Raw genomic sequence first — 42,324 nt, 5'->3', positions numbered from 1 at the left:
ATTTAAAGTTACGGGCCCGCGCACGCTAAACCTTGCAACCTAAAGGAGGGGTACTTTTTGGACGCCGATAAGGGGTCCCGTTTAAACGCCGATTGACACCTAAAGCAATTGCTGATGCTTTAATCGATGCTGTGGATAAGAAAATCTATGAATCCATCGCTCCAAATAAAGCGAGTGTAGATGCGGCAGAGGGAGAAGATGAACTAAGTATAAGCTATAACTTTTTTAATTCTCTCTATAGTGCGGAGGTGATAAATCAAAATAGGATTGAAGGGATTGGCTTTTTCCCAAATGCATCCACTAAAAATAGTTGGCTGAAATCATTGAGAAAGCGAGCCGCTCGTGCATATATAGCCTACAAATATGGGTAGAAACGTAATCGATGTTCTTGCTCCACATTCTTCTTTGGGCAACATCACGTCCAATGAGTTCGCCCTGAAAATGGCTCTGGAAAAACGGTCCGCATAAGGTCAGACTGAAAATCCACGACTCTCCCGACAAATGAAGGGGGAATGGGGCAAGGCCAAGAGGAAAAAGCCGCTGCTCCGTCATCAGACATGATGTTTCAGGTCGTTAGCGCGGAAAATGTTTTTATAATTGGCATGAGCGCTTTTTGACCTGATTGAAATCATGGCGGCAGATATCCCGTTCAATGTCGGTTTTAATGGCTTTCTTGCGGAGGATACCAATATATCTTCATGCATCCAAGCAAGCGTTCAGTGCGCTTATAGTCTTATCCACTGTCCTTGGTGGCTGGACGTATAAATGGCTTCGACAGTTCGCTGTACCTCATAGCCTTCGCGGAAATCTGCATGGCCGGTATTCTGGCCTGCAATGCTTAAAAGAAAATCACGAACTTCAATGGTTTTCAGATCGTTGAAGCCGATTTGGTGGCCACCCGCTACGCAGAACGCCGAATAGGGCTCGTGATCGGGGCCAGCGAAAATCTTGCGGAAGCCCTGCTGACCCTTCTTGTCCGAGAAAAGGAACAGATCGAGTTCATTTAAGCGTTCCTGTGAGAAAAAGATTGAACCTTTTGAGCCCGAGATTTCGAAGTCGTGCTGCATTTTGCGGCCACCGGCAACCCAGTTTGCTTCCAGCGTTCCAGTCGCCCCACTTTCGAACGATACAAAGGCATGGCAGATATCGTCCACCTCCACTGACTTCATCTGGGATGGATTAACAGGATCAGGGCGCTTCGCAATGGTTGTGACGCTTTTTCCCATCACCTCGGCAATAGGGCCTGCCAGATAGCGCGCAGCGGCAATGATATGGCTGCCAATATCGGCGAGGGCGCCGCCACCGCCTGCGGGATCAAGCCGCCATGACCATGGAATGAGAGGGTCTGCCATGAAATCTTCTGCATGAATACCGCGGAAATTTCTGATCTCCCCAATTTCACCGCTTTCAATTATGTCCTTTGCAAGCTTGATCATCGGGTTCTTGAGATAATTAAAACCGACAGCAGTTTTAACGCCTTTGCGTTCGGCAGCGAGTGTCATTTCAAGACATTGCGCAGACGTGGGGGCCAACGGCTTTTCACAATAGACGTGCTTTCCAGCGCCAATTGCGGCGAGCGCCATTTCCTTGTGAAAGCGATTGGGTGTGGTGATGTCGATAAGGTTGATGGCCGGGTCTGTAATCAGGTCGTGCCAATTGCCGGTGGAGTGCGCAAAACCCAATTGACGTGCGGCATGCTGCGCGGTGGTTTCATCCACATCCGCCAGTGCATGCAGTTCGACCGTCATAGGCAGGTCGAAAATCCGATTTACATTCATAAGCGCGAGAGCATGGGTCTTGCCCATAAAACCCGAGCCGATCAGGCCAGCTACAACTGCCATTTTCTCCTCCCAGAGTAAAATTCCCGCTACGTTTCGACTGTAGCTTATGTGATTGACATGAGGCAACAGAAATGGAATTATAATTCCACGAAAATTTTATAATGAATGTTTCATTCTATTAAAGTGTAGATGTCAGAGTGAAATTGCCGGGACACATGCGTGGAGGCAGCCCCGGAATCAGCTCTGACGAGCATGCGGGTCAATTAACAAACCGGCGGGGAGTGCCGGGCAGGGAGGAATGCAGATGAAAGCTCTTTTAAAGTCGGCGGTTGCTGGTGTTGCATTGATGGCTGCGTCGTATACAGCGCAGGCGCAGGACATAAGCATTGTCGTGGTCAGCCATGGCCAGGCATCCGATCCGTTCTGGTCAGTTGTAAAAAATGGCGTTACGGAAGCCGCGAAAGATACGGGTGCAAAGGTGGATTACCGTGCGCCCGAAACCTTCGATATGGTGCAGATGGCGCAGCTGATTGATGCTGCAATCAACCAGAATCCGCAGGGCATCGTCGTGTCTATCCCGGATGCCGATGCACTTGGGCCGTCGATTGAGAGAGCGGTTGCTGCTGGCATTCCGGTTATCTCTATGAATGCCGGTTCGGAACCATCCAAAAAACTTGGTGCGCTGCTGCATGTCGGTCAGGATGAGTTCGATGCGGGTAAAGTTGCCGGTGAAGCGCTCAAAAAGTCGGGTGGTAAGAAAGGTCTTTGTGTCAATCATGAAGTCGGCAACGTCTCACTTGATCAACGCTGCGCAGGCTTCAAGGAAGGCTTTGGTGATGTGACTGTTCTGCCAACCTCGGTTGATCCGACGGAAAACGAATCCAAAGTTCGTGCGGCATTGGCATCCGACACCGCTGTTGATACAATCCTGACGCTCAATGCGACCCTTGCCGGTGAACCGGCGGTCAAGGCCGCTTCAGAAAGTGGTCGCGATGGCATTCATGTTGCTACCTTTGACATGTCGGCGGGCTTTCTTGAAGCCGTGGAAAATGGAAAAGCTGATTTTGCGATTGACCAGCAGCAGTTTTTGCAGGGCTATCTTCCCGTTGCATTCCTGGCGCTCAACGCGAAATACGGTCTGATGCCGGGTGGCAATGTGCCGTCAGGACCAAACCTGATTACTAAGGATAAGGCCAAGCAGGTGGTCGAACTGTCTGCCAAGGGCATTCGCTAGGGCATTTCCTGTTTTGATTGAACCATTTGAAATGCCGCACCCGCCCATGGAAATGGGCGGGAATGGGTATCTTTACCCATAAGCTTGGGGCCTTCGTGGCGCACTGTCTGGAGTGCGGTTTTCTCAAGTTGAATCAAAACGGTGCTCCAACAAATTGTAGTAATGCGTATTTGTATCGATGCGCTTGAAGGAGGAAAGCATGAATGAGCCAACTTCATCTGAGCTGCCTGCTCAGGCCGGCACGCATGATCCCGTGATTGCGGCTGCGCAACAGGATGAGCGGCTGAAAAATGCCAGCCCAGTGCAACGTATGCTCAGTCGCCCCGAACTGGGTGCTGTTTCGGGTCTTATCCTGATAACGATCTTCTTCCTTTCGACGGCCAATCCGGCGATGTTTACCACAGCGGGTATCATGAATTTCATGGCACCTGCCTCTCAGCTCGGTATTCTGGCGATTGCCGCCGCGCTGCTTATGATCGGCGGTGAGTTCGATCTTTCGATCGGTTCCATGATAGCCTTTGCGGGGCTGATATTTGCTGCAGCCCTTGTTGTCTTTCAGGTGCCGCTGATTGTTGCGATCATTCTGACGCTGGTTTTCGCGGCCTTCGTGGGGGGCATTAATGCGCAGATTGTGCTTAAAACTGGCCTGCCGTCCTTCATTGTCACGCTCGCATTTTTGTTTATCCTGCGCGGTCTTTCTCTGGTTGGCCTTAAATGGGCAACGGGTGGCGCAACACAATTGCGCGGCGTGAAGGAAGCCGTCGGCACGAGTACGCTTGCGGGATTGTTTTCGGGCGATGCTTTTCAGGGATTGTTCGCCTGGCTTGCAGAAAATGGCATGATAGCGAAGTTTCCGAATGGACAACCGACCGTAACGGGTGTTCCTGTTGAAGTGTTGTGGTTTGTGGGCATTGCTTTTCTTGCAACGTATATTCTTGTGCGCACCCGATTTGGAAACTGGATTTTCGCCTCTGGGGGGGATGCGCTCGCAGCGCGTAATTCCGGAGTGCCGGTTCGTCGTGTGAAAACAATCCTGTTCATGTGCACGGCGATGGCCGCAGCCCTTGTTGCAATTCTGACCGTGCTGGATGCGGGCTCGACCGATGCAAGACGCGGTTTCCAGAAAGAGTTCGAGGCGATCATTGCAGCGGTCATCGGTGGATGTCTGCTGACCGGCGGCTATGGTTCCGCTATCGGCGCTTTCTTCGGCTCCATCATATTTGGCATGGTGTTGATTGGTCTGACTTACACGACGATTGATCAGGATTGGTATCTCGTATTCCTTGGCGGAATGCTGCTGATTGCCGTTCTCTTCAATAATTTCATTCGCAAGCGCGCCACTGGCGAGCGATAGGTTTCAGTACTCACGCAGTTTTGAACGGGAAACCGGTTCCCACTTTTCCTGAAACTGCGCTGATAGGGAGTATCAAATATGACAGCCCCGATCATTGAAGTTCGCAATCTTGTCAAACATTTCGGGCCGGTTATTGCTCTTAACGGTGTTTCACTGAGTGTGGAGCCGGGGCAGGTGCATTGCCTGCTTGGCGATAATGGTGCCGGTAAATCGACATTGATTAAAACGCTTTCCGGCGTGCATAAGCCGACGAGCGGAGAGTTTTTTGTCGAAGGCAAACAGGTTGTTTTTGGCAGTCCGCGCGATGCACTGGATCACGGTATTGCTACGGTCTATCAGGACCTTGCCATGATTCCGCTCATGTCGGTGATGCGAAACTTTTTTCTTGGGCGCGAGCCTACCAAGGGCATTGGGCCGCTTAAATGGTTCGATACACAATTGGCCGAAGATGTGACGCGTGAGGAAATGAAGAGGATCGGCATCGATGTGCGCGATCCTCAGCAGGCGGTCGGTACGCTTTCGGGTGGCGAGCGTCAATGTGTGGCAATTGCACGTGCGGTCTATTTTGGCGCGAAAGTACTGATCCTTGATGAACCGACCTCGGCGCTCGGTGTTCGGCAGACGGCCATGGTGCTTAAATATATCAATCTCGTGCGTGAGCGTGGACTTGGTGTGATCTTCATCACCCATAATGTGCGTCATGCCCATGCCGTTGGCGATAAATTCACGGTGCTTAATCGTGGCGCCACGCTTGGCACACGCACAAGAAGCGACGTCGATATGGATGAGCTGCAAAGCCTTATGGCCGGTGGTCAGGAACTGACTGATTTGTCTTCGGCATTGGGTGGACGCGTTTAATTTATACTTGGCGCGTTGTAGCACAGTTTTTTCAGAGCGTGGCGTGATCTGCGAGCGTCCAGCCAGGCCATAGCGGGTAGAGTGATGGCGCTGGACCATTTCGCAATGACAGCATCAGACTTGAAGCCAGTCTTGCGCGGCTCTATCGCGAGCCGATTATATTTATTCTCACGAATATCGGTGAGGGCAGAAGCGGCGGCCTAACCAAGTGCGGACCATATTATTTCGCTTTATGCTCCGCTCATCCTTCCGCAATTTTTTAGCACGCCTTGTCGAAGGACAACGTCAGTAAGCATCTGGATTGGGTGTTCGGTGTGACGATTGCACTCGGTCAACAAGTTTTTAGGAGTCTGTTAAGGAAATAGTAACGCAATGAAACAATTTTTCATGGTGCGTGATTTCTTGGATATGGAGGTTTTAGGCAATGAATAAAATGACAACCACTGTTGCGTTGGCGCTTGCAGGGTTGGTGGCGAATTCTCTCGCGGCTTCGGCTAAAACAAGCCATATTGGCGAATTCAGGGACTGGGGCGTTTATCAAAACACGCAGTTGCCCGGAAATAAATGCTACGCTTTAACCGTGCCGTCGAGTTTCCTTCCCGCAGGTGTCCGGCATGGCGATAATTTCATCATCATTTCCAAGACTGGCGCGAGTTATAGCCCGCAACTTGTGATGGGATATGACCTGAAGCCTAATAGCAAAGTGAAAGTGATGGTCGATGGTGCACAGTTTCCATTCTTTAGCGAAGGAAACCGCGCCTGGGCACAGAATGAAGGCGATGAGGCACGTATTGTCAGCGCCATGCGGTCAGGGCGCACGGTAAATGTGCAAGCCACATCCGCGCGCGGCACTCAGACCCGCTATAGTTTTTCGTTGATGGGGCTGTCTGCATCCCTTCAACGCGTTGATCGCTGCTAGAGTGTTTCCTGTTTGGATTGAATTATTGGAAATGCTCTAATTAACAAGGGTTTTAAAGAATAAAGCCCTGCCAAAGGGCAGGGCTTTATTCTATGTTCAATACGCTGTTATCACGAGAGCCAGCTCTGGTGTTTATACCAGTCATCGATATCCGATTTTACCCGGTCTTTCTCGATGCCATAGCGCTCCTGAATCTTGCCTTCCAACTGTTCGCGGCGACCGTTGATCTGGTCGAGATCATCATCAGTGAGCTTGCCCCACTGCTCCTTGATCTTACCCTTTGCTTGCTTCCAATTGCCTTCTACGCGGTTCCAGTCCATTGGATTTCCTCCGTTCTGATTGTTGTGATGAGTTAACGCGTGAAAAGGCAATTGGTTCAGATTTTTTGGATAGGTTTTAGAATGCGTTTCGATTTGATTGAATCATAGCGCGCTTTAAATTCCCAGGAACTTGAAAGGTTCTGCGTCCTTGAATTCCTTGTTTGCAACACCTGAAAAAATGTTGCGCTGATCAGGACCAAGATCAAGTTTCTGCACTTTTCCCTTGTCGGCAGAAAAAACAATTGTGTTCAGATCAACCCAGAAAATATTCGGCGTGAGGGCTGATTCAAAGAAATACAGTTTGCGTTTCTGGTCAGACACCGTGCGCCAGCGCGTCGAAGAGATATTGGGCTGGTCCGGTGTCGTTAAGCCGTAAGGGACGGAAGCGTTGCGGATGACGCTGAACACACTTGCGATGGATTCAACCGCATCGCTGGTTTTTGGGACGGCATTGATATAAAATGACGCGCGCGTGAAGCGGTCCGAAGCCCGGTTTGTGCCCGGCAGCATCACGGTGCCGCCAATCTGCGTCCAGTAAGAATGAAGGGCGAGTTGCTCGTCAAAGGTCGGCGAATTGGTCAGAACCTGATATTTTGGGCTGTGGTGAATGACCTGCTTGCCGTCGATATATTCCACAATTGCACTGTCGCCGGATGCATCCGATATTGCAAGATGCAGTGTTGCAAGCCTGTTTTCGCCTGGAACATAATCGGTGACGATTGTGAAGGGATTGGCGCTCAGCGCTGTGACAGCTTCATCGACAGTGGCGAAATTATCGAGAACATATTGCGCCCAGGCTGCGATTGAAAGCCCTGGACCTGTGCCGTCATATTTAGGATATTGGGATTCAACCAGCCATAGCACGTTGGCGACGAGACCGGCCTCGTTCATTCCGTCGGTGGTGGAAATATCGTAGCCTGATGAGATGACGCTGCCATATTTTGAGGTCCACTGGATGGAGTTCGGACCAGCTTCGCCGCTGCGTTTCATGCCGCGCGGGAAAATCCAGAGGTTGGTGCCAACATCGACACTCCAGTCCATCGAGCGTGCTGTGATGATTTGATCATCGGCGCCAAGATAGACCACGCGTGTGCACGCTTCCACGACCGGTGCCGCCAGCATGCTGGCAGCGACGAGCACGCTGGTGCATGCGGCTGTAAATGATTTTTTCAGAATAGACATTGATAACCCCCTGCTTTTCAAATGGTACTTCGTTCACATGTTCATGAGTTTTCATCGTTCGCCGCCATAGCCACGGCGTTTCCATTCGCTCAAAGGCATGATGTCTGGCAGGCAGCCGCCTGCTTCAAACCAAGAGTCTACCACCCACTTCACACCGCTGTTGTCCTCAATGACGGCTGTCCAATGTGGATAGCGGCCATCAAAGAAACTGCCACGCGTCGTTTTGCGTGCGGGCTGATGATATTTCAGCCAACCGCGAGAATGAAGATAGCGGATAAAGTTGTCTGTATTCGTTGATTCGTCAACACAATCCATTTGCCCCTTGATGCGTGCCCGACCAAACTGCATGCGTGGCTTGTCACGCACTCCGATTGTGAGTGTGCTGCGCTCCTCAAAAAGTGCCACGGCTTGCCGCAGCGCCTTGCGCTCGTCGGCAGGGGATTGAGCGCCTTGCCGCAACAGGCGCTCAATGCGGCTCAAGTCCTTCGCAGTGAGGATGACTTTGGTTTTATAGGAGCAGTCATAGCCGTGGCAAACCCGAAAAGTTGCAGCATTGGCCTGCGGAATGGCTGCGAACAAAACTGTTGCGCCGATCGCTAGCATCAATGGCCTTAAATGGCGGCTATTTGGGAAGCATGTAATGATGGCGGATTATCCCAGCTTATGGTTTGTGAACAACAGTGAGGGTTGTATGCGCTCAATTCCCTGATAGGGGTTGGCATGGATTGCCAAGATCCACAGACAAAATGCAGCGGTGGTTGAATAGATAATCAAGGATTTGATGCCAGCTACCACTCTATCTGCATGGGTGGCTGCGATGGTGATGGCCGTGAGGATCGTCAGAAACAGCAGCATATACCATTTATACATATCGACAGAGGTCGACCCTACGGACAAGCGCGTATTGCGCGCGTCCTGCAATTCATCGAAATCATGGACGAGCTGCGAAATGATGGGTGTCGGAATATCCGTTCGTGCGAGGTCGACAATCTCGCGGCGGATGTTCTGCAATGCGATTTCGACCGCTACTGCCGGCTCGATATTGCTGTGTTTCAGCCATTCGTCTTTCACGACTGCATCGCGATAATCGACAAGCGCGCTGCGCAAGGCAGGTACATTGAGAATATCGGGGCTTGCGGCGCCAACAAGTCGTGAAATCGATGATCTTTCTTCACTGGTGGCTTGGTCCGCTTTGGAGTTTGCGGTCCAGATATCGGCGGCAACAAACCCCAGCGATAATGCCCATGCCGTTGCGATTGTGCTTATGAATGCACCGATTGGTACGGACAACACATCATGGTTTGCATGCTGGGAAAGCAGGTGGAGCGCAATATGGCCCATAGCGTAGAAACACACCCCCAGCAGTAAAAAGATGATGAAAGAAGCATAGACTGAAAGTTCAAAAATCAGAGACATCCGTTTCTCATTGCTTGAGATATGTCAGGACGGGCAGCCTTTGTGAACAATCAGAAAGCCAAGTCCCAGCCCTATAAGGCCTTAGTTGAAGCCAGAAAGGAATATGTTGCAAGGACGAAATAGGGATGTGCTTATTTCTTTCTAAACAAAAAGCCGCCTGTTATCACAGGCGGCTTCCTATTGGTCCGGGTTTTTTCAGCTTAGAACACAACTGAAAAACCAACCACTGGCCCATGCTGCGTCACATCATATTTGAACTTTTCACGCGTATCGTTGTCGCGGTAATTTTGATGAAGCGCACGATAGCCGACGCGCCATATTGTAGGTAAGTCAAACAGCTTGGTGCGGTAGCCAAGGTAAATCTGACCATTGGCGCTCAGTTTCGTTCCTGCACCAAAGCCGCCGATATCTGCTTCTGCGGCGATATTCCAGCGATCATTAATGTCGTAAAGTACGCGTGTTCCGATAAATGGATCTGTCCAGTCTTTCTTGCGGGACTCGGTGTAAGGCCCCACGCTCAATGTTGCTTTCAGCTGCGTCCAGCGAACGCCCGCCGTTGGCTCAATCGCAAAAACGCGCTGTTTGCCAAAATAGGTCAGACCATCCAGATCATGCTGATAAATACGATAAAAAACACCGCCGGTCAGCGTTGTAGAGACAATGTCCAGTCCAAGCTGTCTGCCGAGAACATCTTCGTCCTGGCTGGTCTTGGTGTATTGCCCATCAAAATAAGCGCCAAACGTGCCGTTGCTAATCTCGACATTGCCCATGAAACTCATATCGAGATTGTTGAAAATATCCTTAAAAGGAACGTCCACAGTGGTAGAACGACCGAGCAAGCCAGCATTACCATTCAGTGATGCACCCCATACATAAGGGCTGAAGATCACGCGCCAGCGTTGTTGATCCTGTATTTCTGTTTGAACAGGTGCCGGCGCTATAATGTCGGCCGCCAATGCAGACGCCGTTGGCATTACGGCAAATGTGCTTGCTAAAAGGATGTTACGCATAGTCATACCCGCAAAACTCTTGCCACCATTGCCTGAATTCAGCTTCATTTTGGTCTAATCCCCCGGGAGCGTAATTTAGAATAAATTAAAGTATTTCCAGAAAAGGCTCATTAACATCAATATGTTAATCGTGCCGGTAAATAAACTGAAAAGTTCGATTGTTACACAGTTTTACTCAATTGACGATCAGCGGCAGGGGTTATTTTGCTTGTTTTTACGTGGGCGTTGCCAGCATTATTCAATCAACCGAGGCGGCACGGAAAATGAAAGTAGAAACTCTGCTTGAGAAAAGTGATTAATTTTCAGGGGGTAGGGCGACAAGACGGTCGCCCCTTTCATGATCAGGGAACATCGTCATAACCAGAGACGCCGCCTTCGTTTTCAAGGCTTGCAATGCGTTTTGATTCTGAGCGGTTGAATTTCAGTCTCACGCCAAGTCCGCCGCCATTCTCCCAGATGAACTGTGCTCCGACCTTTTCGAGCGTATCTTGAAGGGCCTTGTTCTGTTCGTCAGTGGGCGCATTGATTTTTCTTTCGAAATATTCGATGACCTGCGCGTCGATACCGGATAGCTGGGCAAGACGATCCCGCGAAAATTCCACCAGCGCCCGTGCTGCGCGACATTGTGGTCCTGTGATCATGGCAGTATTCCTTGTCATCTCAGATATACGCGATTTATTTAAGTCTATGACAAAACCCGGAAATTGCTATGTGACTTTTTGATGGATTCGTGGTGGATGATCAATCGATCACGTAATTTTGAATATTGCGTTTTTTCGTGAACAAAATTTGACCACAGTCTTGCTTGTTCGCGGAGCGCACGTTTCTTACATAAGCGTTGCGCCGCAGGAGGGGCACCGTTGGCTTGGCTTCTTTTCAGGTTGATATGTCGACCTGTCTTATCAACACATAATCAAATGGTTTGCGATGACCACTTATAAATATTTTATCTGGCCTGCCGTTTTTACGGTCATAGGCTTTCTCGGCGCGCTCTGGCTCGGATATTCGATGACGGGCACGGTCGGTGGCATGATTTCCGTTTTTATCATCTGCGCGGTGCTCAGTGTTCTGGAAATCTCGCTATCCTTTGACAATGCTATTGTAAACGCGCGTATCCTGCGCGACATGACGCCGAAGTGGCAGCATCGATTTCTGACATGGGGCATTGTGATTGCTGTCTTTGGCATGCGTATCATCTTCCCGCTTGCCATTGTCGCAGTTGCTATGTGGACAGACCCTCTTTCCGCACTCAAACTTGCTATCTGGCAACCGGATGAATATGCGCGGGTGATTGCCGAATCTCACACGGGCATTGCCGCCTTTGGTGGCACATTCCTCATGATGGTTGGCATGAAATACTTTTTCGATGTCGAGAAGGACGTGCATTGGGTCAAGGCCATTGAGAGCCGCATGTCGAAGTTTGCTTCGGTTCAGGGGATCGAGATTGGTGTTGCCGTCGCACTTATCCTGTTTTTCTCCTACCAGCTTGATGCCGAACACTCGCACACTTTCCTTGTGGCTGCGCTGTTTGGTTTGCTGACCTTCCTTGCGGTTGAGGGGCTGGGTGCTGTTCTTGATGCTTCACAGGAGCAGGTGGACATGGTTCACCGGGGTGGGCTTGGCGCGTTCATCTATCTGGAAGTGCTTGATGCCAGCTTCTCGTTCGACGGTGTCATCGGTGCCTTTGCGCTGACGACGAACCTGTTTGTGATTGCGATTGGTCTTGGTATTGGTGCGTTTTATGTGCGCTCGCTCACCATTATGTTGGTGGAGCGTAAGACGCTCGGCCAGTATCGCTATCTGGAGCACGGCGCATTTTACGCCATTCTGGTGCTGGCAGTGATCATGTATGTACAGACACTCTACCATATTCCGGAAGTTATTACTGGTCTTATCGGTGCAGTTTTGATTGGTCTCTCCTTCATATCCTCAATCCGTTATAACAAGAAAAACCCTGAATGGCAGAAAGAGGCTGACGAGACAGCCCTTCAATGAGTTGCGAATGATAAATAGCGATAAAAGGCGGCAATTGCCGCCTTTTTTGTTGACCGAATCAAAAGAGTTGGCAAGCGTTGCTCCACTCACGGTATGGCCCGTCTGAGCGTATCTTCATAAGCTGTCAGCTTCAAAAAGGCTGTGGCTACGACTTTTTTGGAGAGGGGTTTTCCATGGTCGTCACCCGTTTAAGCAAAACCGTCTTTGTCGCGGCGATTGCTTTTTTTGCAACACTCGTTTCTTTCGGCAATATCACTGATTACGGCAGCAATTTTGCCTTCGTTCAGCACGTGCTTCTGATGGATACGATCTTCCCGGATGCAACAATCAAGTATCGGGCGATTGAAAGCAATTTCCTGCACAATGCCGCCTATATCATGATTATTGCAGCAGAAACGTTGACTGCAATTCTCTGCTGGATCGGTGCTTTTGCCATGTGTGGCCGTTTGAGCGGTGATGCACAAAGCTTCAACCGTTCCAAGAAGTGGGCCATTGGTGGGCTCTCGCTTGGTTTCCTCGTCTGGCAGGTTGGCTTTATGTCGATTGGTGGCGAATGGTTCGGCATGTGGATGTCGTCAACCTGGAACGGCATCGAATCTGCATTCCGCTTCTTTATCACCATCATTGCCGTGCTGATTTATGTCGTTTTGCCGGATGGCGAGATCGAAAAATAATCAGATGAAATGCGATGCAAGGGTGGGTTCGTTGATGAGTTCAACACCTGCCTTTTGCATTTTTTCAAGCATCGCATTCATTGAGCCGCCAATATCAATGCCGCGGCAGGCATCAAGCCGGACACGCACCTGAAATCCATGTGATACGGCATCCAGGGCCGAAAAGGCGACGCAGAAGTCGGTTGCAAGTCCCGCAAGTGTCAATGATGCGATATTGCGGTCACGCAGATATCCCGCAAGTCCGGTTGGTGTTTGACGGTCGTTTTCATAAAAAGCTGAATAGCTGTCCACTCCCACACGAAAGCCCTTGCGGATGACAAGCTGCGCGCGGTCCCGTTGCAGATCGGGATGAAAATCAGCGCCATGGGTGCCTTGAATGCAGTGGTCAGGCCATAATGTTTGTGGCCCATAAGCCATCTCAACATTATCATAAGCCTTTTTTCCGGGGTGGCTGGAGGCGAAGCTGGAATGGCCGGCCGGATGCCAGTCCTGTGTTAGAATGACATGTTCGCTCTCATCAATCAGCCGGTTGATTGCAGGTAGAATTTCATCACCTTTATCAACAGCCAGCGCACCACCGGGACAGAAATCGTTCTGAACATCGATAACCAGAAGGGCATGACCAATCATAAGGCACTCCATTGAATTTAACGGCATAGTGGTGCGCTATGTGGTTTGGTCCGTCAAGTCGTTCAGGCATCAATCTCGACACGACCACGCGGACGGCTGCAACAGGCAAGAATGTAACCTTCCGCCACTTCGTCATCACGAATGCCGCCATTGTGGTTCATTTCGGTTTCGCCAGCGATGCATTTGACTTTGCAGGTGCCGCAGATGCCGAACTCGCAGGCACTCGGAATTTTAAGCCCGCCATTGCGCGCTGCGAGCAGGATCGTGTCGTTTTCGGTGCATTCGACTTCAACGCCCGACAGGCTGAAGACAATGCTTGCCGGGGCAACAGCGGGCGCGGTAGGGGCGGTTGGGGTATCGACAGCAAGAGCGGATGGTACTGGCACCGACGAGATTTCGGTCGCAGGCTGAAAGCTCTCCTGATGATAATTGGCCATATTGAAGCCTGATTGCTCCAAAAGGCCCCGCACACCATTCATGAATGGCTCAGGCCCGCAGCAAAATACTTCGCGCTGCATGAAATCAGGTGCCAGCAGTTCCAGTCGGGCGCGGTCAATGCGCCCGTGTAGGCCGGGCCAGACATGGCGGGCTGAGGATTGTTCAACGATAAAGGCAAGGCGCATGGCCTCCATGCGCCCTGAAAGCAGTTCGAGCTCCTTGCGGAAAATAATGTCGTCGGGCGTGCGTGCGCAATTGATGAAAGCAACATCGCTTGTCGGTGCACAATCAAATAGCCAGCGCGTCATGGACACCATTGGTGTGATGCCGGAGCCAGCCGAGATGAAAAGATATTTGTCGCTCGGATGATTGGCGAGCGAGAAGTCACCATTTGGGCCATAGGCTTTGATGGTCATTGGCGGGCGAAGATGATCAAGCATCCAGCGGGTGCCGATACTATCCTTCTGGGCCTTGACCGTGACCGAGATATGGTAGGGCCGCGAAGGGGTCGATGACAGCGTATAGGTCCGCAGCACCGGCCCCAATCCATCAGCGCGTTCAATCGGCAGTTCGAGGGTGACAAACTGGCCCGGTGTATAGCGGAACCAGTTGTCCTCCAGCGTTTTGAAGGAGAAGGTCATGACGTCTGGCGCTTCTTCGATGGCCGAGATGCATTGCAGCATTTGCAGCCTGTCGTTCCACGGCAGCATTTCGTCCAGATATTTCAGAGGCTGCATGGCCTTCTCACTTCTCAATGGCTTTATTTTACGCAACGCGGCTGAGTTTCGCAGTTTCACCCTTCAGGCGAGGTGTGACTGTGTTGGTGTACCATTCGAGGAACTGCATCACGCCCCCTTCATGCTCAACCGAGTAAGGACCGGGCAGATAAGCGGGTGAGCGAATGCCGACCGCATTTTCTTCCACAATCTGACGATCCTGATCATTGGTCTGAAGCCAGACATGGGTCAGTTCATTGAGATCATAATCAACGCCTTCAACCGCATCCTTGTGAACCAGCCATTTGGTTGTCACCATGGTCTCTTCGGCGCTGATCGGCAGCACGCGGAAAGAGATAGCGTGGTCGGCCATCAGATGGTTCCACGTGGATGGATAATTGAAGAGCAGCATTGCGCCGATATTGGTGTTACCAGCAACCTTATCGCTCAGTGGCTTTTTGACTGCCGGCTTGCCCGACATGGTGTAGCTTACAGCATCGCGCAAGAGTGGAATGCGGGTGATGCGATAGCGGCCATCGTCCGACATGGTGAATTGGGCTGGCAAACCGATCGTTGCGCAGTTCTTCCAGAGCTGGTTGATTTCCGGGTCTTCCATAACGCCCTGCACGCCGGTAGCACTCGGTGCTTCTGGATAGGTGCGGCAAAGCTCCGGGTGGTTGGCCGCACAGTGATAGCACTCACGGTTGTTTTCCCACACGAGCTTCCAGTTGCCCTTCTCGATAATTGAGCTTTCAAAGGCGACCTTGGCTTCCTTGATGTTATGCGGGGCGAGATAAGGCTCAACGAGACTGCGGAAGCTGTTGAAATCCGGTGCTTCATCAGCAACGCAGATATAGATATAACCAGCGACGCTCTCGCAATGAACCTGTTTCAAACCATAGTCGGCGGGCTTGAAATCCGGACCGACCTGACGCGCAAAGAGAAGGCGACCATCAAGTTCATAGGTCCACTGATGATAAGGGCAGACGAGTTTTGCTGCAGTGCCTTTTTCGGCAGAACAGATGCGTGAACCGCGATGACGGCAGGAATTGTGAAACGCGCGGATGCCACCCTGTGCATCGCGCACGATCACGACCGGATAGGCACCCACCTGAACGGTCATATAAGAACCGGTTTTGGGTAGCTCGCAATCGTGGCCGACAAACAGCCAGTCGCGATAGAAGACGTTTTCCAAGTCCAGCTTGTAAAAATCGGGATCCGTGTAAAACTTCTGCTCAAGGCTGAAATTTGGGTCGCGCCCGGTCAAAAGCCCCAGCATTTCGTTGCGAACGTCCATAGTATTGAACCCTCTGTGTCCATCATCATGAGCCTGCAGGCGCTGTTCTCTCAGCGACGCATGCCCGGTGGAATGTTCCCGTTGTCTTCTGGAAGAACAGGTTTCCCATTATCTCAATGGCTTGCCTGCTCATGCGATCATGTTCAAACTGACTTCCGTTGTCATGATTCAATCATTGAAATGTTCTAAACGCGCATTGGGATGCGACATGATTTTCGCGTAAAGACGACACGTCAAAATGACGCGCAGCAGTTTGCAAATGTGTGGGGTGTGTGCGTGTGGGATTGCCAAGAGCACTCAAAGGCAGTTACCAAACTGCGAAATATATCCGGTTTCATTCTATGGGAGGCTTAGAGGCCATGAAACGTTCTGAAGTTAACGAGATTATCCGCGAAAGCGACGCTTTCATTCGTTCTTTTGGCTACATCATGCCTCCCTTCGCTTACTGGTCACCAGAAGAGTTGAAAACGCGCACTTCAAGCGACGCAAAGGCCATTCGCGATGGGCGTCTTGGCTGGGACATTACGGATTACGGTCAGGGAAAATTTGCTGATCTTGGATTGTTTTTGTTCACGACGCGCAATGGCAATGCTGAAGACCTCAAGCGCGGCGGTGGAATGCTCTATGCTGAAAAGATCATGATCTCGCGCAAGAATCAGATTTCGCCGATGCATCGCCATGTGGTCAAAGCAGAAGACATCATCAATCGTGGTGGTGGTACGCTGGTTCTCGAACTCTTCAATTCGCGCGCGGATGGCAGCGTTGATGAAGAAAGTGATGTAACGGTTGCCACCGATGGCCGCCTTGTGACGCAAAAGGCTGGTGCGCATCTCAAGCTCAGCCCTGGCGAAAGTGTCACGCTTTTGCCGGGTAACTGGCACGCGTTCTGGGGTGAGGGGGGCGACGTGCTGATCGGAGAAGTTTCGACCGTCAACGACGACCTGACGGATAATATTTTCCGCGAGCCGATCGGACGTTTTTCCAATATTGAGGAAAACGAACAGCCATTGCACCTTTTGGTGTCAGACTATGATAAATGGCTCTGAGCTCAACTAAAGGACTGAACATATGAAGCTGGCGATGATCGGAACGGGCTATGTGGGTCTGGTGTCGGGGGTGTGTTTTGCCGAATTCGGCTTTCACGTCACCTGTGTCGACAAGAATCCGTCTATCATCGAGCGGCTCACTGCGGGCAAGGTTACGATTTTCGAACCGGGGCTTGATGAGCTTATGGGGCGTAATATTCGTGACGGTCGGCTTGAATTCAGTACCGATTTGGCGACAAGCGTCGCCGATGCCGATGTGATCCTGATCGCCGTTGGCACTCCGTCACGGCGCGGCGATGGCGAGGCTGATTTGCAATATATTGAAGCTGCTGCCGATGAAATTGCCGCCGCTATGAAGCCGGGAGCGGTGGTTGTCATTAAGTCGACAGTCGTTGTCGGCACCAATGCGCGCATTCGTGATCGCATTGCGGCTGCGCGTCCGGGTGTTGAATTCTCTATGGTTTCAAATCCGGAATTCCTGCGCGAAGGCTCGGCAATTGAAGATTTTATGCGGCCTGATCGCGTCGTCGTCGGCGTTGATGATGAGCGTGGCAAGGCGGCCATGCAGCGGCTTTACCGGCCGCTTTATATACGTGAAACGCCAATGGTGATCACGTCGCTGGAAAATGCTGAAATCATCAAATATGCCGCCAATGCCTTTCTTGCGATGAAGGTCACATTCATCAATCAGGTGGCCGACCTTTGCGAAAAGACCGGCGGTAACGTGCAGGAAGTTGCGCGTGCCATCGGCATGGATAATCGCATTGGCTCAAAATTTCTGCATGCGGGGCCGGGCTTTGGCGGCTCGTGTTTTCCAAAAGATACACGTGCCTTTGCCGCGACCGGCAAGAAATATGGCGCACCGCAGTCGCTGATCGAAGAAGTGATTGCAGTCAATGAGGCGCGCAAGCAATCAATGGCAGAGCGTATTGTTGCCGCGGCCCATGAGAGCGGAACGAAGACTGTTGCGGTGTTGGGGGTCGCTTTCAAGCCGAATACAGATGATATTCGTGAATCGCCATCGCTGGATATTATTGCAGCGATTCAGAAGGCGGGTATTACCGTGCGCGCACACGATCCTGAGGCAATGGATGCTGCAAGATCCGTATTGCCCGATGTGGTCTGGTGCGGCTCTGCCTATGAGGCCGCAGAAGGTGCAGGCGTTGTAGCGCTGCTGACCGAATGGAATGCCTACCGCGCCCTCGATCTCAAGCGATTGCGCGGTGTGATGGATGGTAATGTTTTGATTGATCTGCGCAATGTCTACAAAGCCGAAGACATTGCTGAGACGGGGCTTGATTATCGCTCAGTGGGACGGACGTCGAAAATCCAGTCGCTATCCGCAAAAGCCCATTAATTTGCTGCCCTAAGCCTCTTTTTCTCATTCGCAATCAGCCAAAGGTTGCGAATGTAGACAATCAGGCCGAAGCCTTGGCCTGCGATAAAGACTGGATCCTTGCGCTGAATTGCGTAAATGAGCAGCAAAACGCCGCCGACCAGCGAAAAGAACCAGAAAGCCACAGGCATTACGCTTTTTTTGGCCTTTTCAGATGCCAGCCACTGCACGACAAAGCGCATTGTGAAGCAGGCCTGCGCAACGAAGCCCAGAATGATCCAGCCGTCCCACTGCGCCACGAATACATCATGAAGCCATTGGACCACGCTGCTAAAAATATCAGTCATGGGTGATCTCCGTCACGCGTGGCACAACCTTGCGACGCTTGCGCAACCACCATACGCCATAAAGGTCGAGAATGCCGCGCAGACCTCTGTCGAGAATACCGTAATTGGATTTGCCGTGACGCCGTTCGCGGTCGGTGACGTCGATATGCACGACATCAAAGCCCTCACGCAGCGCAAGCGCTGGCAGATAACGGTGCCAGCCGTCAAAAAATGGCAGTTGGCGGAACAGATCGGTGTGCAAGGCTTTCAGTCCACAACCGGAATCGCGCGTCTTGTCTTTCAGGATCGCGCCGCGCAGATTGTTGGCAAAGCGCGAAGAAAGCTGCTTGAGCTTGGTATCCGTGCGCTTGAGGCGCTGACCGGCGGCGATACCAAAAGCGGGGCCAGCATTGATCAAAGCATCTGCGAGCGCTGGCAGATAGGCCGGGTTGTTCTGCCCATCGCCATCCATTGTCACAACAATCTGGCCGCGGGCCGCGAAAACGCCGGATCGCAAAGCAGCGCTTTGCCCGGAGGAGCGATCATGACGGATATGGCGCAGCGGCTTGCCTGCATGGATGCGGCCTGCCAGTACATCGCTGGTGGAATCTGTCGAGCCATCGTCAACGACAATCACTTCATACGCGCGGCCCAGCATGGCGCTGTCAACCTCATCAAGCAGGAAAGCAAGGTTGTCAGCTTCATTGCGACAGGGGATGACCACTGAAATCGTTGGTGTTGCCAAGCGGAGTTTCCTTCATTCCTTGCGCATTTTCCGTCAAATCGTTGCTAATATCTCAGTCTAGGGGCCCTGTGGCGCGCAAGGCGGGCTCCATAACATTGATTGCCGGGTAAACCAAGCGTTTCAAAAAATTGTGAGCTAGACTGGATATTTGTGTGCGCCGCTTTTACTCTGAGATGGGGGAAGACGGAAGTACCTCTGCGAGCCAATCCAGAAAATTTTGCGTCACGTCATCCCGGTTGATGTCGTTCAGACCTTCATGACGGGTTTCAGGATAGAGAGTGCAGGTAATATTCTTAAAGCCCATGGCTTTCATCCTGTCGGCCAGTTTGCGCGTGGCTTTGGCTTTGTCGGTTGCAGGGTCCTGCATGCCGCCAACGAGGTTGAATGGCAGCTCTTTGCGCATATTTGCAAAAGGACTGTTTGTCGCTCCCGTTTTCATCATGCGGAATATGTCGATCCACAATGCAATGGTTGGATCAAAGCCACAGAGCGGATCACGGATATAGGCTTCGACCTCAGCCGGATCGCGAGACAGCCAGTCGAAAGCGGTCCGATGGTCGGGAATCGCGTTTCCCCACGCCCGGAACGTCAGTTTCGGCAAGATCGTGCTTGGGACGTCGGAGCCTTTCAACATGCGCTCTGCATAAAGGATTGCCTTTGCGGCACTATTCTCAATGCCGCCATTGAAATTAGAGTTCCAGACGGCAACTGCATCAATCGTATCCGAATGCGCAAGCGCGTAATTCAGCGCGATCAAGCCCCCCATGGAGTGCCCAAATAATACCACCGGCACGCCGGGATGCGCTGCATGAATATGATAGTTGAGTGCCAGAACATCCCCGATAGACACTCTATCGCCGTCTTTGGGCGCAAACATTCCTCGTGGCGCATGGAAGCCTATATTGGCGCCGTGCCCACGATGATCATGGGCGTAAACATGATAGCCCGCCTGATTGAGCGCTTCGGCGAAGCGCGCATAACGAGCGGAATGTTCGGCCAATCCATGGCAGATTTGTATGGCGGCTTTTGGCCGGGCAGCCAGCGCCTCCCGATATGGGAGTTCGGTTCCGTCTGAGAGCTGCAAGCGTTTGATGGTTTGAAATGTCATTAGGTCATCAGAATTTATGCCGCGCAAATAGTCAAATTCTCTTTTGGTGGTGTCGTTTAAAAAGGCATCCAGAGGTTGAATGAACTAATTTTAGGCATTTACAATTTTCGAGTAAATTTCGCTTGAAAACCGCAAAATCCTAGGCAAATCTGTCCTAATTAGGGGATGTGGGCTGGGTTTTGAAGAGAATTCAGAGGCGTCGAATTTCAGTCTTTAAGGCATAACTAGCAGGCCGTTCGGTGAAAGGGAGGATACTTTCCCGAGTGGTGGCCAGAGGGGAAACCGGGTGACGGAAATATCCGCGCCCGGTTTCATTTTATTCAAGCACATTTCCATGTCGACTTTGCGCGATGATATTTGCTTCCGCGCGCTATTTCGCCTACATACCCAGCAGAATTTTTCCTTGCGGTTCGGCAAATGGCCGTTCACGCTCTCTAACTCGTGGAGACGACGCGCTTTATGGCACGCCAATTCATTTATCATATGTCCGGGCTGAACAAGGCCTACGGTGCAAAGAAGGTTATCGAAAACCTTCATCTGTCATTCTATCCAGATGCGAAGATCGGTATCCTTGGTCCAAATGGTGCCGGTAAATCGACGATCCTCAAGATCATGGCTGGTCTCGACAAGGATTATACGGGTGAGGCCTGGCTCGCTGAGGGTGCAACGTGCGGCTATCTCGCGCAGGAACCGCATCTTGATCCGGAAAAAAACGTTCTTGGCAATGTGATGGAAGGTGTGGCCGCGAAGACGGCTATTCTCGACCGTTACAACGAGCTGATGATGAATTATTCCGACGAAACCGCCGACGAAGGCGCCGCACTTCAGGATGTCATCGACAGCCAGAATCTGTGGGATCTGGATAGTCAGGTTGAAATGGCGATGGAAGCATTGCGCTGCCCGCCAGCGGATGCCGATGTTACAACTCTCTCTGGTGGTGAGCGTCGCCGTGTTGCGCTTTGCAAGCTGCTTCTGTCAAAGCCTGATTTGCTGCTGCTTGACGAGCCGACCAACCACCTTGACGCTGAAACCACTGCTTGGCTGGAAAAGCACTTACGTGAATATGAAGGCGCAGTTCTTCTCATCACGCATGATCGCTACTTCCTTGACAATGTGACAGGTTGGATTCTCGAACTCGATCGCGGTCGCGGTATTCCTTACGAAGGCAACTACTCTGCCTATCTGGAAGCCAAGTCCAAGCGTATGATTCAGGAAGGCCGTGAAGAAGATTCGCGTCAGAAGGCCCTTGAGCGTGAGCGCCAGTGGATTGCTGCAAGCCCGAAAGCGCGTCAGTCGAAGTCCAAGGCCCGTATCAAGGCTTATGATCAGCTCGTTGAAGCTGCCAACAATCAGCGTCCGGGCGATGCCCAGATTCTGATCCCGGCAGGCGAGCGTCTTGGTCAGGTGGTTATTGAAGCTGAAGGTCTGACCAAATCGTTTGGCGACCGTATGCTGATTGAAAACCTCACTTTCAAGCTGCCTCCGGGTGGTATCGTTGGTGTTATCGGTCCAAACGGTGCTGGTAAGTCGACGCTGTTCAAGATGATCACTGGTCAGGAAAAGCCGGATTCCGGTTCAATCCGCATCGGTGACACAGTTCATCTTGGTTATGTCGATCAGAGCCGCGATCATCTCGACCCGAACAAGAATGTCTGGGAAGAAATTTCCGGCGGCAACGATATTATCAAGCTTGGCAAGTTTGAAATGAATTCCCGCGCTTATTGCGGCGCGTTCAATTTCAAGGGCGGCGATCAGCAGGCCAAGGTTGGTAATCTGTCCGGCGGTCAGCGCAACCGTGTGCATCTTGCCAAGATGTTGCAGGCTGGCGGGAACGTTCTGCTGCTCGACGAACCGACCAACGATCTTGATACGGAAACGCTGGCAGCGCTTGAAGATGCGCTCGAAAAATACGCTGGCTGCGCTGTTATCATCTCCCACGATCGTATGTTCCTCGATCGTCTGGCAACGCATATTCTGGCATTCGAAGGCGACAGCCATGTCGAATGGTTCGAAGGTAACTTCGAAGATTATGAAGCGGATAAGGTTCGTCGTCTCGGACCCGAAAGCGTCAATCCAAAGCGGGTGACTTACAAGCCGCTGACACGCTAAAAACTCAAAGGCCGGTGCATCGCACCGGCCTTTTTGCTGTATGGAGTTTGCAAATGAAAGACTGGTCCGCAAAGCAATATTTGAAGTTTGAAGATGAACGGAGCCGTCCTGCGGCTGATCTTCTTGCGCAGATTAAAATCGATAACCCGCGCAAGGTGGTCGATATTGGTTGCGGTCCAGGAAATTCTACCGGGCTTCTGGTTAATCGCTGGCCCAGCGCGCATGTTTCCGGCTTTGATACCTCGCCGGATATGATCGAAAAGGCGAGGGCGCGTCTCCCAGAGGTCGAGTTTTCGGTCGCTGATGCAACGCGTTACGCGCCGGATGCGCAGACGGATGTGCTGTTTTCCAATGCGGTCTTTCAGTGGTTTGCTGATCCCGTTGCTAAAATGAGACGGCTTGTATCGCTTTTGCAGCCTGGTGCCTTTCTGGCAGTTCAGATGCCCGACAATATGATGGAGCCAGTGCATGTGGCCATGCGGGAGGTTGCGCAATCGGAAGCCTTCAATGATAAAATTGGCAGGACAGGAAGAGCGCCTCTGCCGCCTGTGTCAGAATTTTACAATGCCTTTGCAGGGCAGGCGTCGCGCATCGATATCTGGCACACGATTTATAATCACCCGCTGGAAAGCGTTGATGCGATTGTTGAATGGGTGAAGGCAGCTGGTCTGCGCCCGTTTCTCGATCCACTGGATGCTGCGGAGCAAAGCCAGTATCTGAGTGCGTATAAATCAGCGATCAACAAGCACTACCCGGAAATCAAAGATGGCCGGGTTCTGCTGCGTTTTCCGCGTCTGTTTGTTGTTGTGCAGAAATAGGCAGGCGGATTTTACAGATCGACCTTTTCGTCTTCATCTGCGGTAACGAGCCGTGTGGCGCGCCATTCGGTCAGCTTTTTATTGATCTCATCAAGCACAAAGAAACGTGCTGAATCTTTGTCGTAACCGTCATCACGCAGCGCGTCATAGTCGGTATGGGCATGGCGGACATGTGCCACTGTTGCCAGCCATACTGCAATTGAAGGCGGGAGCGATTTCATATGCGGCGCAAGGGCTGCCGCACGAATTGGTTCTGAATCCGAATAAGGAACCGCAGGAAGCAAAAGCGTAAGCGATTTTGCAACAGCCTTCTGGCGTTCTGTGCTTGCACCCATGGCGGTCATCCTTTCCTGCTTGCAGCAAGATTCGATGTAATCATAACCCAGCTGTCATTCTGCTCAAACGGCTACGCGAACACTATGACAGTTTTGCTGTGTATGGGATCGTGAAAACTGCTTGCACCGCAAATGAATTTCACATAAACATATCTTTATATGTTTAGCGATGTGGAGATTGCGAATTGCGCTTGCAGCTCGATCAGATGGTGGATGTTTTAAAAGCAGTGGCTGAACCGAGCCGTCTGCGCATCCTTGCGCTTCTTTCGAGGGGCGATTTGACTGTTTCGGACCTGACTGCAATCCTTGGCCAGTCGCAGCCGCGCGTGTCGCGCCATCTTAAGCTGCTTGGCGAAGCTGATCTGATCGATCGCTATCAGGAAGGTGCCTGGGCCTATTTCCGACTTTCGGATAACGCAGTTTGCGGCGAGGTTGCGCGCAATCTCTTGTTGAAACTTGATGCTGCGGATACGCTTATTGAACGCGATCTGGAGCGCCTATCACAGGTCAAATCCAATCGTCAGGAAAAGGCTGCGGCCTATTTCAGTGCCAATGCTGGCAGTTGGGATGAAATCCGTAAGCTGCATGTTCCTGAAAATGCGGTTGAAGCAGCACTCAAAACCATTGTGGGCGACAAACCGTTTCAGTCTATGCTTGATGTCGGCACGGGTACTGGCCGTCTGCTGGAGCTGTTCTCACCGCTTTATGCGCGTGGTCTTGGCATCGATATCAATCGTGACATGCTTGCCGTGGCGCGCGCCAATCTTGATCTCGGATCGGTGAACAATGCGCAGGTAAGGCAGGGCGATGTTTATGCATTGCCTGTTGAGCGCGAGAATTTTGACTTGGTGACAATCCATCAGGTGCTGCATTTTCTTGATGATCCGTTGGCTGCAATCCGCGAGGCGGCGCGTGCGCTGCGTCCGGGTGGAAGGCTGCTGATTGTCGATTTTGCTCCGCATAAACTTGAGTTTCTGCGCGAAGACCATGCGCATTTGCGGCTTGGGTTTAGCGATGAGCAGATGCTGGGCTGGATGAAAGAAGCCGGGCTTGAGCCTGCAGAAACGCGCACCCTGGGGCCGAAGGTTGCCAATGGTGACGATGGATTGACAGTCAAGCTGTGGCTTGGCCGCGACCCACGCCTGCTGATCGCCGATCCGGCACCACAGAATATAAGCATGACGGAGACAGTTTAATGGGCTTTTACGGTCTTTCACGCCGATCTGACATTGGCCAGACCACACGGGTATCGTTTGAATTCTTTCCGCCCAAGTCGGAAGAAATGGAACAGCGCCTGTGGGAAACGGTAACGCGGCTTGCGCCGCTCAAGCCGGAATTTGTCTCCGTGACTTACGGTGCGGGCGGGTCGACGCGGGAGCGCACGATCCGCACGGTTGCGCGCATTCTGAAAGAGACGGATATCAAGCCTGCGGCCCATCTCACCTGTGTGGATGCGACCCGCGAGGAGGTTGATCGTGTTGCGCAGGAATTCGCAGAACTTGGTGTTAATCGCTTTGTAGCGTTGCGTGGCGATCCGGCTGCCGGTATTGGTGAGAAATATGTTCCCACACCGGGCGGCTATCAGAATGGCGCCGAGCTGGTTGGCGGTTTACGCAAGCTTGCCGATTTCGATATTTCGGTTTCGGCCTATCCGGAAAAGCATCCCGAAAGCCCGGATTTCGCCACAGATATCGATATGCTCAAGCGTAAGGTCGACAATGGCGCAACGCGCGCCATCACGCAGTTCTTCTTCGATAATGATCTTTATGAGCGTTATGTCGAACGCGTGCGCCGTGCGGGCATCTATATTCCGATTGTTCCGGGTGTTCTGCCCGTGCATAATTTCAAGCAGGTTCGCAATTTTTGTGCACGTTCTGCAACGCATATTCCGACATGGCTGGCGGAGCGCTTCGATGGTCTGGAAAACGATGCGCAGACGCACCAGCTCGTTGCAGCCGCCATTGCTGCCGAACAGGTGATGGATCTGATCGAGCGTGGCGTGCAGGATTTCCATTTCTACACGATGAACAGGGCTGATCTTCCTTATGCCATCTGCCACATGATTGGCATTCGGCCTAAAACAGAAACTTCATTGCAAATGGCCTGAAACGTGAAAAGCCCGGTTTAAAACCGGGCTTTTCTTTCAGATGAGAAGAATTGATTTATCCTCAAAACCAAGGTCTTCTAATGGCTTAGGCTATTCCTAATCAGGGAATGACGCCTGCTATCAACGCTGCAACAAATGCAAATGCTGCACAGATCATGAGGACATTCAAAGATCGCGTGAGTCCCATTGGTCTGTCTCCTTTTATGCATCCGACGAGGTCGAATGCGCGCTGGTAGAGATCCTGAATCTAAGCGCAAAAGGCCTTAAACAAAAGAACATTTCTCACTGCAATATGTGGTGATCGTGGAAAAAACCTTCTGTTTACCACCTAAGTCATTGAAATTTTTAACTGTAAAAGTTTGTTCACATTTCATGAAAATGCCACGAAACCGCCAATTTTGGAGGTGGCTTTGACCCAGTGTCGGGTATGTTTTAGCTGATAAAGGCAAGGAAAACGGACAGAGTCACGACCGAAATCGTTGTCGAATAGAGAATGACATTCGACGTAATTGCGGCCTCACGACGATAATGTTCGGCCAGCATGAAGGGACCGGTGCCAGCGGGCAGGGCTGCCAGCAAGGTCACACTCTGTGCCAGATGTGATGGCAGTTGAAACACATAAACAGCAAGCAGCCATGTGGCGAGCGGCATGACCACCAGCTTGACCGAAACAAGAAAAGCGATGGCATTGATGCTTTCGCGCTCAACCTTTCGCGGCTGGGCAAGGAAAAGCCCGAGTGCAACAAGTGCGCATGGAGAGGCAGCGCCGCCTAACATCTTCAGAAATGTTTCAGCAGGTGCGGGAATGGCAAAGCCGGTTACAGGCACCAGCATTCCGAGGAACGGTGCGACGAGCAACGGATTGCGGATCAGCGAGTGCGTAACCTTCCGGGCAAGATGAAGCGGCTTCTTCTCGGTTTGCAGGCCTATTTCGATCAGGACAATGGCAAAAGCGAAGGTCACGCAAACGGTGATGATGATCGTGATTGTGGTCGCAGCGAGAACGCCTGAACCAAATGCAATCATCGATAGCGGAATGCCCATATAGCCTGTATTGGGATAGGCGGCGTTAAGGCCATCGATGGCGCTGTCTGCAAGCGGCTGTTTACCGCGCAGGCGGATGATGAAGGGCAGGGCAAAGGCCACGGCGCTGCCAAGCAGAAAAGCGCCGATGAAGCCCGGTTGCCACAAATCGCCACCATGCGTGTTGGCCATGATGTCGAAAAGCAGGGCGGGCAGTGCGAGATAGACGACGAAGCGGTTGAGTTCTGCAATTGCATGTGGGCCTAATATTTTTAGCCTGAACGCCAGCCAACCTGAGAAAATCAGGGCAAACACGGGCAGGACGACGATCAGGGTTGAGAGCATGGCGACCAGCGTGATTGCAAAAGTTGAAAGGCGCGGAGATTGTCCGCGCCTTTGATTTATTCTGAAATTAAAGCTTTTCGAGCAGTTCAGGTGTTGGCCAGGAATCGGCAGGCATTCCAAGACGCAATTGCTCGGTACGGACCGCATCGCGGGTTAACACACCGAAGACGCCATCAATCTTGCCCATATCATAGCCACGCGCCTGAAGCTTGGTCTGGAGTTCCTTCATCTGGTCCTGCGTCAGGCCCTGATCGGGGTTGCCGGGATTGAAGGCTGGCGCACCTGCAAGGCGGGTGGCGAAATAAGCAGCGGTCGTCGCATAAACGATCGACTTGTTCCATTCCACAAAAACATCGAAGTTTGCATAAGACAGGAAGGCAGGTCCCTTGCGGCCCAGTGGCAGCAACAGCGATGCATCGCCATCATCAGGGCCAAGCGGTCCATTAAGCCCGACTACACCTTGTTCTGCCCACCATGAATGCGGCTTGCGATTGGTGCGGATGGATTCTTCCCATGGCAGATCTTTGGTGATGCGTACTTCTTCGAGCCAAGGCTCGCCACGCTTCCAGCCGAGTTCGGAAATCATGCGGCCAGCGGTCATCATCGCGTCAGGAACGCTGTTCTTGAGATCGACCTTGCCATCGCCGTCACCGTCGACGCCGCGTTCAAGATAATCCTTCGGCAGAAGCTGCATCATGCCGATTTCACCGGCCCATGCGCCTGTTGTCGCCGCATCGACAACGCCGGTGTCGAAAAGCTTGAGAAGGGCGATCAGCTGCGGACGAAAGAGTTCCGGGCGGCGGCAATCGTAAGAAAGTGTCACAAGCGCGTTCAGCGTATCGAAATCGCCCTGAATGGCGCCATAATCGGTTTCGAGCCCCCAGAAGGCTGCAAGCACCGGACCCGGCACGCCATACGTGTCTTCGACCTTCTTGAAAACATCGGCATATTTGACGAGGTTATTCTGGCCGTTCTTCAGGCGCGCTTCAGAAATCAGGCGCTTCGAGAATTCGGTGAATGTCAGGTTGAAGACCGTCTGTTTACGGTCACGGTCGAGAACTTTCTGTTCAAGCGAGGCCTTGTGCAGTTCGGCAATGCCCTTTTCACCCACGCCTGCTGCGCGCGCTTCCTTGGTCAGATTATCCATCCACTGACCATAATCGATCTCGCATTCCGGCTTAGGCAGATTGGCCGCATTGGTTGCAGCATCTGGACCCGGAGAGGCGAGCGCAGGCGAAATTGCAGTTGATGCCAGTAAAGCGGCAGCCATCACTGAAGCGATAAGTTTCATCGAGAGAACTCACAATTAAAAGAGAAAGAACTTCCCCATTTATTTCCAAAATCTAAAGCATCGGCCCAAAAATCGAAATCGTTTTTGGAAAGCTCTATGCTTAAACTCAATAATGTAGAGCGTCCTTTGTGCGTCCAACCGGACGCACGCCGCTTTAGTGCCTCATCACGTCATGGAAATGAAGCGAAACTTAGTATGCGCTCTCATTTGATGCCGAGTTAACGGACCTTGTTGCTTTCCAGCCACTTTTTCCAGGCGCTGGCGCTGCCCGCAAACACGTTGATATCTGCATCACCCTTGATACCCGGAATGGTGCCGGTGCCGGTATATTGCCAGAAGGTCCACGGATGCGGCCCATATTTTTCCGTTGGATGGCCCGCAGTTGAGCGCAGCCAGAATGGATAACCGTGCAGCTGATTGAGATTATTCTCATCAAAGAAATCGACGGTCGTGTAGATGATGGGACGCTTACCGTAATGTTTTTCAACGGCATTGAGGAAAATCTTCATTTCCTTGCGCACGATGGCTTCGTTCGGCCTCAGCTTACAGGTGGGGGAATGCGCATTCCATTCCATGTCGAGGACAGGGGGTAAGGCATTGGGATCGCGCGGAACATTCTGAATGTACCAACGGGCCTGTTCGATGGCTGGACGGCAGAAATAATAGAAGTGATAGGCACTGCGTGGAATGCCAGCCTGTTTTGCGCCGTTCCAGTGTTCGGCAAAACGATCATCGAGGCGATCACCACCTTCTGTTGCCTTGATAAAGGCAAAGGAAATGCCGCTGCGCCGCACCGCATTCCAGTCGACATCGACCTGATATTTGGAAACATCCGTACCGTGGATCGGATAATGCCACGGAGTGCGCCCAGTCCATTCAAATGGCTTGCGATCATCAAAACGTGGCGCGTTTATGGAACCTGTGGGGCGCGCCATTTGCTGCATCGAACTGCCGGATTTTTTAACATCGGCAAAATCGTAGTCGACTGTGGTGCAGCCGGCCAGAAGTAACATGCCAAGGGCTAGAATGCTGCGGTTGGCCATACGGTTCATACAGGGATCCCGTTGTCGCGAATCAATTTTAACAACGGTTACGCGATCCGTGTATCAACGTCATCAGTTATGCTCGCAAAAACTTGCGGGAAATAGATTGTGTTGCGGCGATTGAGAGGGGGAAATTCCCGTTCCCTTATTTTAAAAGCGCGCCCCGAGAGGCCGCTGCGGTGTTTCTGCTCAAGTTGAACCCTTTCGGGTTATCGGCACGCGACGGAAAAATATGGTTACCACTTTGTTATTATGGCGGTTTGTTACCAGTCGTAAGACTAATTGAGAGAACCTTTCCGCATACTCGCCGTTTTGTCCTGTGATGTTGAGAGCGTCGCCAAGCATCACCGGGGACGAAAAAGTGATGTGACGATGTCTTAATAGGGTGATTGGCCGTTAACCGGTCAGGCACGAGAAACAATGCGCGTTGGATCAGTCCCCACAACGCTGTTTTTTTAGGGAAGGATAGCCATCATGAAGAAGTTTTTAATTGCTTCGGTTGCTGCCGTATCGTTTTTGGGGCTTGCAGCATGCAGCGACAATTCCAACGATGCCAGCAAGGCACCGGCATCGCCTTCGCCTGAAGCGCCGGCTGCGCCTGCTAACAATGACACAATGACTCCACCTGCGACCCCACCGGCGACCCCACCTTCGACACCTGCTCCTGCGCCGGCAACGCCAGGTACGACCGGCACGCCGCCTGCAAATTAAGGGGCAGTTCAGTTGATTTTGCGTCAGCTTTGTTTGCTGATAAGTGAATGGCGGTCCGGTTGGCGGGCCGCCATTCGCCCCGTAAGGAGCGAAGATGATGGATAATTCCGCAGCGGTTGATAATAAAGACAGTATAACTGCGTTTTCCATGTTCAAACGCCGGCTTTCTTCGGTTATGTCTTTTGTTATGAGCCGCCATTTTTTGTTTTTGATTTCCGCTATTGTTCTGGTTGCCCTTGCCGCTTGCGGCAAAGGGGAGGATGAGCAGGCTGCCGTTCCTTCTCAGGAAGAGCAAACAACGTCTGCACCTGCGCCAGAGCAGGATGGCCCGAACTTGATAAAGGCTTTGCAGGATAATTCCGGCGTTATGACGCCGGAAGAGCAGAAAGCCGCTATTGACCGGGCGCGCGCGAATGCGGAAGCGGCAGCCAAGGCTGTTGGCCAGAGCGAACAACAGGCGCAGGCCGCAGGTGAAGCGGCAGCGAGCGCAGCTCAGCGGTCGTTTGAGTCTCGTCAGGCAGCGCAATAATCGGCGCTGCCAAGCCTATATTCTTCCAGTTTATTGTTTTTTCTGTTTTGCAGCGGGTTGTTGTTTCCAGTCATTACGGAATTCTATAGAAACGATTCATGTCGATCTGGGGCCGCATCGGTGAGTTTGTCACTTCCTTAACGCTGAACGCTATTTCAAGCGTGATTGAGGCTGTGCGAACGGTTTTTGAAGGGGATGCAGATACGCGCAGGCGTGTTGCTTTTTCCATCGCGATGATCGCTCTTGCAGCCAAAATGGCGAAAGCTGATGGCGTTGTTACCCAGGACGAGTTTCGGGCATTCCAGAATATTTTTTCTGTTCCACCCGAAGAGCATGCTCATGTGGTCCGGCTCTATAATCTCGCACAGCAGGACGTTGCAGGCTATGAGAGCTACGCGCGTCAGCTTGCTGGCCTTTGCCGTGAAGGCGATGATAATTGTCATTTGCTGGAAGACATTCTCGACGGTCTGTTCCATATCGCAACGGCCGACGGTTATGTGCATGAGAAAGAAATGGCGTTCCTCTCAAGTGTTGCCGAGATATTCGGCTTTGATGAGGAAGGTTTCGAGCGTATTGCTCTGCGCCATGTCAACCAAGGCGAGGGCGACCCCTATGCCATACTGGGTCTGGTGCGGGGTGTTTCGTTTGAGGATGCGCGCAAGCGGTATCGTTCATTGGTCAAAGAGCATCATCCTGACCGGCTTGTTGCGGAAGGTCTTCCGCTTGAATTCATCAAGATTGCAAATACACGCCTTGCTGCCATCAATGCAGCCTGGGCAAGCGTAGAAAAACAGTTGGAAGCCGCATGAGCAGCCCAGATACATCAGAAGAAGAACTCCTGGCGGCACTCGCTTTGGAAAAGCCCGATTATCCAGCCGCGACTGTCGATGCATCGCCGAATTTTGGTATCCGCAAGGATGGCAAGACGCCGACCTATCTTATCCTGCATTATACCGGCCTCGCGACCGCTCAGGAGGCGCTTGATATTCTCAAGTCGCCCGAGAGGGAAGTCTCGGCCCATTACCTTGTCCATGAAGATGGCCGCGTAGTGCAGATGGTTTCTGAAAAGGCGCGCGCATGGCATGCAGGGAAAAGTTTCTGGAAAGGCGAAACCGACATTAATTCGGCTTCGATCGGCATTGAGATCGTCAATCCGGGTGAGTTAGAAAACTACCCGCCCTTCGCCGATCGCCAGATTGAAGCCGTCATTGAGCTTTGCCGAAGCATCTGCGAGCGTTATGGCATCCGCCCCGAGCATGTTCTCGCGCACTCAGATATAGCGCCAGAACGCAAGACAGATCCTGGCCACAATTTTCCATGGAAGCGCCTGCATGAAGCAGGGCTAGCCCATCACATTGAACCGACAGCCATTCGTGGCGGACGTTTTCTCGCGCGTGGCGAGCAGGGGCAACCCGTCGAGGCTTTGCAATCCATGCTAGCGCTTTATGGCTACAAAATTGAGATCAATGGTGTGTTTGATGAGGCTACCGAGACCGTGATTAAGGCGTTTCAACGACGTTTTCGAACACAGAATGTGGACGGCGTGGCCGATGTATCCACGATCGATACCCTCTATAGGCTGATTTTTTCATTGCAAAACGTTACCGCTTAAGAGCTTTGATCTGTTCTCTCATGGCACAGGTATAAGTTTCATATTTCTGTAACAATTTCATTAAACTAGAGCGGATGCATCTTTGGGTAGTGGTGGTTTTCTACTGCTGCGCGCATCACGGATTGTGACAGGGTTTATTACAACCTGTAAGACTATTTTACTTCCCGAACCAATCTTCGGCTGCATTTGCCCGTCAAATGAGCTGCCATTCCCGGCTGTGACGAGCGGGCCCAGCTTTGATAAGCGGGCAAGAGTTTGTGAGCGGGATCATAAATAAACGGCACTGCTGCCCCCAAGACCAGCAATGCCCATAAGCAATCCAAGACGGTAGGTCATGAAAGTAAAATTTGTTGTTGTATGCGCCCTTATTGGCGCCGTGAGTTCCTTTGGTCTTAATTCTGCGATGAGTGCTCCGCTTAATGAGCCAACCAATCTGACGGACCTGCTTAAGGCTCGGGCACAGAACAAGATGGCTGAAGCCAATAAGGCAGAAAATAAATCGCGCTCCGCGAATGCAGAGCCAAGACAGACAGCCAAAAAGGCTTCCGTGGTTACCAGGCGTTCTGCGCCGAATGCTAAAGGCGCGAAGCGCTCCAAGGCAGACGGTACGGCTTCACAGTCTGTAGAGAAGTCCGGCAAGCCTTATTCCCAGATTATCAATCGTTATGCTGCGACCTATGGTGTGCCGTCCTCGCTTGCGCATGCCGTTGTGCGTCATGAAAGCAATTTTCAGCCAAATGTTCGTGGCAAGGCTGGCGAGATCGGCCTCATGCAGATTAAACTCTCCACGGCGCGCAGCTTGGGTTATTCCGGCTCTGCCAAGGGGCTTTATGAGCCATCGACCAATATCCAGTATGGTATGAAATATCTCGCTCAGGCACAGAAGCTTGGCGGCGGCACGACGTGCGGTACGATCCTCAAGTATAATGCCGGTCATGGCGCCAAGCGCATGAACCCGACCTCTGCAAAATATTGCAGCTCGGTTAAGTCTTATATGGCTGGCCTTTAATAATTAAATTTACTTTGTCGGCCGCGTTGAGTTTCAGGTCGATGATGTGAACGAAAAGCCGGTAGCGGTTTCGCTGCCGGCTTTTCTGTTGTGTGCAGATTTTTTCGAAACACGGTTCCCAGCTAGTCCGAACGTGTTATATACGCGGCCGTCAGTCGGTCGGGCAGCCGCGCTTGTCATATGCCGAAAGGCGGCAGGTGAGGAAAGTCCGGGCTCCATGGAAACACGATGCCGGGTAACGCCCGGCGGGGGCGACCCCAGGGACAGTGCCACAGAAAGCAGACCGCCCCGTCTTCCGTACCGCTTGTCAAAGCGGCAGGGATGACGGGGTAAGGGTGAAAGGGTGGGGTAAGAGCCCACCGCGCCGGTGGCAACACAGGCGGCACGGTAAACCCCATTGGGAGCAAAACCGAATAGGGACGGCGCGCCGGTCCGCAAGGATCGGCAATCAGTTTCCGGATCAGCCGTCCGGGTGGGTTGCAAGAGGCGGGTGGCGACATCCGTCCCAGATGAATGGCTGCCACGTTGGACGTAAGTCCGGCCATACAAAACCCGGCTTATAGACCGACTGACACTTTTTCTTCCCCGTATCCGCTAATCGACATTTTTATTTGATCGCAGGAAACGGATAGTTGTGTGCGTGTTGCATATCTATTGCGGGGCCTCCCAATCAAGGAGGTTTCTATGTCGAGTTTAAAAGATAAGGTCGCAATCATTATTGGCGCATCATCAGGAATAGGGCGTGCTGCGGCAATGTTGTTTGCGTCTGAGGGGGCATCTGTTGTTTTGAATGCGCGTAACAAGTTAGGGCTTGAAGCGGTAGCGCATACTATCAAAGAGCTTGGTGGTGAAGCGTATTATGTGGCGGGTGACGCTTCTCATTCTGAAACACATGAAAAACTCATAGCCGTAGCGCAGAACGTGTTCGGCCGTCTTGATATTGCCTTTAATAATGCAGGCACTGTCGGTCCCGTCGTACCGATGGCAGAGGCAAGCCTTGATGATTGGAACAATGTGATCGCCGGTAATCTGACATCGGCATTTCTCGGTGCAAAATCGCAGATACCGTCAATGCTCAGGTCTGGCGGCGGTTCAATCATTTTCACATCAACCTTTGTCGGCAGCAGTGTCGGCATTCCAGGAATGGCACTTTATGGTGCTGCAAAGGCTGGCTTGATGGGATTGGTGAAAGGCATCACCGCAGACTATGGGTCCCAAGGCATCAGAGCCAACGCGCTTTTGCCGGGCGGAGTTGATACGCCGATGGCAGGCAACGATGCGCAGAAAGAATGGGCAGCAGGCCTGCATGCAATGAAGCGGATTGCGCAGCCCGAAGAAATTGCTCAGGCGGCGTTATTTCTCGCGGGGCCGATGTCAAGTTTCGTTACTGGTTCAGCACTCTATGCTGATGGCGGCAATTCAGCCGTCAAATAAAAAGTCAGCGGCTTTCCGGGCTGGAAAGCCGCTTCCCATTTCAGATCGGTGCTCCGGTGAAGAAATCGTAGATCAGTTTCATGTTCAGCACGACGATGATGGCTGCTGTGATTGCGGCAAGCAAGGTCACCCAGCGTGGCGCTGTGAGCGCCCCCATTTTTTTCTTTTCTGCCGTGAACATAACCAGCGGGATGACCGCAAAAGGCAATTGCAAGCTGAGCACGACCTGCGACAGGATCAGAAGTTCGCTCGTTCCTTCGGAGCCATACATAATGGTGACGATGGCTGCTGGTACGATGGCGACAAAGCGGGTGATGGCGCGGCGCAGCCATGGTTTGAGCTTGATGTCGATAAAGCCTTCCATCACGATCTGGCCAGCCATTGTCGCGGTGATGGTCGAGTTTAACCCGCAACAAAGCAATGCGATTGCGAAAAGCGTCGGGGCAAGCGCTGAACCGAGCAGCGGATTGAGCAACGCGTGTGCCTTATCGAGATCCTCGACGCCTGTATTGCGGGTCGCATTGAAGCTGGCCGCTGCAAGAATGAGGATCGACGCGTTGACCAGCAAAGCGAAGGTCAGTGCAATTGTCGAATCGAGTGTCGCATAGCGAATGGCTTCCCGCTTTTCCGGTAAGGTGTGACCGTAATCACGGGTTTGGATAATGCCTGAATGCAGATACAGGTTATGTGGCATGACCGTCGCACCGATAATGCCCAATGCTATATAAAGCATATCCGGGTTGCGTATGATTTCCGTGGTTGGTGCAAACCCGCGGATCACCTCACCCCAATGGGGCTGTGCCATCAGTATCTGGATCAGAAAGCAGACAGCGATCACACCGAGTAAGGTAATGATCAGTGCTTCGACACGGCGGAAGCCCTTGTTCTGCAAATAGAGTACAAGAAGCACGTCGGCGGCAGTCAGGATGACACCGATTTCCAGCGGAATACCGAAAAGCAGATTAAGACCGATTGCCGTTCCGATCACTTCGGCGAGGTCTGTGGCACAGATGGCAAGTTCTGCCAGAAACCACAAAGGCCAAGCGAGAAAACGCGGATAGGCATCGCGGCAGGCCTGCGCAAGATCACGACCCGTAGCAACCGCAAGCCGGGTACACAGCGCTTGCAACAGAACGGCCATGAGATTTGAAAGCAGCACGACTGACAAAAGCGTGTAGCCGAAGCGTGATCCGCCCGCGAGCGAAGTGGCCCAGTTGCCGGGGTCCATATAGCCGACAGCAACCAGGTAGCCAGGCCCGAAAAAGGCCATGGCACGGCGAAATTTCGAGCCGGAGCGGTTGACACGGACTGACCGGTGGACATCCGACATTGAGGCTTCGCCCCGTTCCCGACGCCAGCCTTCAAATGTAACGTCTTGCGGAGCGGGAGGCGTATTTCCCCGAAGGGGCATCTTAAATGCCATGCGTCATGTTTCCAAAATGCAATTGCGAATTATTTGCAATAAATAACGTTTGTATGGTTTGCCGTCAACTGCTGTTCATTGAGCGTTTTTCATATCAGTGTGATTGTTCAATCTAGGTATTGGACGAATTGACCGCACGCCGGAAGCGCGGTTTTGGATGCCTGAATCACGTGAAATCGGGGCAACAAAACTTTTCTATAAGTTCCGGTTTTTTGATTGGGCAGAGCAAAGCATAACGGTTCATTAAGCTTAATATCCGATAACTGTTTGAACGAATCCGTCAAATCGGCGGCCGTTTGAAATTGGCCGGAATTCGAAAGAAAACACAGGATAGCGGGACGTGATCCCGGGAAAGGACCGTGATGATGGCTAGCCTCGGCGGAGACCAATCTCAAGCCGAAGGGGCTCAGGTCCGTCACGTTCCGGTGCTTATCTCCGAAGTGATTGATGCCCTGAAGCCCGAAACCGGCAAAATAATCGTCGATGGCACATTCGGTGCAGGGGGTTACACGCGGTGCGTTCTGGAGCAGGGGGCGAATGTTATTGCAATCGACCGTGATCCCACCGCGATTGACGCCGGACAGGCCATGGTCAGGCAGTTCGATGATCGGCTTACGCTGGTTGAAAGCCAGTTTTCCAGGCTGGATCAGGCTGTTGAGCAGGTTCTGGGCGACGGCGCGAAAGTTGATGGTGTTGTGCTTGATATTGGTGTCTCATCGATGCAAATCGATGAAGCTGAGCGTGGGTTTTCATTTCAGAAAGATGGTCCGCTCGACATGCGCATGTCCCGCAAGGGGCCAAGTGCTGCCGATGTGGTGAACCGCCTGAAGATGGGTGATCTGGCGCGCATCTTTAATTTTCTTGGCGAGGAACGCCATGCGGGGCGTATCGCGCGCATGATTGAAAAGCGGCGCGAAGCGCAGCCTTTCACACGCACGCTTGATCTCGCCAATGCCATTGAAGCGCTGGTCGGGCGCAATCCGAAAGTGCCTATTCATCCGGCAACGCGTGTGTTTCAGGCGCTGCGCATTTATGTGAATGACGAGCTTGGTGAATTGGCGCGTGCACTGCTTGCGGCAGAACGCGTTCTTAAACCGGGTGGCCGTCTGGTGGTCGTAACCTTCCACTCGCTCGAAGACCGGATGGTCAAGCGTTACTTTGCAGATCGCGCCGGTGGCAGTGCCGGATCGCGGCATCTGCCGGAAACCCACGTGCGTCTTCCCAGCTTTACGGCTGCGGTGAAGGGGGCTGTTGGGCCGAGTGTTGAAGAAGAAGAGCGCAATCCTCGTGCCCGTTCCGCAAAATTGCGTGCGGGTGTGAGAACTGAAAATCCGCCTCTTGAAGATGATCTTTCGCTGTTCGGGCTGCCAAAGCTGCCTGAAACGCATGAACTGACCCGGAGTTGAACGAGTGCTGCGTACTTTTGAACTCATCATGATAGCGGCGATGCTGGTGGCAGCAACGATCACCTATACCATCAAATATGATGCGGAACGGCAGATCGCTGTCATTGCAAAATTGAAGCGCCAGATCGATTCCGAAAAGGACACGATTACGCTGTTGCGCGCGGATTGGGCATTGATGAGACAGCCGGGCCGTTTGCAGAGCCTTGTTGGTGTTTATGCGGACGAGTTGAAACTTGCACCCATTGAAGCTGAACAGTTTGCTATGGGCGTTGAAGATATTCCTGAGCGTCAGCTGGACGACATTCAGAAGCTGATTTCCGGCAGTGACGAACTGGTCGCAAGCGGTGTTCTGAAGCCAGACGCAACGACCACAGGAAGCATCAAGAAAAATGGAGCGAGGCACTGATCATGCGGCTGAAGCTCGGGTTTTCCAAAAAGAACAAACAGAACATTCATGACGGCATGGAGCCGGCTGGCAATATGGCGTTTGTCGGCTCGCGTAAAAAGAACGGCAACCGTGCCCGCAATCGTCTTTGGATGGCGATTGTCTGCTTCGTTGGCATTTATGGTGTGATCGGTGGGAAGCTGGTCTATTTTGGTGTGATCGGCGGCGAAGATGAGGAGTCAAACGGTCCAGCAGTGCATCAGCTTGCATCGCGACCCGATATTCTGGATCGCAATGGCGAAATTCTTGCCACTGACATTAAAACATCATCGCTTTTCGCCGAACCGCGCAAGATTGTCGATCCCGATGAAACCATTGAACTGCTTTCAACGGTCATTCCTGATCTTGATTGGGAAACGACCTATCGTCGTCTGAAGAGCGGTGCGGGTTTTGTCTGGATCAAGCGTGGCCTGACACCGCGTCAGCAGAGCCAGATCATGGCGCTCGGTGTTCCGGGCATTGGTTTTCGCACCGAAAAGCGTCGTTTTTATCCCGGTGGTCCGACCGCTTCGCATATTCTTGGCCTCGTCAATGTCGATAACCAGGGCATTGCCGGCATGGAGAAATATATCGACAGTCAGGGCCTGAGCGATCTGCGCGCTGCGGGTATGGCGACGGCACAATCGCTGGAACCGGTCAAGCTTTCCATTGATATTCGCGTGCAGCACATCATGCGTGACGTGCTGGTGAAGGCTGTTGAACGGTATCGCGCAATTGCAGCGGGTGCTGTCGTTCTCAATGTGAAGACCGGCGAAGTGATCGCCATGGCTTCGGTGCCGGATTTTGATCCGAACAATCCCGTGCATGCGCTTGATAAGGATCGCCTCAACCGTATGTCGGCAGGCACCTATGAAATGGGCTCGACGATCAAGAGCTTCACCACGGCAATGGCGCTCGACTCGGGTAAATTTACGCTTAATTCGCGCATCGATGCATCGCGTCCGCTGGTGATTGGTCGCCAGACGATCCGCGACTTCCACGGTAAGGGCCGTGTGTTGACGCTGCCAGAGGTTTTCATCTTCTCTTCCAATATTGGCTCTGGTCATGAGGCCAATGTTGTGGGCATTGAAGGCCATCGCGCATTTTTGAAGAAAATGGGTTTGCTGGACCGCATGGAGACGGAGTTGCCAGAAGTTGCCCGTCCTGTCGAACCACGCGTCTGGAAGAAAGTTAACTCCATGACCATTGCGTTTGGTCACGGCATGATGACGACACCGCTTCAGACAGCAGTGGGCGCGGCAGCATTGATGAATGGTGGCAAGCTGATTGAACCAACCTTCCTGACCCGAACCCAGGCTGAAGCCAATAAGGTTGCAAAGCAGGTCATCCATCCGCAGGTTTCCGCCGATATGCGCTATCTCTATCGTTTGAACGCGACAGCGCCCGGCGGTTCTGGCAAGCGCGCCACCGTTCAGGGCTATCGCGTTGGCGGCAAAACCGGCACGGCTGAAAAGGTTGTGCATGGCCGTTATTCGAAAGATGTGCGCTTCAACGCCTTCCTTGCATCCTTCCCGATGGACGATCCAACCTATGTCGTTCTGACGATTATCGACGAACCGAAACCGGAAGAAGGCAAGTATAGCGCAACCGCCGGTCTCAATGCTGCGCCAATGGTGGCTGACATTATTCGCCGTTCAGCCACTTTTTTGGGAGTAAAGCCCGATTTTCGACTCGAATTTGCGCCAGCAGAGTCTGAATTGGCCTTTGCTGATTCTGCAAATGACTGATTTGTGCAATTGCATGTAAAACCTGACCGTCTGCACACTGTAACTGGAATTGGTATGACCATGAAGTTGAAAGACATCGCACTTTTTAAGGAACTTACCTCCGGTTCGGCGGGTGATCTGGAAATCACGGGTGTTACGTCGGACTCCCGGAAAGTGCAGCGCGGTTTTCTTTTTGCCGCGCTCAAAGGTGTGAAGGCCGATGGTGCTGTTTTTGCTGCGGATGCTATCAGCCGTGGCGCTGCTGCGATCATTGCCGGTAAAGATACGATTATTAGCAATGCAGCCGTACCCGTTGTGCATGTGGAAGATCCACGCCATGCGCTGGCGGTTGCCAGCGCACAGTTTTACGGCAAGCAACCTGAGGTCATGGTTGCAGTGACAGGCACCAGCGGCAAGACGTCTGTCGCTTCGTTTACGCGCCAGATTTGGGCTTATGCGGGTTTTCCGGCTGCCAATATCGGGACCACAGGCGTATTTTCGCCAACGCGCAGCGATTACAACTCGCTGACAACACCGGATCCGGTTGAGTTGCAGCGTGTGCTCGCAGAACTGGCCGATGAAGGTGTGACCCATGCCGCGATGGAAGCGTCATCGCATGGTCTTGATCAGCGTCGTCTTGATGGTGTGAAGTTGGCCGCAGGTGCTTTCACCAATCTTGGTCGCGATCACATGGATTATCATGCGACGATCGAAGAATATCTGCATGCCAAGATGCGCCTGTTCGACACTTTGCTGCCAAAGGGATCGCCTGCAATCATTTTTGCAGATGACCAGTTCTCGCCCCAGGCAATAGAAGCGGCAAAAGCTGCTGGTTGCGATGTGAAGACAGTCGGCCGCAAGGGTGATTTCATCACCATCAAACGTGTTGAGCATGAGCGCTTCCGCCAGCACGTTGAAGTGCGTATTGGCGATGAAATATTTGAGATTGAATTGCCGTTGGCCGGTGATTTTCAGGTTGCCAATGCGCTTGTTTCAGCTGGCCTTGCCATGGTCACAGGTGTTCCGGTTGCAGCCGCCATGCGTGCGCTTGAACGCCTTAAAGGGGCGCCGGGCCGTCTTGATCTGGTTGGTGCCACGGAAGAGGGCGCTCCTGCCTATGTGGATTATGCGCATAAGCCGGAAGCACTTGAAAATGTTCTCACATCGGTGCGCCCATTCACGACTGGCCGCGTCATCGTGGTGTTTGGCTGTGGCGGCGATCGCGACAAGGGCAAGCGCCCGATCATGGGAGAAATCGCTGCGCGTCTGGCGGATGTTGCGATCGTGACTGACGACAATCCACGCTCGGAAGTGCCTGCACAGATCCGTTCGGAAATTATGGCTGCGGCGCCCGGTGCGACCGAAATTGGCGATCGGCGTGAAGCGATCTTTACCGCTGTGTCGATGATGATGCCCGGCGATACGCTGGTTGTTGCGGGCAAAGGCCACGAGGAAGGCCAGATCGTCGGTGACCTTACGCTTCCTTTCTCCGATCATGCGGAAGTGGCGGCAGCGCTTGCTGCACGTCTTGAGGAGAATAAGAAATGAGTGACTGGCTTTGGGCATCTGCCGATATGGTCGAGGCCATGGAAGGTCGTCCTGTTGGCACCATGCCTGCCGGAATTACCGGCATTTCTATTGATAGCCGCACGTTGAAAGAGGGCGAAGCGTTTTTCGCAATTAAGGGTGAATTGTTTGACGGTCATGACTTTGCAACAGCGGCCATGGCTGCTGGTGCTGGTCTTCTGGTGGTCAACGAATCCCGTCTGCCTGCTCTTGGCAATCTCAAAGTGCCGATGATCGTGGTTGATGATGTCCTTGAAGCGTTGATCAAGCTTGGTATTGCCTCGCGTGCGCGCTCCAGAGCGCAGATCATTGCCGTGACCGGGTCTGTGGGAAAAACAACGACGAAGGAAGCGTTGCGTCATGTGCTGGCTGATTGCGGCAAAGTTCACGCATCGGTCGCGTCATTTAACAATCACTGGGGTGTGCCGCTGACGCTCGCCCGTATGCCTGCCGATACAGATTATGGTGTGTTCGAAATCGGCATGAACCATCATGACGAAATTCGCCCGCTGGTGAAAATGGTTCGTCCGCATGTAGCACTGATTACTTTGATTGCTCCGGCCCACCTTGGCCATTTCGCCAATCTTGAAGAAATTGCAACAGCCAAAGCCGAGATTTTTGAAGGTGTTGTGCCGGGCGGTTATGCGTTGCTCAACCGCGACGACAAGCGTTTCAAGCAGCTTGAAGACCTCGCTGCGCAGGCAGGCGTCGAACATGTGGTGACTTTCGGTGAAAATGCCCGTTCTGACTACCGCCTGCGTGAAGTGAAGATGCATCCGACCTGCTCCTGTATGACGGTGAAGATCGGTGATGAAGAAGCCGTCGTCAAAGTCGGTATGCCGGGACGGCATATTGTGCAGAATATGCTTGCGGTTCTTGGCGCCGCTCATCTTGTTGGTGCAGATATGGCCAAGGTTGCCATCGCCATGGCAACGCTGACCGCTGAAGGCGGACGCGGTGCACGCCATGTGCTGGAACATCCAGACGGTGGTTCCTTCACGCTGATCGATGAAAGTTACAATGCCAA

At 52.4% G+C, this 42,324-nt stretch carries 42 protein-coding genes and 1 other RNA gene (1 of these 43 running past the window's edge); 24 read left to right on the top strand and 19 right to left on the bottom strand.

Going from position 1 to position 42,324, the window contains the following annotated elements; translation table 11 throughout:
- Window positions 1-92 precede the first annotated feature (92 nt).
- Window positions 93-371, top strand: coding sequence for a hypothetical protein (locus tag VBH83_RS10575; RefSeq protein ID WP_396997622.1), 279 nt, complete (start codon window positions 93-95; stop codon window positions 369-371).
- A 354-nt stretch (window positions 372-725) separates the two neighbouring features.
- Here VBH83_RS10575 and VBH83_RS10570 read toward each other — a convergent pair whose 3' ends face one another.
- Window positions 726-1,841 (bottom strand): Gfo/Idh/MocA family protein, encoded by a 1,116-nt coding sequence (locus VBH83_RS10570; RefSeq protein WP_396997621.1) that lies wholly within the window; start codon window positions 1,839-1,841, stop codon window positions 726-728.
- Window positions 1,842-2,085: 244 nt separating this feature from the next.
- Here VBH83_RS10570 and VBH83_RS10565 point away from each other — a divergent pair, with 244 nt between their 5' ends.
- From VBH83_RS10565 to VBH83_RS10550, 4 genes are all read left to right on the top strand, one after another.
- Complete coding sequence (locus tag VBH83_RS10565; RefSeq protein WP_265985462.1) at window positions 2,086-3,015, top strand: sugar ABC transporter substrate-binding protein; 930 nt, start codon at window positions 2,086-2,088, stop codon at window positions 3,013-3,015.
- Window positions 3,016-3,214: 199 nt separating this feature from the next.
- Window positions 3,215-4,369: an ABC transporter permease gene (locus VBH83_RS10560; protein WP_396997619.1), complete on the top strand. Its 1,155-nt coding sequence runs from the start codon at window positions 3,215-3,217 to the stop codon at window positions 4,367-4,369.
- A gap of 78 nt (window positions 4,370-4,447) precedes the next feature.
- Complete coding sequence (locus VBH83_RS10555) at window positions 4,448-5,227, top strand: ATP-binding cassette domain-containing protein (RefSeq protein ID WP_396997617.1); 780 nt, start codon at window positions 4,448-4,450, stop codon at window positions 5,225-5,227.
- Window positions 5,228-5,651: 424 nt separating this feature from the next.
- The gene (locus VBH83_RS10550; RefSeq protein WP_396997615.1) at window positions 5,652-6,146 is read left to right on the top strand and encodes an invasion associated locus B family protein; all 495 of its coding nucleotides are present in this window, start codon (window positions 5,652-5,654) and stop codon (window positions 6,144-6,146) included.
- A 110-nt stretch (window positions 6,147-6,256) separates the two neighbouring features.
- Here the strand turns inward: VBH83_RS10550 and VBH83_RS10545 are convergent, their stop codons facing one another.
- From VBH83_RS10545 to VBH83_RS10520, 6 genes are all read right to left on the bottom strand, one after another.
- Window positions 6,257-6,466, bottom strand: a complete 210-nt coding sequence (locus VBH83_RS10545) for a CsbD family protein (RefSeq protein WP_265985458.1) — start codon at window positions 6,464-6,466, stop codon at window positions 6,257-6,259.
- A gap of 114 nt (window positions 6,467-6,580) precedes the next feature.
- Entirely contained in the window at window positions 6,581-7,648 is a 1,068-nt protein-coding gene (locus tag VBH83_RS10540; protein WP_396997613.1) for a linear amide C-N hydrolase, read from the bottom strand.
- Window positions 7,649-7,699: 51 nt separating this feature from the next.
- On the bottom strand, window positions 7,700-8,251 hold the full coding sequence (locus VBH83_RS10535; protein WP_396997611.1) for a hypothetical protein: 552 nt from the start codon (window positions 8,249-8,251) through the stop codon (window positions 7,700-7,702).
- A 48-nt stretch (window positions 8,252-8,299) separates the two neighbouring features.
- Window positions 8,300-9,064, bottom strand: coding sequence for a hypothetical protein (locus VBH83_RS10530; protein WP_396997609.1), 765 nt, complete (start codon window positions 9,062-9,064; stop codon window positions 8,300-8,302).
- A gap of 200 nt (window positions 9,065-9,264) precedes the next feature.
- Window positions 9,265-10,074 carry a hypothetical protein gene (locus VBH83_RS10525; RefSeq protein ID WP_265985489.1) on the bottom strand — a complete coding sequence of 270 codons (810 nt, stop codon included), beginning with the start codon at window positions 10,072-10,074 and terminating at the stop codon, window positions 9,265-9,267.
- Between the two features lie 341 nt (window positions 10,075-10,415).
- Window positions 10,416-10,715: an XRE family transcriptional regulator gene (locus VBH83_RS10520; protein ID WP_396997607.1), complete on the bottom strand. Its 300-nt coding sequence runs from the start codon at window positions 10,713-10,715 to the stop codon at window positions 10,416-10,418.
- Between the two features lie 286 nt (window positions 10,716-11,001).
- On the opposite strand from VBH83_RS10520, the gene VBH83_RS10515 reads away from it, so the two are divergent.
- Together VBH83_RS10515 and VBH83_RS10510 are read left to right on the top strand one after the other, a co-directional pair.
- A complete protein-coding gene (locus VBH83_RS10515) occupies window positions 11,002-12,069 on the top strand; it encodes a DUF475 domain-containing protein (RefSeq protein WP_265985453.1) in 1,068 nt (355 codons plus the stop codon).
- A 173-nt stretch (window positions 12,070-12,242) separates the two neighbouring features.
- Window positions 12,243-12,743, top strand: coding sequence for a DUF2165 family protein (locus VBH83_RS10510; RefSeq protein WP_396997605.1), 501 nt, complete (start codon window positions 12,243-12,245; stop codon window positions 12,741-12,743).
- On the opposite strand, the gene pncA is transcribed toward VBH83_RS10510, so the two are convergent.
- The 3 genes from pncA to VBH83_RS10495 all read right to left on the bottom strand — a co-directional run bounded on the left by pncA (window position 12,744) and on the right by VBH83_RS10495 (window position 15,824).
- Entirely contained in the window at window positions 12,744-13,373 is a 630-nt protein-coding gene (gene pncA, locus VBH83_RS10505) for a bifunctional nicotinamidase/pyrazinamidase (protein WP_396997603.1), read from the bottom strand. It lies immediately after the preceding gene.
- Window positions 13,374-13,435: 62 nt separating this feature from the next.
- Window positions 13,436-14,548, bottom strand: coding sequence for a hybrid-cluster NAD(P)-dependent oxidoreductase (locus tag VBH83_RS10500; protein WP_265985450.1), 1,113 nt, complete (start codon window positions 14,546-14,548; stop codon window positions 13,436-13,438).
- A 28-nt stretch (window positions 14,549-14,576) separates the two neighbouring features.
- Window positions 14,577-15,824 carry an aromatic ring-hydroxylating dioxygenase subunit alpha gene (locus tag VBH83_RS10495; RefSeq protein WP_396997601.1) on the bottom strand — a complete coding sequence of 416 codons (1,248 nt, stop codon included), beginning with the start codon at window positions 15,822-15,824 and terminating at the stop codon, window positions 14,577-14,579.
- A gap of 359 nt (window positions 15,825-16,183) precedes the next feature.
- Between VBH83_RS10495 and VBH83_RS10490 the strand changes: the two genes are divergently transcribed.
- Both VBH83_RS10490 and VBH83_RS10485 read left to right on the top strand, forming a co-directional pair.
- Window positions 16,184-16,870, top strand: coding sequence for a D-lyxose/D-mannose family sugar isomerase (locus VBH83_RS10490; protein WP_396997599.1), 687 nt, complete (start codon window positions 16,184-16,186; stop codon window positions 16,868-16,870).
- Window positions 16,871-16,892: 22 nt separating this feature from the next.
- Window positions 16,893-18,227, top strand: coding sequence for a UDP-glucose dehydrogenase family protein (locus VBH83_RS10485; protein ID WP_396997597.1), 1,335 nt, complete (start codon window positions 16,893-16,895; stop codon window positions 18,225-18,227).
- On the opposite strand, the gene VBH83_RS10480 is transcribed toward VBH83_RS10485, so the two are convergent.
- From VBH83_RS10480 to VBH83_RS10470, 3 genes are all read right to left on the bottom strand, one after another.
- On the bottom strand, window positions 18,224-18,553 hold the full coding sequence (locus tag VBH83_RS10480) for a lipid-A-disaccharide synthase N-terminal domain-containing protein (protein ID WP_265985446.1): 330 nt from the start codon (window positions 18,551-18,553) through the stop codon (window positions 18,224-18,226). The two genes, VBH83_RS10485 and VBH83_RS10480, sit on opposite strands and share 4 nt — an antisense overlap.
- A complete protein-coding gene (locus VBH83_RS10475) occupies window positions 18,546-19,277 on the bottom strand; it encodes a glycosyltransferase family 2 protein (protein ID WP_265985445.1) in 732 nt (243 codons plus the stop codon). The genes VBH83_RS10480 and VBH83_RS10475 overlap by 8 nt, the downstream gene beginning before the upstream one ends.
- A gap of 163 nt (window positions 19,278-19,440) precedes the next feature.
- Window positions 19,441-20,385 (bottom strand): lysophospholipase, encoded by a 945-nt coding sequence (locus VBH83_RS10470; RefSeq protein ID WP_396997595.1) that lies wholly within the window; start codon window positions 20,383-20,385, stop codon window positions 19,441-19,443.
- A 459-nt stretch (window positions 20,386-20,844) separates the two neighbouring features.
- On the opposite strand from VBH83_RS10470, the gene ettA reads away from it, so the two are divergent.
- Both ettA and tam read left to right on the top strand, forming a co-directional pair.
- Entirely contained in the window at window positions 20,845-22,494 is a 1,650-nt protein-coding gene (ettA, locus tag VBH83_RS10465; RefSeq protein WP_396997593.1) for an energy-dependent translational throttle protein EttA, read from the top strand.
- A 53-nt stretch (window positions 22,495-22,547) separates the two neighbouring features.
- On the top strand, window positions 22,548-23,312 hold the full coding sequence (gene tam / locus VBH83_RS10460; RefSeq protein WP_396997591.1) for a trans-aconitate 2-methyltransferase: 765 nt from the start codon (window positions 22,548-22,550) through the stop codon (window positions 23,310-23,312).
- 11 nt (window positions 23,313-23,323) lie between these two features.
- Here the strand turns inward: tam and VBH83_RS10455 are convergent, their stop codons facing one another.
- A complete protein-coding gene (locus VBH83_RS10455; RefSeq protein WP_265985441.1) occupies window positions 23,324-23,647 on the bottom strand; it encodes a DUF2293 domain-containing protein in 324 nt (107 codons plus the stop codon).
- 206 nt (window positions 23,648-23,853) lie between these two features.
- Here VBH83_RS10455 and VBH83_RS10450 point away from each other — a divergent pair, with 206 nt between their 5' ends.
- Window positions 23,854-24,843, top strand: a complete 990-nt coding sequence (locus VBH83_RS10450) for an ArsR/SmtB family transcription factor (protein ID WP_396997628.1) — start codon at window positions 23,854-23,856, stop codon at window positions 24,841-24,843.
- The gene (metF, locus tag VBH83_RS10445; protein ID WP_396997589.1) at window positions 24,843-25,754 is read left to right on the top strand and encodes a methylenetetrahydrofolate reductase [NAD(P)H]; all 912 of its coding nucleotides are present in this window, start codon (window positions 24,843-24,845) and stop codon (window positions 25,752-25,754) included. The genes VBH83_RS10450 and metF overlap by 1 nt, the downstream gene beginning before the upstream one ends.
- Before the next feature lie 432 nt (window positions 25,755-26,186).
- On the opposite strand, the gene VBH83_RS10440 is transcribed toward metF, so the two are convergent.
- The 4 genes from VBH83_RS10440 to VBH83_RS10425 all read right to left on the bottom strand — a co-directional run bounded on the left by VBH83_RS10440 (window position 26,187) and on the right by VBH83_RS10425 (window position 30,151).
- On the bottom strand, window positions 26,187-27,122 hold the full coding sequence (locus tag VBH83_RS10440; protein WP_396997587.1) for an AEC family transporter: 936 nt from the start codon (window positions 27,120-27,122) through the stop codon (window positions 26,187-26,189).
- A gap of 67 nt (window positions 27,123-27,189) precedes the next feature.
- Window positions 27,190-28,413 carry a lytic murein transglycosylase gene (locus tag VBH83_RS10435; RefSeq protein ID WP_396997585.1) on the bottom strand — a complete coding sequence of 408 codons (1,224 nt, stop codon included), beginning with the start codon at window positions 28,411-28,413 and terminating at the stop codon, window positions 27,190-27,192.
- Between the two features lie 218 nt (window positions 28,414-28,631).
- Complete coding sequence (locus tag VBH83_RS10430) at window positions 28,632-29,465, bottom strand: GH25 family lysozyme (protein ID WP_265985437.1); 834 nt, start codon at window positions 29,463-29,465, stop codon at window positions 28,632-28,634.
- A 446-nt stretch (window positions 29,466-29,911) separates the two neighbouring features.
- Entirely contained in the window at window positions 29,912-30,151 is a 240-nt protein-coding gene (locus tag VBH83_RS10425) for a hypothetical protein (protein ID WP_265985436.1), read from the bottom strand.
- Between the two features lie 113 nt (window positions 30,152-30,264).
- Here VBH83_RS10425 and VBH83_RS10420 point away from each other — a divergent pair, with 113 nt between their 5' ends.
- From VBH83_RS10420 to VBH83_RS10395, 6 genes are all read left to right on the top strand, one after another.
- A complete protein-coding gene (locus VBH83_RS10420) occupies window positions 30,265-30,696 on the top strand; it encodes a hypothetical protein (protein ID WP_396997626.1) in 432 nt (143 codons plus the stop codon).
- Window positions 30,697-30,794: 98 nt separating this feature from the next.
- On the top strand, window positions 30,795-31,505 hold the full coding sequence (locus VBH83_RS10415; protein WP_396997582.1) for a TerB family tellurite resistance protein: 711 nt from the start codon (window positions 30,795-30,797) through the stop codon (window positions 31,503-31,505).
- Window positions 31,502-32,308, top strand: coding sequence for an N-acetylmuramoyl-L-alanine amidase (locus VBH83_RS10410; RefSeq protein WP_396997580.1), 807 nt, complete (start codon window positions 31,502-31,504; stop codon window positions 32,306-32,308). The genes VBH83_RS10415 and VBH83_RS10410 overlap by 4 nt, the downstream gene beginning before the upstream one ends.
- Window positions 32,309-32,642: 334 nt before the next feature.
- Window positions 32,643-33,317, top strand: coding sequence for a lytic transglycosylase domain-containing protein (locus VBH83_RS10405; RefSeq protein ID WP_396997578.1), 675 nt, complete (start codon window positions 32,643-32,645; stop codon window positions 33,315-33,317).
- A 151-nt stretch (window positions 33,318-33,468) separates the two neighbouring features.
- An RNA gene (gene rnpB, locus VBH83_RS10400) (RNase P RNA component class A) lies at window positions 33,469-33,893 on the top strand.
- Between the two features lie 108 nt (window positions 33,894-34,001).
- Window positions 34,002-34,751, top strand: coding sequence for an SDR family oxidoreductase (locus VBH83_RS10395; RefSeq protein WP_396997576.1), 750 nt, complete (start codon window positions 34,002-34,004; stop codon window positions 34,749-34,751).
- Between the two features lie 40 nt (window positions 34,752-34,791).
- On the opposite strand, the gene VBH83_RS10390 is transcribed toward VBH83_RS10395, so the two are convergent.
- Complete coding sequence (locus VBH83_RS10390) at window positions 34,792-36,162, bottom strand: Nramp family divalent metal transporter (RefSeq protein ID WP_396997624.1); 1,371 nt, start codon at window positions 36,160-36,162, stop codon at window positions 34,792-34,794.
- A 374-nt stretch (window positions 36,163-36,536) separates the two neighbouring features.
- On the opposite strand from VBH83_RS10390, the gene rsmH reads away from it, so the two are divergent.
- The 5 genes in view from rsmH to VBH83_RS10365 are tightly spaced (at most 54 nt apart) and all read left to right on the top strand, a layout consistent with a single transcriptional unit that may run on beyond the window.
- On the top strand, window positions 36,537-37,580 hold the full coding sequence (gene rsmH, locus VBH83_RS10385; protein WP_265985486.1) for a 16S rRNA (cytosine(1402)-N(4))-methyltransferase RsmH: 1,044 nt from the start codon (window positions 36,537-36,539) through the stop codon (window positions 37,578-37,580).
- Window positions 37,581-37,584: 4 nt separating this feature from the next.
- On the top strand, window positions 37,585-37,986 hold the full coding sequence (locus VBH83_RS10380; RefSeq protein WP_265985430.1) for a hypothetical protein: 402 nt from the start codon (window positions 37,585-37,587) through the stop codon (window positions 37,984-37,986).
- A 2-nt stretch (window positions 37,987-37,988) separates the two neighbouring features.
- Entirely contained in the window at window positions 37,989-39,752 is a 1,764-nt protein-coding gene (locus VBH83_RS10375) for a peptidoglycan D,D-transpeptidase FtsI family protein (RefSeq protein ID WP_396997574.1), read from the top strand.
- A 54-nt stretch (window positions 39,753-39,806) separates the two neighbouring features.
- Window positions 39,807-41,279 carry a UDP-N-acetylmuramoyl-L-alanyl-D-glutamate--2,6-diaminopimelate ligase gene (locus VBH83_RS10370; protein ID WP_396997572.1) on the top strand — a complete coding sequence of 491 codons (1,473 nt, stop codon included), beginning with the start codon at window positions 39,807-39,809 and terminating at the stop codon, window positions 41,277-41,279.
- A protein-coding gene (locus VBH83_RS10365) for a UDP-N-acetylmuramoylalanyl-D-glutamyl-2,6-diaminopimelate--D-alanyl-D-alanine ligase (protein WP_396997570.1) crosses the window boundary here: on the top strand, window positions 41,276-42,324 show its 5' portion. The gene runs 385 nt beyond the window's last position; the window shows 1,049 of its 1,434 coding nt (coding positions 1-1,049); it begins with the start codon at window positions 41,276-41,278; its stop codon lies beyond the right edge, outside the window. Before VBH83_RS10370 ends, VBH83_RS10365 begins: the two co-directional genes overlap by 4 nt.

It is taken from the genome of Ochrobactrum sp. S1502_03 (assembly GCF_044435015.1).
Lineage (GTDB): Bacteria > Pseudomonadota > Alphaproteobacteria > Rhizobiales > Rhizobiaceae > Brucella > Brucella chromiisoli.
This window is presented reverse-complemented; position numbering and strand designations above follow the sequence as displayed.

Excerpts from the sequence above, each read along its gene's own strand:
- VBH83_RS10485 (WP_396997597.1), top strand. The coding sequence starts at position 16,893 with ATGAAGCTGGCGATGATCGGAACGGGCTATGTGGGTCTGGTGTCGGGG.
- VBH83_RS10490 (WP_396997599.1), top strand. The coding sequence starts at position 16,184 with ATGAAACGTTCTGAAGTTAACGAGATTATCCGCGAAAGCGACGCTTTC.
- VBH83_RS10415 (WP_396997582.1), top strand. The coding sequence starts at position 30,795 with ATGTCGATCTGGGGCCGCATCGGTGAGTTTGTCACTTCCTTAACGCTG.
- VBH83_RS10370 (WP_396997572.1), top strand. The coding sequence starts at position 39,807 with ATGACCATGAAGTTGAAAGACATCGCACTTTTTAAGGAACTTACCTCC.
- pncA (WP_396997603.1), bottom strand. The coding sequence starts at position 13,373 with ATGATTGGTCATGCCCTTCTGGTTATCGATGTTCAGAACGATTTCTGT.
- VBH83_RS10525 (WP_265985489.1), bottom strand. The coding sequence starts at position 10,074 with ATGCGTAACATCCTTTTAGCAAGCACATTTGCCGTAATGCCAACGGCG.
- VBH83_RS10565 (WP_265985462.1), top strand. The coding sequence starts at position 2,086 with ATGAAAGCTCTTTTAAAGTCGGCGGTTGCTGGTGTTGCATTGATGGCT.
- VBH83_RS10545 (WP_265985458.1), bottom strand. The coding sequence starts at position 6,466 with ATGGACTGGAACCGCGTAGAAGGCAATTGGAAGCAAGCAAAGGGTAAG.
- VBH83_RS10390 (WP_396997624.1), bottom strand. The coding sequence starts at position 36,162 with ATGCCCCTTCGGGGAAATACGCCTCCCGCTCCGCAAGACGTTACATTT.
- VBH83_RS10540 (WP_396997613.1), bottom strand. The coding sequence starts at position 7,648 with ATGTCTATTCTGAAAAAATCATTTACAGCCGCATGCACCAGCGTGCTC.
- VBH83_RS10410 (WP_396997580.1), top strand. The coding sequence starts at position 31,502 with ATGAGCAGCCCAGATACATCAGAAGAAGAACTCCTGGCGGCACTCGCT.
- VBH83_RS10440 (WP_396997587.1), bottom strand. The coding sequence starts at position 27,122 with ATGCTCTCAACCCTGATCGTCGTCCTGCCCGTGTTTGCCCTGATTTTC.
- ettA (WP_396997593.1), top strand. The coding sequence starts at position 20,845 with ATGGCACGCCAATTCATTTATCATATGTCCGGGCTGAACAAGGCCTAC.
- VBH83_RS10515 (WP_265985453.1), top strand. The coding sequence starts at position 11,002 with ATGACCACTTATAAATATTTTATCTGGCCTGCCGTTTTTACGGTCATA.
- VBH83_RS10420 (WP_396997626.1), top strand. The coding sequence starts at position 30,265 with ATGGATAATTCCGCAGCGGTTGATAATAAAGACAGTATAACTGCGTTT.
- VBH83_RS10430 (WP_265985437.1), bottom strand. The coding sequence starts at position 29,465 with ATGAACCGTATGGCCAACCGCAGCATTCTAGCCCTTGGCATGTTACTT.
- VBH83_RS10535 (WP_396997611.1), bottom strand. The coding sequence starts at position 8,251 with ATGCTAGCGATCGGCGCAACAGTTTTGTTCGCAGCCATTCCGCAGGCC.
- VBH83_RS10480 (WP_265985446.1), bottom strand. The coding sequence starts at position 18,553 with ATGACTGATATTTTTAGCAGCGTGGTCCAATGGCTTCATGATGTATTC.
- VBH83_RS10455 (WP_265985441.1), bottom strand. The coding sequence starts at position 23,647 with ATGGGTGCAAGCACAGAACGCCAGAAGGCTGTTGCAAAATCGCTTACG.
- VBH83_RS10450 (WP_396997628.1), top strand. The coding sequence starts at position 23,854 with ATGGTGGATGTTTTAAAAGCAGTGGCTGAACCGAGCCGTCTGCGCATC.
- VBH83_RS10560 (WP_396997619.1), top strand. The coding sequence starts at position 3,215 with ATGAATGAGCCAACTTCATCTGAGCTGCCTGCTCAGGCCGGCACGCAT.
- VBH83_RS10395 (WP_396997576.1), top strand. The coding sequence starts at position 34,002 with ATGTCGAGTTTAAAAGATAAGGTCGCAATCATTATTGGCGCATCATCA.
- rsmH (WP_265985486.1), top strand. The coding sequence starts at position 36,537 with ATGATGGCTAGCCTCGGCGGAGACCAATCTCAAGCCGAAGGGGCTCAG.
- VBH83_RS10510 (WP_396997605.1), top strand. The coding sequence starts at position 12,243 with ATGGTCGTCACCCGTTTAAGCAAAACCGTCTTTGTCGCGGCGATTGCT.
- VBH83_RS10570 (WP_396997621.1), bottom strand. The coding sequence starts at position 1,841 with ATGGCAGTTGTAGCTGGCCTGATCGGCTCGGGTTTTATGGGCAAGACC.
- VBH83_RS10550 (WP_396997615.1), top strand. The coding sequence starts at position 5,652 with ATGAATAAAATGACAACCACTGTTGCGTTGGCGCTTGCAGGGTTGGTG.
- VBH83_RS10435 (WP_396997585.1), bottom strand. The coding sequence starts at position 28,413 with ATGAAACTTATCGCTTCAGTGATGGCTGCCGCTTTACTGGCATCAACT.
- VBH83_RS10405 (WP_396997578.1), top strand. The coding sequence starts at position 32,643 with ATGAAAGTAAAATTTGTTGTTGTATGCGCCCTTATTGGCGCCGTGAGT.
- VBH83_RS10520 (WP_396997607.1), bottom strand. The coding sequence starts at position 10,715 with ATGATCACAGGACCACAATGTCGCGCAGCACGGGCGCTGGTGGAATTT.
- VBH83_RS10555 (WP_396997617.1), top strand. The coding sequence starts at position 4,448 with ATGACAGCCCCGATCATTGAAGTTCGCAATCTTGTCAAACATTTCGGG.
- metF (WP_396997589.1), top strand. The coding sequence starts at position 24,843 with ATGGGCTTTTACGGTCTTTCACGCCGATCTGACATTGGCCAGACCACA.
- tam (WP_396997591.1), top strand. The coding sequence starts at position 22,548 with ATGAAAGACTGGTCCGCAAAGCAATATTTGAAGTTTGAAGATGAACGG.
- VBH83_RS10375 (WP_396997574.1), top strand. The coding sequence starts at position 37,989 with ATGCGGCTGAAGCTCGGGTTTTCCAAAAAGAACAAACAGAACATTCAT.
- VBH83_RS10470 (WP_396997595.1), bottom strand. The coding sequence starts at position 20,385 with ATGACATTTCAAACCATCAAACGCTTGCAGCTCTCAGACGGAACCGAA.
- VBH83_RS10530 (WP_396997609.1), bottom strand. The coding sequence starts at position 9,064 with ATGTCTCTGATTTTTGAACTTTCAGTCTATGCTTCTTTCATCATCTTT.
- VBH83_RS10495 (WP_396997601.1), bottom strand. The coding sequence starts at position 15,824 with ATGGACGTTCGCAACGAAATGCTGGGGCTTTTGACCGGGCGCGACCCA.
- VBH83_RS10500 (WP_265985450.1), bottom strand. The coding sequence starts at position 14,548 with ATGCAGCCTCTGAAATATCTGGACGAAATGCTGCCGTGGAACGACAGG.